We start from the raw sequence: 54,673 nt of genomic DNA, 5'->3' as shown, positions 1-54,673 counted from the left end.
TTTCTGGATGAACTGCTTCCCTGGGCGCCTGGAATTCAAGAAAAATGTCCAAGCCGTTACAAGAAGTCTTGAACCCCGCAACTATGCGGGGTTTCGTTTTAGATGGTACCCGCAATTGATTACTTACACTGGAACAATCGCGGCTGCAAATCCATCGTTTGGCGCTGCATCAGTAGACTGGAGCCAACCGGGCAGGAATGCCACGCAAGAACCGTCAATGAGACGATATTAGAGAATGTGGTAGTTCAGGCCATCAACACGCTCCTTGGCGATAAGTCCACCTATCAGGCACAGCTCCAGCAGAACATCGCAAAGGTGATCCGAAGCGCTCAGCAAAATACCGCCGATGGGATCGACGAAAGACTGCAGGAGCTCCAGAAAGAGCTTCTAAAAAAGGCCAATAACAAAGAGGCCTATGATGAGATTGCCGATGAGATTTTCAAGCTCCGGGAGCAGCGAGAAAAATGCACAGTTGATACCGCCGCCAGGGATGCACAGATTGCCCGCATCAACGAGCTACAGGATTTCATTAAGCAGCAGCCCACACACTTGGAAGCCTTCGACGAGGCCCTGGTAAAGCGCTGGCTCGAGCGAATCATCGTCTGGGAGGACCACTTCACTGTGGATCTTAAGTCCGGACTGAAAATTGAGATTGAAGGATAATCCCATAAGACGCACGAAACCCTCTCGACCATGATGGCCGGGAGGGTTTTTTCTATATCAATAAACTGGGATTAGCAGGGGAGCGTTTATCTCCCCCACAGTATTTTAATTCAAATTTTCTATTCTTCCATTCTTTATTGCCTCTATATTCTGTGAAATTTTTTCTATTGACCAATTCCACCATTTCAACTCCAGAAGAAAGGAAATTGTTTCATCCGAAAATCGTTTGCGAATTGGTTTGGCTGGAACTCCACCGACAATCGTATAAGGCGGTACGTCTTTTGTCACTACCGCACGAGTACCGATAATTGCTCCATCTCCAATCGTAACACCAGCCATAATGACTGCTTCATACCCAATCCAAACGTCGTTACCAATGATAATATCCCCTTTATTGTCCCATGCTGTTGCAACATTTTTAATGTCCAAGTCCCATTCTTCAAAGAAGATAGGAAATGGATAAGTAGAAAACGAAGTCTGCGTGTGGTTAGCACTGTTAAACAAGAATTTTGCACCACAAGCAATGGAACAGAACTTTCCGATTATCAACTTATCATGGTTAATTGGATAGTGATATAATACGTTGTTTTTTTCAAACTCGCGCGGGTCATTGACAAAATCGTTATACATAGTAAATTCATCAATAATAATACTTGGGTTTGTTACAACGCTTTTCAAATAAACAGTTTCTTTATCTCCTGTGCGGGGATATATTTTCTTCTCCGATATAGTCATTTTATAATCCTCCAAATGTTTTTTATTATGCGACTATATCGGTAATTACAATGCAACGCTTCACCTGTATCACCTCGACAACTTCAAATTTTCCAATTTAACAAACTGGAATTTGGAACGTGCTTTATAAATTTTTTCCGATCCCCTCAAGTTCGTTCATGGAATCCTTGTTTTTTTCAAGTTCATCTCTGGCTGTTGCGTAATATGATTTTTTGAAAAGCATATCCCATGAAAGATATTTTGCCATACAGTCAAACTGCTTATCAATCAGCTCATACTGGATACTGTCTACGGGAGAACCGCCTACAACAATCGTGCCAACTTTTTTATTTTTTAACTGCAATCCACGGCAGTAGCACTTATCAATGATAAGTTTCAATTGTGCTGACATTCCCCACCAATAAACTGGCGTAGCAAAAAGAATCATATCTGCGGCAGCAATTTTATCAATTGTAGGATTTGTATCATCCTTATCGACGCATCCCTTAGAGCATTGACAGACACCACATCCCTTGCATGGTGCAATGTTGAGTTTGTCAGGTTCAATGATTTCAATTTCATTCTTTTCTGATGCTCCTTTTATAAATGCATTGATTGCTGTCAGCGTGTTTCCTTTTCTGGCACTTCCATTAATGATTACAATTTTCATGCGTGTATCCTCCAACTTCCGATTTGTTCTATTTGCTCCCCGATAAACTTGAATTTATTTGGAAGATTTTATTATCCATTCATCAAGAAATTTCATTTGTTCATCCGTATGAAACCAATGCTCTCCATTTTTCATAATAGAAAGTGTTGAATTAGTCCTCTGTACAAATTCAAATATCGTTCCATAAGCGGTAAGATTATCTTTTTCACCATACAAAATGTGCGTTGGGATTTCCCATATAATAGGATTTTCTCTTGCATAGCAAAGATAATCCCATGAAAGAGTCTCTCCAAAGGTTGTCTGAATTTCTTTTTTCTCTTTGAGTTCATCCTCTGTAACATTTGCCCAAATCATCATATCAGCAATAAGCCTTTCCATATCTACAACGGGCGAAATAAAATATGCTTTCTCTATTTGCTGATTTGATAAGGCATTGATAGCAAAATACGCTCCAATGCTATTGGCAATTACTTCAACAGTCTTGTAGTTTCTATAAATTGAATTAAAAAGTAATGGAAATTCTTCTTTTGCTTCCCATGGAAACTGTGCAGTATAGTCGAGACCAATCACATCACAATTACTAAAGAGCGGTTTGTAATGAATAGCTTCTTCAGCATTACCACCTTTTCCATGTATATAAATAACTGCTTTATCCACAATAGTTATCCTCCACAAATTCTGATTTGCCGAATTTTTCCCTCACATCCATTCCACTGCCTGCAACCACCCAAAATGGTCGAGTTGCCGGATTGGTTGTTAGCCCTTTCTGTTTTCCAAAATTCATTCCAAAATCCATGACATCTAATCCACTGTCTCAAATCGCGACATCTAATCCGAGGTTACAACCTGACATACATTTTGCAGTAGATATGTTTCCATATAAGAAAACCGAGCTTTTTCAGAAGTCCGGCTCCAAATCCAAACCTCCGAAAAAGCCCGGAAATACGCCGCTTTCTGGCACTTGATTTTATTTTCTTGACATCAAGACTACCGTCTCAACATGCCCACTCCAAGGAAACATATCCACAGCTCTCACCCGTTTCACTTCATATCCTCTCTCCCCCAGATATTTCACATCCCTGGCCAACGTCGCGGAATCACAGCTGACATACACAACCTTTTTCGGTGCCATTTTTACGATGGTGTCAAGGCAGACGCTGTCACAGCCTTTTCTTGGCGGGTCTACTACGATGGTGTCGGCGTAGACCCGATTCTTTTCGTACTGCTCCGGCAGAACTTCCTCTGCTTTTCCTACAAAAAACTCGACGTTTTCAAAATGATTCAGCTGCGCGTTGGCGCGGGCATCATCGATGGCCTGGGGCACGATCTCTACGCCGTAGACCTTCTTTGCTTTCTGGGCCAGAAACAGGGAGATGGTTCCAATGCCGCAGTAGAGATCCCAGACGGTTTCCTCCCCGGTTAAACCTGCGTACTCCAATGCGGTTCCGTAAAGCTTCCGGGTCTGCACCGGGTTGACCTGATAGAAGGACAGCGGGGAGATACGGTAGCAGACATTACCGATGTAGTCGGTGATGTAGCCCGGGCCGTACAGGTTTACGATCTCTTTGCCCATGATGACATTCGTCTTTTCCCGGTTGATGCTGCAGGAGATGCTCACCATGTGAGCGGCAGGAACCGGCATTTTGTCAACTGCTGCCGTCTCTGCACAAACCGCATCACCTGCGCATGGCGCCTTCCCTGCCTCACCGGCAACATCCAGGCCCGGTGCCAATGCAAACAGCTTCACCAGCCGCTCCACCAGCACCTCCGGCGCCTTTAATTTTTTCACATCCCCATTCAGCACCAGGCACACCATCAGCTCCCCGGTGGTAAATCCCTTGCGGATCAGCACATGGCGGACAAGCCCCTTATGAGTTTCCTCCTCATACGGCGCAATGTGATACTCTTCCATAAATCCGCGGATGCAGTCCAGGATCGGCTGATTCTCCTCCACGCCAAGCAGACAGTCCTCCTGCTCGATAATCGCATGGGTTCTGCCTGCGTAAAAGCCGGTGATGATGCGGCCGTCTTTGTCCTTTCCGAACGGGAACTGGGCCTTGTTGCGGTAACGCCACGGCTCATCCATGCCAATGACCGGTTCCATGGGAATCTCGGTCAGGCCACCGATACGGCTTAAATTGTTGCGTACTTTGTTTTCCTTAAACTTTAACTGTTCTTCATAGCTCATGGCCTGAAGCTGGCAGCCGCCGCACTGGCGGGCGGACGGACAGCGCGGGGTGACGCGGCATGCTGACGGTTCTAACACCTGCATCAGGCGCGCAAAGCCATAGGACTTTTTCGTCTTCATGACCTTGGCTTCCACCACATCACCAATCACGGCATCCTTCACAAACCAGGTGAAGCCATCGGTCTTTCCGATTCCTTCCCCAGTATCACTCATATCCTCTATCTGAACCTGAAATACATCATTCTTTTTCCAATCCATGTGTTTATCCTTTCATCTCACTGCATTTCTGCGATCATCTGGCTTCTTTCTGCATCCAAACCAGGTATCCATCTCTCCCACCATATTCCGGGGCTCCCAAACCAGTGCATTACGTTGCCCGGCTTCTGTCTCCCATTTTACGGTTTTTCCCGCTCCTGCGCAAGCCTTCCCACACGATCCTTCCGAAAACTTTAGCATACCCCTTCTTTTCTGTAAGATTTTGTTTAGAAACTTCCTGCTTTCTTCACAATCTCCTCAAACTTTAGACACATTTTTCCAGTATCATAAAGCCATGATGTGAGGGAGAAAAAACAAAGCAAACCCATCATCATAATGAACAGAAGTAAACGAACATGTTCATTATACACCAATATAAGAGAGCCCGGCGGCACCAAGCGCGCAACCGCTGCCGGGGTCGTCCAACAACAATCCGTTATCCATCTGCTACGGTGGATTAAGCGGTTCCTATATATTGAATAACATTACCTCTTTCCCCTTTTTAATCAGAAAACGCGCCCAAACCGGCGCGTTTTCTGATTTTTTCTATTCTGTTTTTAGCAGTCCGTCGTCTTCCTGATATTCGTCTCCAGCAGCCGGTTATATCCCAGCCAGCCCTGATTATCCCCAGCGCCCCGCAGCACTTCGATCATGGTTTCCATCTTGGCATCTGCGTTGTCGGCGAAGTTTAACGCCATGGCCTCTAACAGTGCCGGTTTCTTCGGAGAACCGTATTCCAGTTCCCCGTGGTGGGCCAGAATACAATGCTTTAGCTCGGTTGCCAGCTTCGGCGGGAAACCTTCGATGGTGCGCATGCGCTCGCTGACCATCTCGGTGCCGATGATGATGTGGCCCAGTAACTGGCCGTCATCGGTGTAGTCGTTCTCCGGGAACACGGACAGTTCCTTTGTCTTGCCGATGTCGTGAAACATGGCTGCGGTTAACAGCAGGTCACGGTTTAACATCGGATAGGCGGAGGTAAAGTAGTCACACATCCTGGTGACGCTTAACGTATGCTCCAGAAGACCGCCCACAAAACCGTGATGCACGCTCTTGGCTGCGCTGTGGAACTGAAACACCTTCGCAAAGTCCGGATCGCCGAAGTAGCTGTCCAGCAGTTTCTTCAGATACGGGTTTTTTACAGAAGCAATGAGTGCCAGCAGCTCGGAATACATCTGTTTGACATCTTTTAAGGACACCGGAAGGTAATCTGCCGGAATGTACTCGCCCTCATCTGCCTTGCGGATCCGCTTAACATTCAGCTGCTTTGCTCCCATGAACATGGTCACGTCCGCATCGATATAAACGTAATCCAGCGCCTCAAAGTTCCCAACACCCGGAGACCCCAGATCCCATAATTTCGCGTCAACAGTGCCTGTTTTGTCCTGAAGGACCAGATTTCCGTATTCTTTGCCGTTCTTGGTCAGCGCAATCTGCTTATTTTTGCAAAGATACACATCGGAAATGTGCATGCCTTCTCTAAAACTGTCAATATACCTCATATCGTTCCCTTTACTTTCTATCTTATCATTTTAATTTTCCTGTTTTGCCGCCTGCCATGGTGCGCATTCTGATTCCCGCGGCCGTCAGCGGCTGCCTACCGTCACTTCAAACTCCAGCTCCGTGTAGGTGTCCCGGCCATTGCGCGCTACCGTCACATGAATGATCTGCCCGCAGGTCATCTTGTCCAGCGCGGCCTGGTATTCTTTCATGGATTTTACCGGATTTCCATTGATCTGCGTGAGGATATCGCCATTCTGGATGCCTGCGTTATATGCCGGTTTTTCCGTCACGGCATTCACCACATAAATGCCCTCCGGCAGACCATTTGCTACCTGGGCATCGGTCGCTTCCTGGCCTACGATCCCAATGCAGGGGATTGCCTGGCCGTTGCTGAGCTTCTCCAGGATTCCCTTATAATCAGAAATGCCAAAGATTTCTGTTACCCGGTTTTCTGTCCCGGAATTATCCGCAGGCGCCTGAGCCCAGCCCACCAATTCGCCATCGGTGTTGATCAGGAACGTGCCGCGGTCCGTATTGGCCATGATATCGGAATACAGTACCCGGCAGTGCTGATCCACCATGGGACTGCTGCGCACCACATAAGAAACAAAGCCATAATCCAGAGAATGAACCACGCCTGCCGGACTGCCTACCGCCGCAAGCAGGTCTCCCTGCCGCACCTGATAGGAATTGCCAAGGGGCATCGGTTCCAGATCCCGCAGCTGCGATGTGTCTACGTCTCCTGTGCTGATGCTGACAATGGCCATGCCGGATGTGGCATCCTTCTGTTTCATATGTCCGTTTACATCTTTTCCGTTTTCAAAGGTCACTTTAATGGAATCTGCCTGCTCCACCGCGGCTTCCGGTGTCAGAACCAGAAGTTCCTGACTGGTCTTTGCGATGATGACCCCGGCATACAGGCCTGTCGTCTCTACCGGATTGTCGAACCAGTCGGTATTCTGCTGGACCGAATGAACCACCACCACGCTCTTGTCCGCAGTCTGGGCCTTTGCCCGCAGGCTGTTTAACAGTGAATTCAGGTCATCTATAGTATAACGGTAATGCTCCAGCGCAGTCTGAACCATTTCCTCTACAGGTTCGGTCTCCGTCTCCGCAGCATTTTCTGTCTCCTGGGCTTCCGCGGAAGATTCCACTTCATCCTTCGGAATGGAAATGGCGGATGCAGTTGGCCGGTTTCCCTCCGACAACTGCTCCAGGACCGGTCTGGTCAGCGCAAAGCACACCGCTGAAACCACGCCAAATATCACACCGGCGCAGGCTGCTGTTGCCATTTTGGTCGCAATCTGCTTTTTGCTGGGTGCCGGCCTTACGATCTTCTCACTGATAAAATCACGGTCATTCTTTTTTTCAGGTTTTTTCTCTGGATCCTGTATCTCAGACATTCATGTCCTCCTTACTTCATAATCCTCGTAACTGTTCAGTGCCGTCACAGTCACCCTCCCGTATGCATCGTCTATGCATTATCTTCTATTATAAGGTTTGGGGACAATTTACGCAACTAAAAAGTGTTGTCCGCCCTTTCGCCGTCGTGCATTTCATGTTATAATCAAAAGCGCCTGAAGTTCTTCCCTCAGGCGGTTTTCTGCTATTAATTAAACACAATCGAGGATTTTTATGAACCAGAAAGTATTAAAAACATTAGAATATAACAAGATCATTACCCAGCTGACCGGTTACGCGGCTTCCACGCCGGGAAAACTCCTGTGCCAGAATCTGCTTCCCATGAGCGACTACCACGAGATCGTGCAGGCCCAGACGGAAACCAGCGATGCCCTCACCCGTGTCCGCATGAAGGGCAGCCTCTCCTTAAGCGGTGTCCGCGATATCCGTGACTCCTTAAAACGCCTGGAGATTGGCAGCGCCTTAGGCATCCCGGAGCTGTTATCCATCAGTTCCCTGCTTACCGTGGCAGCCCGCGCCAAAGCCTACGGCCAGCACGAGGAATCCGAAGAATTTCCGGATGACTCCTTAGACTCCATGTTCCGCAGCCTGGAGCCGGTTACTTCTGTCAATAATGAGATCAAGCGCTGCATCCTCTCCGAGGAAGAGATCAGCGATAACGCAAGCCCGGGCCTGCACAAGGTCCGCCGTTCCATGCACGGCATCAACGACCGCATCCACACTCAGTTAAACAGCATTTTAAACAGCTGCCGTTCCTACCTGCAGGATGCCGTCATCACCATGCGTGACGGACGCTACTGCTTGCCGGTCAAGGCGGAGTATAAGTCCCAGGTAAACGGTATGGTCCACGACCAGTCCTCCACCGGTTCTACCCTGTTCATTGAGCCCATGGCGGTCATTCAGTTAAATAACGAGCTGCGCACCCTGGAGATTCAGGAGCAGAAAGAGATCGAGGCAGTTCTGGCAGACTTAAGCGGCCAGCTTATGCCCTACACCGAGGAGCTTGCCATTGACCTGCAGATTCTGACCCGCCTGGACTTCATCTTCGCGAAAGCAGCCCTGTCCCGCCACTTTAAATGCAGCGAGCCGAAGTTCAACACCGAAGGACGCATCCACATTAAAGACGGACGCCACCCGCTTCTGGACCCGCAGAAGGTGGTTCCGATCACGGTATGGCTTGGCACCGACTTTGACCTTCTCATGGTCACCGGCCCGAACACCGGCGGTAAAACCGTTTCTTTAAAAACCGTAGGGCTTTTTACCCTCATGGGACAGGCCGGCCTGCACATTCCGGCGTTCGAGGGTTCTGAACTGGCTGTATTTGAGGAAGTCTTTGCCGATATCGGCGATGAGCAGAGCATTGAGCAGAGTCTCAGTACCTTCTCTGCCCACATGACCAACATCGTTCACATTTTAAATCAGGCAGACAGTCATTCCCTCTGCCTCTTCGATGAGCTCTGTTCCGGAACCGACCCGACCGAGGGTGCGGCTCTGGCCATTGCCATCTTAAACTTCCTGCACAACATGAAATGCCGCACCATGGCCACCACCCACTACAGTGAGTTAAAGATCTACGCCCTCAGCACCCCGGGCGTGGAGAATGCCTGCTGTGAGTTCGATGTGGCTACCCTGCGCCCGACCTACCGCCTGTTAATCGGTATCCCGGGTAAGAGTAATGCGTTTGCCATTTCTAAAAAACTGGGCCTGCCGGACTACATCATTGATGACGCGAAGACCCATCTGGAGTCCGAGGACGAAACCTTTGAGGATGTCATCAGCCGTCTGGAGGAAAACCGCGTTACCATCGAAAAAGAGCGCGCAGAGATTGAGAGCTACAAGGCAGAGATTGCCCGCCTGAAATCCGGCCTGGAGAAGAAGGAAGAACGTTTTGACGAGCGCAAGGACAAGATGATCCGCAAGGCCAACGAAGAAGCCCAGCAGATCCTGCGGGAAGCAAAAGAGACGGCGGACCGCACCATCAAAAACATCAACAAGCTGGCGGCCTCCTCCGGCATCGACACCAAAGCCCTGGAGGCAGAGCGCACGAAGCTGCGCGACAGCTTAAAGAAGGTCGAGGGCGGTCTCTCCTTAAAGCAGGAGACCAAAAAACCGCACAAAGCCATCAACCCGAAGTCCTTAAAACTGGGGGACGGCGTGCGCGTACTTTCCATGAACTTAAATGGTACCGTAAGCAGCCTTCCGGATGCGCAGGGCAACGTATTTGTCCAGATGGGTATCCTGCGCTCCAAGGTGAACATCAACGACCTGGAACTGCTTCAGGAGAATTCTGTCAGCGGCCCGGGACTGGAATCCCGCCGCAAAGGCAGCGGAAGCAGCAACATCAAGATGTCCAAATCCTTTGGTATCTCCCCGGAGATCAATGTGCTGGGCATGACCGTAGACGAAGCTGTGGCACAGCTGGACAAATATCTGGACGATGCCTATATCGCCCATCTGCCGCAGGTACGCATTGTACACGGCAAGGGTACCGGAGCGCTGCGTGCCGGCATCCACAAGCATTTAAAGCGTCTCAAATATATTAAGGAATTCCACCTGGGCGGCTTCGGAGAAGGCGATGCGGGCGTAACCATCGTAGTATTCAAATAATTGGGGAGGAACAAAGACATGGCCGAAAAACAGCGGATTTTGATCGTAGATGATGACGAGAACATTGCAGAACTGATTTCTCTTTATCTGATGAAAGAATGCTACGAAACCTACATTGTCAATGATGGCGAGGAAGCCCTGAAGATTTTCCCGGAGTTCAAACCAAACCTGGTTCTTCTGGATCTGATGCTTCCGGGCATTGACGGCTACCAGGTGTGCCGCGAGCTGCGCGCAGCATCCCAGGTTCCTATTATCATGCTCTCCGCCAAGGGTGAGATTTTTGACAAGGTTCTGGGCCTGGAGCTGGGCGCCGATGATTACATGATCAAGCCCTTTGATTCTAAGGAGCTGGTGGCCCGGGTCAAGGCCGTGCTGCGCCGCTACCAGGCTGCTCCGGCTCCTGCTGTACCGGAACCGGCCCAGCAGGGCGAGTACGTGGAGTACCCGGATCTGACCGTCAATCTGACCAACTATGCGGTCACCTACTGCGGACATTCCGTGGAGATGCCGCCGAAGGAACTGGAGCTTCTGTATTTTCTGGCGTCCTCTCCAAACCAGGTTTTCACCAGAGAGCAGCTTCTGGATCACATCTGGGGCTACGAGTACATTGGAGACACCCGTACCGTAGATGTACATATCAAACGCCTCCGGGAGAAGATCAAGGATCACGCCAACTGGGCCCTGACCACCGTATGGGGCATCGGATATAAATTTGAAGTGCGGAAATAAAATTCGTTAATGAATCCAGGCTCCGTCCCCTCCGACGTAGCAGCCGTCCGGGGTCCGGGTATTTACAAGCATGGCTCCGTTACTGTCTGTATAGTACCACTTGCCGCTGTCCTCAATCCAGCCGCAGCGCAGGTATCCATTCATTCCAAAGCAGTACCAGGTACCGTCTATCTGAACCCAGCGGCCTACAGGATAACTTCCGTCTTTAAACTGGAACCATTTTCCACCCTGGTCGATGCACCAGTGGTTGCCCTGAGCGGTGGAGAAATCCTGTCCGCTGTTCGCTGCCACCCCCGGGCCGCCGGTGCCGGCCGGGTTCCTGCCGGTGTCTCCGGGACCTCCGGAAACATACTTTCCATCTCCAGGGCCGCCGGAATAGCTGTGACAGTAGTCATAGCTGATATCGTCTGCTTCTTCCGCAGTCAGAAACATGGTATCAGAGCTTACCCACTCTCCCTTTTCTGATCTGCTTCCAACAGCACGCACCATAAAGCAGTAATTGCCCCGGCGGGTCATATGGCTGGCAAAATCATAGGAATTATCGTAGACCGATGCCGTACTCATCACCGATGACTCATTCCGGTACAGCTTTACCTGATAGTACCGGGCCGACGTATTGTCCGTCCAGATGCCGCTGCCGGAATCTCCGTCCCATCTTACGTTTTCTACATTCAGATCCGTTGCCGCAAACCCGCTGACCGTCCCGGCCAGAATCATCCCCATGGCAAGCAGCACGCCTGAAATCCAATTTCCTGTTTTTCTCATACGATTCTTCTCCTTTTCTGTTACAGATTTGTTGCCAGCGGCAGGGAAAAGATAAACTCCGATCCCACACCCTCCGTGCTGATCACATCAATATTTTCCCCGTGTGCCTGAATGATCTCCTTCACGATTGCCAGGCCCAGACCGGTGCCCTTTTTATCTTTTCCGCGGGACAGGTCAGATTTGTAAAACCGGTCAAATACCTTTTTCACGCTGTCCTTCGGAATGCCGATTCCCGTATCTTTCACCGAAACAAAGATTTTCTCATTTTTAATGCGCGTCTGGATATAGATCGTGGAATCCTGATAACTGAATTTGATGGCATTGTCAATCAGGTTGTAAAGCACCTGCTGGATCTTTCCCAGATCCGCGTAAACCATCTGGATATTATCGGAAAAGGTCAGCTCAAAATTGATATTCTTCTTTTCACAGGTTCCCTCAAAGGAAGCTGCCGTGTCCTTGATGACCCGGTTAATGTCAAAGCTGGACCGTGACAGATACCCCTTGCTGTCCAGAGAGTTTAAGGTCAGCATGCCCTGCGTCAGCTTGGTCAGGCGCTCCGTTTCTGAAATCACGCGGGTTAAGTATTTCTCGTACATCTCCGGCGGAATGGTTCCGTCTATGATGGCCTCCAGATACCCTTTAATAGAGGTCAGCGGAGAGCGGAAATCATGGGAGACATTGGCAATGAAATTTCGCTGGTATTCCTCCAGCTTATTTAACTCCCCGGACATATAGTTCAGGGTTCCTGCCAGATACCCCATCTCATCCCGGCTGTTTAACTCAATCCGGTAATCCAGATTGCCCGCCGCATATTCATTGGCGCCCTCCGTAATCTTTTTGAGCGGAAAGTATACGGTATTGGTGAACACCAGCAAAATGGTCAGCGACAGGATAAAGAGGATTGCTGCCGTTATGTAAACTACATTCAGATTGGAATTGCTCATCTCCCAGATCACGCTCATAGGCAGATGTAGCAGCACGTAGCCATAGGTATTGTAATTTCCCGTAATGGGCGCGGAGACACTTAATACATCGTACGGAAAGAGCCCGTAGTAAGATCCGGTGCAATAGGACTTATTGCCAGTTGCGGTAGGATCAAACCCCTCAATGGTCGTACCAGCCCGCTTATTCTGCTCGCTGTCCACCACAATGATGCCCTGGCGGTTCACTACCCAGATCTCTGCCCGCACAAATTTGGCTACCGCCTGAAGCTGCGGATAAACCGAATCCAGATCCTGCTTCTTCCCCTGGTAGACACTGCTGTAGGCTGACGCGATCAGGTTCGCCTCGTCGTACATGGCCTCAGCCTGATTTTTTACCTGATTTTTGTTCATCAGCTGTGCGGAAAAGGTCGCAATGGACGCAAATCCAAGTAAACCAAACACCAGGTAACCTAAGATAAATTTATAGTAGAGTGAATGTTTCATAAATGCGCGTTACCCCTCATGTTGTAATAGATGTCTGAAACATATCCATTCTAACATAAAATCATGCCGGGAAACAACAAAAAGCACGCCTGGCAGCGTGCTTTTCGTTTAGGAGTTGAGTTTCTGATTTCACGGGTCAGATGAAACCAGACGAAATGTATAGAATATTCACATGTAGTTAGTTGCGGCTAACTGTCATTATATTAGCATAGGCTAACTCTTTTTGCAACCCCTTTTTTCAAATTTTTTCGTATTTTTTTGTATTTCTTTTTGTACGCTCCTCCAATCTGCTGGCCGCGGTCCTTCTACCGGCTTCGGTCCTGATACTCGGATGGAGAGATTCCCGTCATCTTCTTAAACTGGGCGCTGAAATAAGCGGTATCGGAATATCCCACCTGCTCCGCCACCTCGTAAACCTTCACCCGGCAGTCCTTCAGCAGCTCCATGGCTTTTTTCATGCGGTACAGCGTTAAGTAACTGGTAAAGGTATAGTCCGTCTCTTTCTTGAACACACGGCTTAGATATCCTTCGCTGATCTCCAGCTCTCCAGCCACAGTACTGATATTGATATCCTCCCGGAAATGTTCCCGGATCAGCTGCACAGCCTGCTCTACATATTTATTCTTCGTATTTTTCACCGGATTCAAACGGAGCACCGGCATATCCTGCTCCTTTGCGGCTTTTGACTCCCGCGCCTCTTCCTGCCCCTGAATGTGGCGCACCGCCGCCTCCAGCTCGCCGTCCTTGAGTGGCTTTAACAGATAGTCGCTGACTCCAAGGCGCAGCGCGCTCTGGGCATACTTGAAATCGCTGTAGGCCGTCAGGATGATAAATTTAGCCCGGCATCCATTCTCCCGCAGCTTCGCGATCATCTCCACGCCATCCATGCGGGGCATCTTCACATCGGTCACCACAATATCCGGTGACAGGCGCTCAATTAAAGCCGCGCCCTCTTCTCCGTTGGCGGCCTCCCCCACCACCACACAGCCCAGGGCTGACCAGTCAATGGTCAGGATGATGCCCTTGCGGGCCATGGTCTCATCTTCCACCACTACTACTCTATTCATGTTCCACGTCCTTTCGGAATGGCAGGCGCAGCGTTACGGTGGTTCCGTCCTCCATCGCCTCCGCATGCATGCCGTATTCCTCTCCATAGTAAATCTTTAAGATCTGGATCACGTTGTAAAGCCCCAGATGCCCGTCCCGCTTTGCCGGTGCCGGGCTGTTGATCCAGTCCACCATGTCCTGACTCATACCACATCCATCATCCGTTACGGAAATGCTGAGAACACCGTCCTTCTGCGCTGCGTAAATGCAGATATAGCCATTATCACACCCGTCCAGGCCGTGAATGATGGCATTTTCCACCAACGGCTGCAGGATCATTTTGGGAATCATGCTCTCTTCCAGAAGGTCCGGAATTTCCGTCTCATAGAGGAACCTTCCACTGAACCGGATTTTCTGGATGCGGATGTAGCTGTCTATGGTATCCAGCTCCTCCCTCAGGGTAATGAACGGCCTGCTGGAAATGCTTTTCCTTAAAATAACCGCCAGGTTTTCTGCCAGCACCGCGATTTCCGGAATCTGGTTGATCTTGGCGTTCCACTTGATGGTGTCCAGCGTGTTATACAGAAAATGCGGATTTAACTGGGTCTGGTACAGGCGCAGGGTCGTCTCATTTAAATCCTTTTGCTGCTGCACCTTCTCTTCCAGATATGTCTTTAAATCGCGTACCATCCCGTTAAAGCTGTCTGTCAGTCTTCCCAGCTCATCGGTGCGGCTGCTGTGGACACGGATGTTTAAATCCCCTTCCTTAACTTTCTCCATGGCCTTGTCCAGCTGGCTGACCGGCTTTACAATGTTCCGGGTCAGCGCGCCGGAGATCACCATGGACAGAACCAGGCTCAGCAGGGACATAGCCAGAAGCACCGTTCCCATGGTCTGCATGGCCGGGGAGCTGATGGGCGCCTGACGGCACAGGATCACATAAAATCCCCGCGCCGGTTCCTGCGTCCACAGATACTGGGCATCCTCCGCCTCATTCAGTTTTGTCTCATCATAGTCCGGTCTGGAACAGTAAAACGGCCGCATATGGGAATCCAGAAGCCAGATGGTATCCGTCTGGGAATAGAATCCGCTGAATACATTATCGAAATTTTCCCGGGTAAAATCCAGTACCAGGTATCCGGTCCGGGCCCCGCCGGGATTTTCTATCGCGTAAGCTCCCTGCATCAGCACACGGGCATCCGTCAATGCCAGATATGGATCGGTGCGGTACCAGGTCATGCCGTCCTGGCCGGACGCTTTCTTTAAAATGCCCCAGTACATGGGCAGGGAATCCGCCCGCGACAGTGTATCGGTCGTGAACCGCAGCTTCCCGCCCACATCGTACACACTGACCTGGCCATGCCCGTAAATCTCCTGGGATGCCTGATACAGCGAAACGTACATGCCACGCTGCATTTCTACCGTTGTGGTATCGATCATATAGCGGGCCACGGAACCGTTCTTGGTAATCTCCCGGCACGCTTCCTCGCAGTCATCCAGAAGCGCGGCAAACCGGCTGCGGATCTCCGTGATCTGCCGGTTCGCTTCCTGCTCACTCTGGCGGTTCAGGGAAGCCGTAAACAGCCGCACCATAACCACGCTGGTTAACAGAAGCGGAACCAGCGTTACCAGAAAGCAGGACAGAAAGATCTGACCGCGGAACGAAAGAGTTTTATGCTTCATGCTCCGCCCTCCTTTCCGGTGGCCTGCTGCCACAGCGCTTTTGCCCGCTGTTTTGCTTCCGAAAAGGTATCCTGGTCTGCCTCCAGAAGCGGCAGCTTCTCCATGGGATCCAGGCCTTTTTCCGTGGCTGCATCCATCCGCACAGAACGGCGGTTCTGGCTCACCGACATGATCTTCTGTGCATCACGGCTGACCGTAAAATCCAGAAATTCCCGGGCTGCTCCTTCATGGCTGCTTCCCGCCCGGACCGCCGTGCCGTCCAGCACCGCCGCGGTTCCCTCCTCCGGGTAAATGTAATCCACATCAGCTCCGCCGCTGCGAAGCGTCTGGGCCGCTGCCTCCGTGGTCACGCCAACAGAGTAACGCCCGTCCAGGATCCCCTCGTTTCCCTGCTCCACCGTTTTTAAGACCTCGCGATTCAGATTTTCTGCCAGTCTTTCCATATAGTCTTCGCCACTCTGGCTGCTTAGCATAGCTGCCGCAAGCGCCAGGGCAGACACATCGGACTGCTCCGGATCTGCAAATGCCACTCGTCCCTGCCACCGGGGTTCCAGCAGACTCTCCCAGCCCACAGGGAGTTCCCGGTATGTCACCACATTGGTATTGTACATGATCACCAGCGGCAGTACCGAAAAACCAGTCCAGGCATGGTCCGGTGACACATACCGGCTGTCCAGCATTTCTATCGCACTGCTCTCACAGGGGAGCCACAGCGCCTTGTACTCATCCAGAAGTTCCGTGCTCACGCCAAAGGCCAGATCCCATTCTTCCGGCTGAGCCGCCCGACGGCTTCCATCCCTGCTTCTTTCTGTCTGCTTCTGCGCAAACCACCCGCGGACCTCTTCCGATGTTCCGGCCTGCACCTCCACCGTCAGGCCGGTGCGCTCCTCAAATTCCTTCACCACCGGCTCATAAACCGCAGGTTCCAGATCCGTACAGACCACCAGATCCGCCTGCACCGCAGGCAGCGGCTGCTCTGTCCTGCGCCCGCAGCCGGAAACGAGCGCCGCAAAGCCCTGCAGCACCAGTGCCGCAGATACAAAAAAACCTACTGTTCTTACGCTTCTGCTTTTCATCCAGTCATTCCCCTCAGGTTCAAACTCATGTAACTGTTCAGTACCCTCACAGTTACGGGCAAAAATCCCCGTCTTGCGGGTTTCTGCTATTTCATTATATTATAGCAGAAATCCCGGAAAACGGGGATTTTACAGGACATTTACAGCCCCAGGAATTTTTCAAATAATTCGCAGAGCATCACAGCCTCATGCTCCGTCTGCATCTCACAGAAGATGCGGAGCAGCGGCTCCGTTCCGGAGAATCGGGCGCTGACCCAGCCGCCGTTCTTTAAATAGACCTTACAGCCGTCCATATAAGAAATATGGTCAATCTCAAACGGAATCTTCGGCAATGCCTGGTCCATCATCAGGGTCTTATGGATGCGCTCTTTTTCCTCTGCCGTGAAGCGGTACGCGCGTTCTTCCATATGGATCTCGCCGTACTCTTTGCGGATGTCCTCGGCAATCTCGGAAAGCTTCTTGCCGCTGACGGCCATCATCTCCACCAGAAGGGATGCCGCGTAAATGCCATCCTTGCCGTGGATATGGCCTTTCACTGTCAGACCTCCGGAGGATTCACCGCCGATGATGGCATCTGTCTCCTGCATTTTTGCAGAAATGTACTTAAAGCCCACCGGCACCTCATAACATTTCTGACCGAAGCTCTCTGCCACCTTGTCCAGCACATGAGTCGTAGACAGGTTGCGCACCGCCGGCCCGCGCCAGCCGCGGTATTTTAACAGGTAGTAGTACAGCATCACCAGAATGGTGTTTGCGTGAAGGTAATGACCCTTATCATCGATAACGCCCAGACGGTCCGCATCGCCATCGGTGGCAATACCGATATCGCAGTAGCGGTCCAGCACATAGTTCTGCAGGTTGCGCAGCGTGTTCTCTGTCGGTGCAGGCATCTTGCCGCCAAACAATGTATCATGCTGGGAATTGATGGTCTCCACCGTACACCGGGCAATGGAAAGGATAGTGCAGAGCGCTGTCAGGCTCACGCCGTACATGGGGTCGATGGCAATGCGCAGGTCCCGCTCCCGGATGGCATCCAGATTGATGAGGGAGATAATGTTGTCCAGATATTCATTCATGGGATTCATCTCCACTACCTGACCGTTCTTTACCAGCTCCTGGTAGGCGTGCGGCGGCATCTGCCCGTTCTCCTCCGGATCCGGCACGTAGAGCTTGTCTGCCTGCTCCAAATAGCGTTCAATGTCCGCGGTCTGATGCTCATCCGCATCGCGGCCGCCTTTGGTAAATAGCTTAATGCCGTTGTAGATGGCCGGGTTGTGGCTGGCCGTTACCATCATGCCGTAGCTTAAATCGTGCTTCATCACATAGAACATGATGAGCGGAGTCGGGGAGCTGCGGTCCACAAACAGCACCTTAATTCCCTGCTGCCCGAAGATCTCGCAGGACCAGATGACAGCCTCCTTGGAGAGGAAACGCCGGTCATAACCGATCACCACCGGCTTGTTCTCCACATGCTCTGCCTTGATTTTTAAGGACATAGCCAGCGCAAGCTTCTGAATGTTTTCTTTGGTAAACTCTTCGCCAATGATGGCTCTCCAGCCACCAGTGCCAAATTTTATCATAACCACACCTCTCTTTTGAAAGAGCTCCGGCGGCCTCTCAGACCGCCGAACGCTGTAGCTGTTTCAAGATCAGACAACCGATACCCTGCCCTTGCTGACTTTCAGGAAAATCAGCAGGGAAATTACGGTGCTGACGGTCAGAATGGACGCCAGGGCTGCCGCGGTACCAAAGCTGTTTCGTACCACCTCGGTATAGATTGCAACAGAAATCGTACTGGTCTTGCCGCCGTACAGCATAACGCTGGATGACAGCTCATTGATACAGGTGATCCAGCTTAAGATCGCGCCGGAGAGAACGCCCGGTGCCATCAGTCTTGTGGTCACGTTTACAAAGGTCTTCATTGGGGATACGCCCAGGCTGATGGAGGCCTCCTCCACGCTCACATCCATCTGCTGCAGGAACGCACTGCCGGAGCGAACCGTGTAAGGCAGCTTGCGGACGATAAACGCAATAATCATGATCATAGCGGTACCGGTCAGGATTACCGGCTGCTTATTGAAGGCAACGATTAAGCTGATACCAAGAACAGCGCCCGGAATAACGAACGGGAACATGATCAGAAGATCCATCAGCTGGCCTGCCAGGCCTTTCTGGCGCACAACGATGTAAGAGATCAGCATGCCCAGGATGATAATGAACACGATCGCGATGGAGGAAAATACGAAGGTGTTGCGGATATTGGTCCACAGGCGGTTGAAGATCGTCACATAGCTGTCCAGACTGAAGCCCTTCTGGAACCCGGTAAAGTCACACTTGATAAAGCTGCTGACAATGACCACGATCTGCGGCATAATGCCGATCAGGGTAACCAGCATCACCGGCAGAGTAACCAGAAAACGTTTACCACCGTGAAGGACTTCTTCCTTCGGCGGGCGCATGGCAGTCATTACATAGTTTTTGCGGCTCACAAAATATTTCTGCACCAGAAGCACCGTGGTGGAACAAAGCACTACGACTACAGAAAGAGCACTTGCCAGATGGGCGTTGCCGCCGATCTCACTCATGTACTCGTTGTATACCAGAACCGGAAGAACCATGTAGCCTTCACCGATCAGCATCGGGGTACCGAAGTCTGCCAGGCTGGTCATGAATACCATGATGGCGCCTGCCGCGATGGACGGAGCCACCACCGGAAGGGTGATGGTTAAAAGGCGGCGCAGCTTGTTGCTGCCCAGGTTCTCTGCCGCTTCCTCAATGCTGGAATCGATGCTTCCCATGGCCCCCGATGTATACAGGTACACATAGGGGAACAGCTTAAACGTAAATACCAGGATAATGCCCAGCTTTCCGTAAATACTCGGCAGATGAATGCCGATATTGGCAAACAGCTTTGTCACAAAACCTGCGCGGCCAAACAGCATGATCCAGCTGTAGGCGCCGATGAACGGCGGGCTCATCAGACTCATGATGATAAAAATGTGAATGAAGTTTTTGCCAAACACATTATAGCGGGACATAATGTACGCGATCGGAACACCTACTAACAGGGTCGTACAGGTGGTCACGATGGATACAAACAGGCTTCGTCCCAATGCTGAGTAATAATACTTCTTCGTGAAGAACCGGATGTAGTTTTCAAAGGTGAATCCGGCAGTTTTGTTGGAGAAGAAGCTTCGGGTGATCAGGGTGCAGAACGGGTAGATTAAGAAGATCAGCATAAAGCCGATGACTACCACCTTGACCCAGAACCAGAAGTCCAGTTTTTTCCGGGATGTTACCATGAAATCACCTCCTGGGTTGCCGCATCGTATACGCCTACCGCGTTGATGTCAAAGTTAACCTTTACATTCTCTCCGTCCGGGCGGACTGTCTGCACATCCTTGGTGTACTCGTTCAGCTGTAAGGTCTGACCATTGTTCAACTCAATCTCATACTCAATGAAATCTCCCAGGAAGGTGGACATCACGATTTTACCCGGAAGTCCATTGCTCTCATCAAAAAACAGCTGCTCCGGTCTTGCGGAGATGATGCCCTTGCCGGAGAACGGTTTTTTCAGTTTGCAGGTAATGCTGCACTCGTCCTTGATGTTTAAGACTGCTGCCTCCGGATTTTTGCCATCCACCTCACACTCAACGAAATTGGAGACTCCAATGAATCCGGCTACAAAGGTATTCTCCGGTTTCTTGTAAATGGCCTCCGGAGTTCCCACCTGCATGATGTTGCCCTCTTTCATGACGGCGATGCGGTCAGAAATCGCCAGCGCCTCTTCCTGATCATGGGTAACGTAAATGGTGGTAATGCCGAGTCTTCTCTGCAATTTCTTGATGGCAGTTCTCATCTGCACACGAAGCTTTGCGTCCAGGTTGGAAAGCGGCTCATCCATCAAAAGAACTCCCGGCTCAATAACGAAAGCTCGCGCCAGTGCCACGCGTTGCTGCTGGCCGCCGGAAAGCTCGTTCGGCTTTCTGTCCTTTAACTGGCCGATCTGAACCAGTTCCAGTGCCTCCTCTACCTTACCCGGGATCTGATCCTTCGGGCACTTTTTCGCTTTCAATCCATACGCCACGTTCTCGGCCACTGTCAGATGCGGAAAGATGGCGTAGTTCTGGAATACCATGCCGATGTCACGCTTGTGGGCTTCCAGGTTGTTGATGACCTTGTCATCGAAACAGATTTCACCGCCATCCACGCTGTTAAAGCCCGCGATCATGCGGAGCAGGGTCGTCTTGCCGCAGCCGGACGGACCCAGCAGGGTAAAGAACTCGCCCGGCTGAATTTCCAGATCTACTCCGTTTAAGGCTGTAAAGTTCCCGTATTTTTTTACGGCTTTTTTTATGATCACTGCATGACTCATATTCATTCCTCCATTCCGTCAGAACCGAAAAGGCTGCCCGCCCGCTTGGGGCAAGGCAGTCTTTCCGGTTCGCTCAGTTATTTACTTGTTGTATCTTACGATTCATTTTTGTAGTTCGCTCTCAAAATTAATCTACCATGATATCGTTGAAGTGCTCGATATTGGCTTCCTTCTCATTTGCTGCCCAGTCAAAGTCATAATCCACTAAAACAAGGTCTTCCAGTTTTGCCATGCCTTCGCCAACTTCCATATCGCTGCGAACCGGACGGCGTCCCCAGTTCTGGCTCTGCTCAGTCTGGCATTCTTTCGAAGTAACGAAATCGATGAACAGTTTTGCGTTCTCTTCGTTCGGGCATCCCTTAACCAGTGCGACACCATCCGGAACTGCGCTGGTGCCATCCTTCGGATATACAAATCCAACGGACGGATCGTCTGCGTATTTGATTGCGGATTTCTCAATGGTGATACCTACATAGAACTCACCGTCAGCTACCATCTTGTGGCACTTACCGGAGGAGTCAACGATCTTGCCATCCAGGTTATCATACAGTTTCTTGATGAAATCCCAGCCATCTTCCTTGCCGCCGTGGCCAAGAATCATAGTACACAGCTGGGTGTATGCGGAACCAGATTTAGACGGCAGGCAGTAAGCAATTTTGCCCTTCCACTCCGGTTTGGTTAAGTCTTCCCAGGACTCCGGAATGGTTAAACCATCTTTCTCAATTAAGTCTTTGTTATAGAAGATAACCATCGGAAGCGGGCTCTCGCCGATCCACAGGCCATCCGGGTCTTTGTATGCATCGCCGATGAACTCATCGTTTGCACATACATACGGCTGGAAGTACTCTTTGAATGCTGCCAGGGAGTCTGCACCGCCGCCCCACAGGACATCTGCGATCGGGTTTGCGGACTCTGCTGCGATTCGGTTACAAAGCTCACCGGTTCCGGCTGCTACTACCTCAACCTTAATGTTCGGATATTTCTCCATGAAGAGGTTTACGCCTGCATTCAGCGGATCTGCATCATGCGGGGAATATACAACTACGGTGCCGGTGTAATCTTCCGGAGCCTTGTCTGCTTTTTCCTCTTTGGAAGTGTCCTCAGCCTTGGATTCTTCTGCTTTCGTCTCTTCGGCCTTGGTCTCTGCCGGCGCTGCAGTGGTCTCTGCTGCCTTTCCGCCGCCGCATGCGGTCATACTCAGTGCCATAAGTGCTGCCAGTGATGCTGCTAACCAACGTTTCTTCATAATCCTCTCTCCTTTTCACGTCCTAATTAGATTCACGTTCTTATATTACGTTCTCCGGGATGGCCTGCTGTGAGCGAATGAGCAACTGCGCCGCGTTACAGTCCGCGTGTTGCGTGAACTATAAGTTTTTCCCTTAAGATACTCTTATTATATGATGTCTTTGTGCGTTTTTCCATTTGTATTTCTGACTTTTCTTTTGTAATTCTGAACTTTGTATAATAAATTTGTTTTTTATATTATCTTTTTGTGCATTATTTATCTATATTAAAAAAGAGAAAGCGTCTGTCGCTGACAGACGCCTTCTCTTTACTTCTATTTTCACTTTTACACTTCATCTTTCCAGTGCAGCCGGTGCAGATGCCCTTCCATGTTCATCTTCTCAAATCCATTCTGGCGCAGTGCCTCATACAGCACAATGGCCACGGAATTGGAAAGATTTAAAGAACGGATATCACCCCACATGGGAATGCGCACGCAGTTTTCCTTGTGCTCCACCAGAATCTCTTCCGGGATTCCGGCACTCTCCTTGCCAAACATAATGTAGCAGTCCGGCTCGTACTCCACATCGGTGTAGGTTTTCGGTGCCTTGGTGGTGGCCATATAGATCTTCGCCCCCGGGTTGCGGTCCAGGAAATCCTGAAAGTCCGAATATACGGTGACATCCAGCTTGTCCCAGTAGTCAAGTCCGGCGCGCTTTACCGCCTTTTCATTCAGCTTAAAACCCAAAGGCTCAATCAGGTGCAGGCGGGTGTTGGTGGCTACACAGGTCCGGCCGATATTGCCGGTATTCATCGGCATTTCCGGCTCAAATAATACAATGTTCATCTTCTTTACTCCGTTTTTCCGTCCAGGCGGTCCACAAACCGTTTGATGCGGCTTAACGCCTCCTTCAGACTCTTTAAGGAATAGGCATAGGACACACGCAGGAATCCTTCTCCGCAGTCACCAAAGGCAGTTCCCGGTACCACGGCTACCTTCTCTTCCCGCAGCAGGCGGGTGGCAAACTCCTCGGAGGTCATGCCAAACCGCTTGATGCTTGGGAACATGTAGAATGCGCCCTGGGGTTCAAAGCAGTCCAGATTCATCTCCTGGAACGCATTCAGCAGGAAGCGGCGCCGCTGGTCATAGGACTCGCGCATATGCTTCACATCTTCATCACCGTTGCGCAAAGCCTCCACTGCAGCGTACTGGCTGGTGGTCGGTGCGCACATGATGGCATACTGATGAATCTTTAACATCTGTTTTAAGATGATCTCCGGCGCGCAGGCATAGCCCAGACGCCATCCGGTCATGGCAAAGGCCTTGGAGAAACCGTTGATCAGAACGGTACGCTCCTTCATGCCCGGCAGCGATGCGATGGTCACATGGTCTTCCTTCGCGTAGGTCAGCTCCGAATAGATCTCATCGGAAATCACAAACAGGTCTTTCTCGATAACGATCTCCGCAATTTTTTCCAGGTCTTCCCGCTCCATAATGGCACCGGTCGGGTTGTTCGGGAACGGCAGCACCAGGATCTTGGTCTTCGGGGTAATCTTTTCCAGTAATTTCTCCGGGGTTAAGCGGAAGCGGTCTTTCTCCTCCAGCTCAATCGGCACCGGAACACCGTCTGCCAGCACACAGCACGGAGTGTAGGAAACATAGCTCGGCTGCGGGATCAGCACTTCATCCCCCGGGTCGATCATGGCGCGCATAGCCGCGTCAATGGCCTCACTGCCACCTACCGTCACCATAATCTCATGGTCCGGGTCATAGCAGACGTTGCAGCGGCGCTCCAGATAGTTGTGAATCTCGATTTTCAGATCTTTTAAACCTGCGTTGGAAGTGTAAAAGGTACGTCCCTTTTCCAGGGAATAGATGCCTTCCTCACGGATATGCCAAGGCGTATCAAAATCCGGCTCGCCCACACCAAGGGAAATCGCATCCTTCATCTCACTTACAATATCAAAAAACTTCCGGATCCCGGACGGCGGGATGGAAACGATCTTTTCATTTAACGGGTTTCTCACGGTGTAATCAGCATCCTTTCATCCTGGACCTCATCGCAGAGAACGGTTCCGTGGTCCTTATATTTTTTCAGTACAAAATGGGTTGCAGTGCTTAAAACGGAATCCAGCGGAGCCAGCTTGTCGGAAACAAACTGCGCTACCTGGCGCATAGTCTTGCCCTCGATAAATACGGTGAAATCGAACGCGCCGGACATTAAGTACACGGCATTGACCTCGCTGTACTGGTAAATGCGCTCCGCGATCTTGTCAAAGCCCATGCCGCGCTGGGGAGTTACTTTTACCTCGATCAGCGCAACCACTTTTTCCTCGCTGGTGTTGTCCCAGTTGATCAGGGTGTGATAACCACAGATAATGTGTTCTTTCTCCATCTCGGCAATCTCATTGGCGACCGCGACTTCGCTCTCCCCTAAAAGAATCGCCAGGTCATGGATATCGATTCTGCTGTTCTTTTCGATTACCGCCAAAATTTTCTCTCTCATGTTTTGATTGCCTCCTTGTATAGTTGTATATATGTGGAATCTCGATTTTTTCAGGCGAAAAAATCAGGAATCACTTTCGTTATTTCATCGGGCTGCGGACGCTCCAGAAAGCCCCGGCCCTCCTGCACGATCATTTCCCGTGCAATGCCTTTCTTGACCCGGCCGATGACCTGGGCCGGAATATTTTTTTCTGCCAGTGTGCGGACAAGCTGCCCGCCGTTGTCTGCAGTTAAAAGCACACAGCCCTGGCTGTAAAGGCGGTACGGATTTAGCTCCAGCCGCTCACAGACCTCCACCGTCTCCTGACGCATGGGAATCTGGCGCAGATAAAATTCCACGCCGGTCTCATAAGCGCCGGTCAGGTTCCAGATGGCAGTTAAGATGCCACCCTCGCCCGCCGGTTCCCACTCGGCGGCGCCGCAGGCACGCCAGAACTCCGGACTTATCGCGCAAAGCGGCGCATCCTCTGCAGGATTCTCTGCGTCCTGTAATGCTGTCTGTGTTCCAGGCACCGCAGCCTGCCTCCCATCTCCCGCGGCTTCCCGCAAAAGATACCGGCTGCAGCCTGCAATCTCTTCCATATATTCATTGGAAAACCAGCGGGACAGTTTTTCTTTCTCTGCCTCCGCCAGTTTCACCGTTCCCGCGAGTCCCGCATAGCCCGCCACCACCAGATCCTGTCCGGCATGCAGAAGGCCCGTGTTCTCGCGCTCAATCCTTCGCATCATATGATTTCAAACCTTTCACCGCGGATTCCTGTGCCCGCAGGCACATCTGACCGCTTCTACTGCCGCACTTGTTCCAAACTTGCGCTCTTTTACTGCTCCCCAGGACCATCCGTCACCGGAGCTGGTGCTTCTGCCGGTGCGGATCCCGGACCGCCGGAGGAACTCTCTGACGGCTGGCTCACCACGCCAGGACCAACTACCTGGCTCTGGGACGGCTGCGGTGCGGCAGTCTCTGCCGGTGCTGCCTGTTCCGGTGCGGTCTCCGACGGTTGTGCCGGAATCTGGCCCGCTGCCGGAGCAGCTGGCTGCGCCGGGGCTGCCGGACCTACCAGAACAATCGCCTTGGACGGATTGTAAGTATCCGTATGCAGAATGGTGCGCTCTTTCTCCACGCCGTCTACTGTTACCACTTTCCAGAGTCTGGACTTATAACCGATATGCGCGGACTGGACCTGTTTGGTCTGGCCCGGCTTTAAGGAATTGTCCACCTTGCGCTGCGGCTCGCCCGGATCCGTCTTGCTTAAGGTCTCAGAAATGTATTCCACCTTCCGGTTTGCCGGACGGGTCTCCTTGCCATAAATCGTAAAGGTCAGGGTCTTGCCCGCCGTGGTTCCCTCAATGTAAATCGGGGTGCTGTAATTATTGGTAATCTTAATATCTTTATAAGTACCGGCAATGGCCGCATCCATGGATGGCTTTACATAGGTAACGATCATGGAATGATTCTGCCGCTGGGTAATCTCCAGCTCTGCCGCCAGTGACGCATCGTACAGCGTTGTGGCGATCTGGCACACGCCGCCGCCCACACTGTCTACGACCTGCCCGTTCTCGTAAGCCGCTGCCGTAAAGTAACCATTCTCAATGGTAAACGGATGCATGCACTCATAACCGGATAACGTCTCCCCCGGCATCAGCACATGGCCATTGATCTTGGATACGCCATTCGCGATATTGCCGGAACGGGATGCCCCGCTGCTGGCATAGGCCGTGGTACAGGTACCCAACACATCGGAAATAGACTCCAGATCTGCTTTTTTGATCTTCGGCTGCTGCTCACTTACGACCGCATCCACAGAAACTGCTGCACCGTTTTCCTTTTCCAGCGCCTTGTTTAACGCGTCTATGGTGGCCTTTACATCTACCGCCATACCACTCTGCTCCGGTGTAATCTCAAACTTTCCGTTTACACGGGTGATGGCCGCATCCTGCGGCTCGCCCGGCAGGCCGGAACACTGTTCTTCCACAAAGGCCTGAACCACCGTCTCATCGACTCCGGCTTCCAGAGAAATGTGCACCGGTTCTTTTTCCAGATCCTTGCGCTCCATGTACTGGCGGATCAGGCAGCCGCCTGCGGCATACTCCTCCGCCTCCTGCAGCGCGTCCGTGTTTGCGCACGCATAGCCAAGATCTTTGGCTGTAGTCTCTACTTTGTTTCCCACTACATCAAGCGTTATGCTGCGTTCTTCCAGAGCAGAAACATAGGACGCAAATTTCTCCTCTGCCTGCTCCTTTGTCAGTCCGCCCAGCGCAAAATCACCTGCGTAAATGCCCTCCGGAAAGGTTTTTTCTTTCGCGTAAGCCGGAAATGCAAACACACTTCCAAGTATTGCTGCAAAGGCCAGGCCTCCCAGCGCACTCCACTTTTTCATCATTGTCTCCCTTTGTCTGCATTCTGCTGCAACGCTGTGTCCGCGCGCTTTTGCCTGTGTTCCAGGACGTTTTACATCATGACAGATAATGCCATCGGAGCTACCATAGCCACGATCAGGATTACGATCACAACGCCCATGATAATGCGGGCTTTTTTATTGTTATGCATGTTCATCATAATAAAATTCACCTCTTCTTAAATTCTAAAAAGATTGCCCGCCGTTTATTTCTGCGGGCAGATCCATGTTTTTACTGTACTGAATTACCGAATTCTTCCGTACTGGGATATGATCTTATCGGTGATACGGGAGATCTCATTCCTGCTCAGATAGTCAATCTGCACAGGTAAATCTATTTTATGATATTTTAGTAAATACCGCAAGTCCTCTTTTTGCTTTTTGGAAGCCGGCTGTTCCCGTTTTACCTTGTAGATCAGCGGCTTCGCGGCGAAGACCTCCGGAACTTCTGCCCCGTGTTCTTCCACCAGCTTCTGATAGAGCCGGTGGGCGTCAAGCGCATCGCCCAGCGCCCGGTGGGCACTCTCCTGCTGAAGTCCGTAAAAGGCACAGGCCGCGCCAAGGCGCTTGCTCTCCTCCGCCGGCATAAAACGGCGGCAGATTGTCAGGGTGTCAATGCCAGTTTTTTCAAACGACATCCTCTGATTCACGGCAGCCCGTTTGACAAAGCTGTAATCGAAAATAACGTGATGTCCGAGCAGCGGAAGTTCTCCACAGAAAGTAAGAAATTCCTCAAGGATATCCACAATATCCGGCGCGTCTTTCAACATATCCCCGCTGATGCCGGTCAGCTCCGTAATCCGCTCCTCCAGCTCCCGGTGCGGATTCAGCATGGTGTGGAAGCGGCCGGTTTCCTGTCCGTTTTCCACGCGCACTGCGCCGATTTCGATGATCTTGTCCTGTTTGGGATTCAGGCCGGTGGTTTCTAAATCCAATGCAATATAGCTGTTTGAGATCTGCACATCCTGCTTTGCAGCTTCCTGCACTGCGATTTTCCGGGCAGGCCCATGTTCTTCTGTTGCTGTATTCTGCTCATTCATCATACTTCCGTTCTCCCCAGCACTGTCACGTTCGCGTTATGGTTCAGCCGGTCTTTCTCCCGGTAATCAAACAGCAGAATCTCTCCAGACCGCAGCACCTCTGCATGTACCTGGGTTCCCAGGGTCCGCAGTTCCGGAACCAGTCCACGGATTTCTTCTTTATAAGGGGCCTGCGGCAAAGCAAAGGACGGGCGGCTCTTTGCGTTTTCCCGCAGATACAGATCACACATCAGAGCATCCTCGAACTGTCCCATCCGTTCGGACTCCACTTTCTGGCTGATCAGGTCATGGAAAATTTCATAGCGGGCCAGCCGGCTATGGTTCAGGCCCGTCAGGTTCCGCTCATCGTAATACCGCGCCATATACTCATACATGGCAAACGCACCGTCAAACTCCTGTTCAAACAGCTTTAAGGTCCGCAGGAACTGGCGGCTGTTGTAGTAGACCTCCACCATATCCTCCACACCTTTTAAGCGGAGCACATCGCTGTACGGCAACCACTTTGTCGACAGGACCTCATACGGTGCCTTTCCCCGGTACTGTAAATCATACTCCTGCACCTTCTCATACATGTAGGAACCCTTTAATACTTTCAGGAATCCGAGCTGAAACTGCTCCGGCTCCATGGAATAGACCTCATTGAAGGACCGTTCAAAGGACTCGTAATCTTCAAACGGAAGCCCCGCGATCAGATCCAGATGCTGATGTACATTCTTTCCGGCATTGATCCGCTCTACCACATAACGAAGCCGTTTCAGATCCATTTTCCGCCGGATTGCCCGGATCGTATCCGGGTTGGTACTCTGCACGCCAATCTCCAGCTGGATCAGTCCCGGCCGCATGCGGCTGATCAGCTCCAGCTCTTCTTCATCCAGCAGATCTGCCGTAATCTCAAAATGGAAGTTGGTCACCCCATTGTCATGTTCCAGAATATGCTTCCAGATTGCCATGGCATGACTCTTTTTCGCATTAAAGGTCCGGTCTACGAACTTCACCTGAGGTACTCGTTTTTCCAGAAAGAAATCCAGCTCCGGCAGCACCAGCTTCAGATCCCGGAACCGAACGGACTTGTCGATGGAGGACAGGCAGTAACTGCAGGAAAACGGACAGCCGCGGCTGCTCTCGTAGTAAACGATGCGGTTCTCAAACCCTTTTAAGCTCGGATACAGAAACGGAATCCGACTCATGTCCATGACCGGACGGATGGGCTGGTCACAGATGGTTCCATCCTCACCGTGGTAGGTCAGGCCTGCAACCTGGGACATGCGATGCCAGAAGGCTGATACCCATGCAGCCTCTGGCCAGTTCTGCAATTCCGGCATCCGGCCGGAATCTGCCACGGTCTCAGTTCCCATGTTCTTCTGCTCGTTCCACCCCAGGCTATGCATCTGTTTTAGGCTCCGCACCGTGCATCCCAGCGTCCGGTAACATTCCAGAAGGGCAGCGAACATCTCCTCGCCTTCGCCCTTCATGACGCCGAACACCTCCGTCTCCCTTGAAAGAAGCTCCGGCGCGTCATAGGAAACCTCCGGGCCGCCCAGCCAGATATCGGCCTCCGGCAGCACCTTGTGAATGTCCCGCACCAGATCCAGCGCATAGGCAATATTCCAGATATAGCAGGAAATTCCCACCATGTCCGGCTTTCTCCGGTAAATATCCTCCAGAATCAGTTCCATCTGGTTGTTGATGGTGTACTCTGCAATTTCCACCTGCATGCTACAGCCCGGTTCATCCTGCTGCCCGGTTATCGAAATCTCTGCAGCACCGCTGTCCGCATGTTCCCTCTCTGCAAAGAGCGCACAAGGGAGACCATCCTCCCGCAGATTCTGGTCTCCCTGCACCGGTTCTGCCGCGCCCTGGGACTCGGCAAACATTTTTAAACTGTACACTCCCGGGTTGGAGTGAATGTATTTGGCATTGATCGCCGTGAGTAAAAACTTCATATCCTATACGTCAATCTCAATCTTTCTTCCGGTCTGGTCGTACTGGTAATACCGCACGCCTGCCGCGTTCAGCATGCGTTTGGAAGCCCGCACGGACGGAGAATCCGGATATTTATCTTCCTTATAAATAATGGTCTTAATTCCCGCCTGAATAATGGCTTTCGCGCACTCATTGCAGGGAAAAAGGGTTACATAAATCTTACTGCCCTCCAGGCTTCCGCCCCGGTAATTTAAGATGGCATTCAGCTCACTGTGGGTCACATACAGATATTTTGTGCTGTACGGATCATCCGCCTCCTGCTCACGTCCCCAGGGAAATTCGTCATCGGAACAGCCCTTCGGAAATCCATTGTATCCCATGGACATGATCTTGTTGTCCTCGCTGACAATACAGGCACCCACCTGGGTGTTCGGATCCTTGGAACGGCGGCCGGATAAGTCCGCCACACCCATAAAATATTCGTCCCAGGAAATATAATCTGTACGTTTCTTGGAATTGCTCATAGCACGCTTCCTCCCATCTCTTTTTCTTTTGCCGTTTGTCCTCTGTCTACCCACACACCTTCTATTCTGGTCTGGCCTGAAGCACGGTCAAACCAGTCTTTTGCTTCTATCCCTGCCGTTTCACACCTTCAGCACATGATAGCCTGCCGCTTTCGTCAGCCGGTTCATGATAGCCTGTCCCAGGTGATCTTTGGAAAAGCTTTCTGAATAAATGCAGTCCACATCCAGATCGTCAAACTCTCTCAACACGGCAAACAGGTTATGGGCAATGGTTTCCTCCTTTGCCCGAAGTCCCACGCTGCGGACTTCTCCCTGCGGGAAACGGTCTTTTGTTTCATCGGTACAGATCACGCCAACCTTTTTGCCCTCTGCCAGTTTTTCTTTCACCAGCGCATTGATGGTTTCCACCACCTTATCTGTCTCGCCTTCTACCAGCTGCAGGTCCGCATGGGGCGCATAATGGCGGTATTTCATGCCCGGTGCCTTTGGCCGCAGGTCTGCGCTCGGTGGCGCCTGAATCGCCGGATCAATCTCCACTCTGCCAACGGTCTCCCGCAGCATCTCCATGGTAATGGCACCCGGACGGAGCAGAGTCGGAACATCGCCAGAGACATCCACAATGGTGGACTCCACACCGATCCCCACCGGACCGCCGTCCAGGATCATCTCAATTTTGCCTTCCATATCCTGCCATACATGCTGGGCCGTGGTCGGGCTTGGACGCCCGGAGGTGTTGGCGCTCGGCGCTGCCACCGGAACTCCCGCCAGCTTAATGAGCCGGTTTGCCACCGGGTCGCTTGGCATACGGACTGCCACCGTATCCAGACCACCAGTCGTTCCATAAGGCACAATATCACTCTTTGGAAATACCATGGTGAGCGGGCCCGGCCAGTATGCTTCCGCCAGTTTTCTTCCAGCTTCCGGAATATATGCCACCAGCGGCTTTAACTCCTCCAGACAGGAGATGTGCGCAATCAGCGGATTGTCGGACGGGCGGCCTTTCGCTGCGTAAATCTTCTTGGCCGCAGCCTCATCCAACGCGTTGGCACCAAGGCCGTACACCGTTTCCGTCGGAAACGCCACCAGGCCGCCATCACGTAAAATCTGCGCTGCCTCTGCCAGTTCCTCATCTTTAATCTGTTTTGTATCTTCTATTTTTACCAGTTTTGTATTCATAGGTTTACCTTCTTTGCAATTGCGCTTTTATCGGTACAATGATTCTGCCTTATCATAACACAAGACGCCCTGCGGTGCAAGGCACACCGCGGGGCGTCAGAATAAACTCTGTGTCAAAAATCATTCCCATTCACACACTGCTCTAGGCGTTGACACGTTTGCTGTTCTTTGCGGTTTTCTGATGGGTTCCCACACTGTGGATCAGAACGCTGACGCGCTTGTAAACCAGAGAGGTAACCACAGATACCACAATACCCTTTACCAGGTTGAACGGTCCTACACAGAAGAATGCGAAGGTCCATACACTTCCCACTGCCGGGTTGATAGCAGCACCTGCTGCCAGAATGGTCTCCATCGGCATAAAGTTGGAGTAGAACGGAAGCATCACCAGTGCATTGGCTACCACGCCGACTGCTGCCATTAAAACCGTTCCCACAACCAGACCGGTCATAGCGCCTTTGCGGGTATGAGAGATCTTATAGATCAGTCCTGCCGGAATGACCATGGAGCAGGAAATAACCAGGTTCGCGAACTCACCTACAAATCCGGTGCTGGTCGGCTTTAATACCAGCTTTACCAGAATCTTTACTACTTCCATAATAGCTCCGGCCACCGGTCCCATAGCAAAGGTACCGATCAGCACCGGAACCTCGCTGACATCCAGTCCGTAAAAGCTCGGTGCCAGAAACGGAAGCGGAAATTCAAAGAGCATCAGCACACCGGCCAGTGCGCCGAACATTCCCATCAATACCACATTTTTTGTTGTAAGCAGTTTTTCTTTCATGTCTTTTCCTCCTGAAATTTTGTATTTAAGTTCATCATTCAGAGGAATCGTGTGTGGCAGAGGAGTGGAAATAAAACAAAAATCCCCCGGATATCTCTATCCGGGGGTGTTCAGTCATTCATGCCGCTCTCACGGAGGCTCCGCGAAAGTCTTCACACAATTTCTTCTCTCATCCAGACTATACTGTCGGTTTTGGAATCTCACCAAATCAGCTGCTGAAAAGCAGGTCGCGGACTGTAACCGCCGGTGGGGAATTGCGCCCCGCCCCGAAGAACTTATCGTTGACTTAACTATAGTACATCTCTTTACAAAAATCAAGCAGATTTCTCTCCATTCAGGAATTCCATAATTCCCATATGAAGTGTCCAGGCCAGCCGGTCCTGATATTCCTCCGCATTCAGATCGGCTGCCTCCTTCCAGTTGGATAAAAAACCGCATTCTACAATCACGATTGGCTGTTTTACATGTAAAAGAAGATAGTAATTTCCATTGGGCTTTGCCTGTCTGGTATTCCTCTCCCCTAATACATAATCAAAGCGCCTCTGCAGAATTTCTGCGAGGCGCTTTCCTCTTTCGGATGTTTTGTAATAAAAGACCTGGCCGCCGGATATAGGTTCCTGATGATAGCTGTTCTGATGAATGCTCACCACCAGATCCGGATCCGCTTCCGTGATCTTTTTGCAGCGGTTTTTCATGTCCGCCATTTTTTTGCTGCTGTCACGTTCCGTATAAAGACCCCGGTCATCTTCCCTGGTCATACATACTTCCACACCCTCCGCTTCCAGATACGCCTTCAGCCGTTTCGCGATCTGCAGGTTAATCTCTTTTTCCAGGCTTCCATCCACACCAATCTTGCCCGGATCGAAACCGCCATGACCGGCATCTAAGACAACAACCGGAGGGCGGCTCTTCGCCATCACTGCCTGCCCGGACACCATTAGTCCCGCCTGCCGGGATACCAGAAATACGGCTACGAGGAGCATGACTGCCATCAGAAGTTCTGGTATTCTCCGGCCTTCTTCCTTCTGTTTTTCTGCTTCTGTCTGCCAATTGTGCCAGATCCATCCATCTTTTTTCACCTTACCGCTCCAGATTCCACTTTTCCTGTAAAATATATGATTCCGGAGCTTCGAAAAAAACATCGTCTTTTCATTTATCATAAAGCAGCCTGACAGCAGACAATATTTATTCCACTTCCAGCCGGTTATAATTCCGAACGCCGTCTTCCAGAATATACTGGAAATAGTCGCCCTGCTGGGTTGCCATGCCTGCGTCCTGCCAGAGCGCGTAAGCCGGATCATTCCGAACCTGATCCTGTACCTGATACGCCGTTCCCTGATAATAATGGTATTTTAACAGGGAATACAGCTGAGCCATCTGCTCCCGCTCACTGTCTGAAACCTCTGGCACTTCCCTCAGTGCCGCCACTGCCTGGTTATAGAAAACCCGCCGCAAAAACGGGGTCTGAAATTCCTTGAAATCCAGAAGCTCCGGCTCTGTCTGTCCGTTTTTCTTCGCCCACGCTTCCACATCCAGAGATCTGGTCCGATAAAGAAAACTCCGGTCATCCCGGTAGGTCAGGATCGCGTACTTGCAGGATGGCGTTGCCAGTGACGCAGTTACCATCTCCCATACTCCACGGTTTTCATCGGACCGTTTACAGTGCTGCACATGCAGATGTCCGCTTAAAAACAGCGGTACATCCCATGTTTCCAGAAGATCCACAAACTGTTCACTGTGTTCAATGGTACATTCATCTACATAGATCTCGCTCTCATCCAGCAGGTTATGATGGGCAATGGGAATGATCTCCACACCGGCATCCCAGGCTGCTTCTAACTGCTGTTCGATCCATTCATAGGTTGCCTCGGAAATAGCTCCGCCAACCTTATTCACCGGACTGTACTGGCAGCTGTCAATCATGAGGAGCCAGGTGTTTTCATCCAGCTCATACAGATAACTCAAACTGTTCGGATCCTCACTGGCCGCTTCATCATAGCCAAAGGCCTGGTAAATCTGCCTGAATTCCTCCGGGGTCGTATACTCTGCCGGAAGTCTTTCCTCTCCCTCGTAGCGCGCCGCCTGGCGGTTATTGATATCATGGTTTCCCGGAATAACAAGAACCGGAATTCCGTTATTCTCCACCCGGTGAAGCTTTTCCGCCAGATCCTTATGGCTGGCCTTCTCGCCGTTTAATGTCAGATCTCCGCTTAAAACCAGTGCATCCGGCCGCAGCTTCACCACCTCATCCAGAAACGCATCGGTGATCTGGTCAATATACGTTACTACCTTGCCGTCACCATACTCTACCATTTCCTGAAAGCACGGCCCGCCATCGGTCAGGGAATCAGAAAAGTAATGGATATCCGTACCCAGCATGATATTTTCCACCCATCCGCCGTCTTCTGCCTTCGGAAGCGGTCCGGAATCTTCCACAATTTCTGTCTCCTGCGTTTTTTCCTGATGCTTCAGGTCTTCCCCCTTTTCATCACCGGAAGAAGTTTCGGCTGCGGACGCATCTGTTCCGGCCTCACTGTTCTGTTCCGTTTCCCTGCTTTCTTCCTGGCTTTCTTCCGATACTTCCGTCACAGCCGCCGGATTTTCCCTCTGACATCCACTAAGCAGCGCCGCTGCAGCCAGAACAGGCAGAAAGGCAGATAAAATCTGCCTTCTGCCTCCCAGTCTCTTTTTCATATCCATCACCCTTTCCAAACCATCTCGCGTTTAAAAGCAGAACTACGGCAGTTTCACGATATCCCAGACATCTGCTGGTTCCAGGCCAAGGCGCCAGCAGGCAACACCCGCCAGGCCATTGTCCCGAATCAGCTGCATCTTCAGTTCCAGGGAACGCTCCTCTTCCATCCAGATTTCGTAGTTCACTCCGTCTTTCTCCAGTTCTCCGTAATACTGGCCAAGGTCGTCCTGCCAGTACAGTTCCACCTGATTGGTTTCTACCCATTCTTTGGCACTGGAGATTCCCACGGACTGGGAACTGGTTCCCAACGCATCCTCTTTCCAGATACGGGTATAAAACGGAATTGCGCTGATCAGTTTTTCCTTCGGTACCTGCTTTAACAGATTCGTAATGCCCTGTCTCTCATAGCCGATGGACGCGACCGAACCGGCCTCTCCGCCTGCGAAATGCTCGTCATACCCCATCATGACCACATAATCCGCCACGCGTCCCTGCTCTGCCCAGTTGTAAAACGCGGAATAAGAAGACGGCACATAGGAATCAATGGATAAGACCAGGCCTGCCTTTCTGCAGTCCACAGAAAGTTCCCGGATAAACTGTACATAATGAGGTCCCGCGGAAGCCTTGATTCCCTCCACATCCAGGTTGATGCCGTCAAATCCGTAGGTCCGGGCATCCTTCATCAGAGAGGCGATCAGCTTCTTTCTGGCCGCCGTACTGGCAAACAGAACCTCTGACTGTACATTGTCTCCTTTGTTGAAATTATCCAGCACGGCCCATACCTGCATGCCCAATGCATGAGCCTGATCTACATAATTCTTATCCGCAAGGGACTCGTAATTTCCATTGTTGTCCGTCAGCATGAACCAGGTCGGCGCGATCACATTCACGCCCTTTGTGGCAGATATCAGGGTCTGCATTGCCTGGTTTGCGGAAAGGTTTGTCACCTGATGCCATACCAGCACCACTGGCTCGTCCATAGAGATACTGGTGTATTCCGGCTCCTGAAATGTGCTGACCAGAGTTCTTGCTTCCGTTTCCTTCAAACGCCGGTTCGGCAGATACCCGACCTGGCCATCCTCCGTCCGTACCCGGCTCCAGTTTTCCAGCTGCTCCAGGACGGTCACCTCTGTCCCGGACAAAACTTCTGTGATCAGGGCACTCTTTACCCCTCCCCGGATTCGCAGCGCGGTGTTCTTCTTCACCTTTGCAAGCTGCTGTGGTTCCCATGTGGTATCTACAAAAACTCTGTGTACCCCGTCCGTATCAAAGGCCTCAATGCGCACATTGGTATAGGTACTCACCAGACTGGAAAGCAGCCACACAGTTCCGTCCTGCTGTACCAGCAGCGGCTTTCCGCTGCTTCCCATGGTTTCTTCATTTGCATACACGATCTGGTCCGGCAGTGTGTAGATCAGCTGGCTGTTTTCCTCATCCCAGTAGAACCGCTCATTAACTGCCTCGTCAACCCAGTTGACTGGCAGATAAACCTGGCCGTCTATATACCGGCCTTTCACGCTCTCTTCCCGTTCACTGTTCAGAAAGACTGCAACCTCGTTCCCGCTGGCCTGATACCACTCACTCTGATCCACCTGCTCTTTTGATGGTTTGTACTTCCGGTATAAAATAAATCCCGCCGCTGCCCCCGCAGCAAGCACGATTGTCAGTATCACAGTCAGTACTGTTGTCAGAAATCTTTTCATCTGCCGTATCTCCTTACTGGTATTCTTATCTCCCAGTATAGCATAAATCTGACACGGCTTCTCTTAAATTTTCCTGATCTTTTTTCTTTTCCCGGGCTGAATCGGGGATTCTCTTTTTTCTTTATCTGTGATACACAATATCAAAGTGGATTTCTTTTAACCGTCTGGCTTTCATATAGTCTTCTGCTTCTTCATTCACCCCCTCGCCCTGAGGATCTTCCTGCGGAATATCCTCCAGAATATAATCCCCCATATAGAAACTGCCGTCCTCACGAACCTCAAACAGCTTTTCCCACGTTGCGTCGCTGGCATCCACTCCGTCGATCAGAACGCGGATTCCACGTTTCTGGTAGCGCTTCAGGCCTTCCACGTAAACCTGTTTTCCTTCGCTTTTTTCATTCTCCTGTACGGTCATATCATACCTCTTTTCTGCAAAACGGCATCCGTTATTTCCAGAAGGTTTTGCGTGACACATTTTCTGCTGCAGTTCAGGCACAGTGAACCGCAGTCATTTTCTTCCACTTGTATAAAATACGGTGCCGCCCGCATTTTTACCGATTCTCCAGTCCTTATTGCATTTTGCCCGGCCCCCGCCGCGTGAACAATAAGTCCTCAAAGCACGGTATTTCTTCTCTGGTAATGCGAAATGCATCTGCTGAAGCCGGAAGTCTCTGCAGTCTGCAATGAAACAGCTTTTCTATTTCTCTTCTGGTATCTTCTCCGCCCGAAGCAACAGCCATTTTCCAGCTTTCATCCCTGTTTCCCGCCTGCTCCAGCACTTCCAGAAATGCTTCCGCCTTCCATTCATTTAACGATCCCACCAGGATTTTTCTGTCACAGCGCGCACACTCACACAGGCTGCTCTCTGTTGCTTCTCCGTAATCCAGAATAATGTAATGATAGTCTCTGCCCAGACAAAACGATAGCACCGACGGATCTGCCATTTTGTAATAATCCACTTCCATAATCCGAAACACTTCCCATTTATTCCGGCTCTGGTCCGTCTCCTGCCGTTCTTTTCCGGCAAAACGCCCTATCCTTTCAAAATCACCGTGATCGTTCCACTCTAACAGCGCTGTCTTTTTTCGTTTCACTCCCGTCAGATAATTCGCCAGGGAAACCGCCAGATGACTGGTTCCCACTCCCCGGCCACAGCCGGTCAGGCCAATTACACGAACCCGGGTTCCTGACAGGCTTACCGGAGTTTCTTTTTTCTTTCCCCAAATACGTTTCGCGACGTGTCTCCTCCCTGTCCAAACCACCGGTTCCAGATAAGCCGGTACACACAGTCCGATTCCCGGCTTCCTGTAAACGGATTCTCGAAATACGACATCCTCAGTCCTTCTGCGCATGGCTGTTTCTGTCGAAAAGACAAACTTCCACAAAACAGATTATAAATGACGCTCAGGCCCCTCACAGATTCACATAACCCTGCTGCCTCTTCAGAGTTTTCCCATTCCCATGGTTTTCCTCCGCATATAAGCAGGTATCCGTCTGCGTTTTCCTGCGTCAGCAGGTCCGGATCCGCACCGCAGTCCAGAATGCGGATCCGGTATCCGGACGGTTTCCATTCCACTGCCTCGCCATAGCAGGGAAGCATGGGCGTTTTCCAGATACGAAACACACCACTTGAATCTGCCCTGGCTCCACGACACTCTGCCAGCTGGCGTACCGCGCCGGATTCATTAAATTCTTCGTAAACCGCTGACATTCCGCACTTTTGCAGATATGCCACCAGTCCCATAGCAATGTGGGTTGTTCCCACACCGTGACGGCTGCCCGCCACGGCAATCACCAGAGACTCCTCCATACACTTTGCACCATGTTGAAATACACCATTTTCTGACTGATCCCAAAGTTTTTGCAACGCTTTTTCCAGTTCCTCTGCGGTCTGAAACCGTCTGTCCTTCTCTTTCTGCAGACACTTTCGAATCAGACGCATCAGACGCCGTTCGGTTATTCCTGATAATTTCACCTGCTCCGGCCGGACCTGTTCTCCCGTGAAATGTCCTGTCAGCATGTAATGGAGGACAGCACCAATGGCATAAATATCGGTTCTTCCATCTAAAACATCTCCCGTATACTGTTCCGGCGCCGCGTAGCCAGCCGTTCCGTAACGTTCTGCCAGACGTTCTGCTTCATCCGCGTAAACTGCATGATCAAAGTCGATCAACTTGATTGTGTTTTTATAAAGTAAAAGATTTTTGGGTTGTAAATCAAGATATAAAACAGGGGTAGGCATTATTGAATGCATGATATGTACCAGATGGCAAATCTGAATTCCGTACCGGATCGTCATTGCCGATGAACAATGTCCCGATTCACGGATCAGGGCATATAAAGAATCTCCTTCGAGATACTCCTCAATCAGGTAGCTGTACTGCTCATCTTCTGCCAGGTCATATACGATTGGTATCGCCTGGTCACGAATCCCCTTCAGTATCAGCGCTTCTTTTCTAAACAGTTCGTAGTTAACAAAGGTCTTTGGAACCCTTTTAATGGCGCGGTATTCGTCAAGCTCCATGTGCCTTGCCAGAAATACTGTGCCGCTTCTGCCGCAGCCAAGTACACGGCACAACCGGTACTTTCCGAATAAAATGGTATCCGCTGTTTTTCTCCTCCTTCCCTGTACTTGTCTCTGTGATGCTATTGTAATCTGAATAATGCCATCTGACAAGGATATCCATCTTCAAGGTTCGACAAAATTCGCCAAATGGGTAAGAATCACAGTTCTGCCACCATGGTATCATACGACATTTTCAGTTCAGAAAATTCCTGCCTGTGAACTGTAACACATACTTCTTAACATTTCCTGAAATTTTCACATAGGAATTGATATTTTCCCATATCATATACTATAATTAGAGTAGGAAAGCAGATTCTTTTTTCTGTTTTCTCCTGAATTTCAAATTGAAAGGAGTGATCTTATGAAAATTGAACGAATCAATGAAAACCAGATCCGGTGCACACTGACCAGTCTTGACCTTAGTTCCCGCAACTTAAATCTGGGTGAGCTTGCTTATGGAAGTGAGAAAGCCCGCAGCCTGTTTCGTGAGATGATTCAAAAGGCCTCCAATGAAGTTGGCTTTGACGCTGAAGATATCCCCCTGATGGTGGAAGCTATTCCACTGTCCGGTGAAAGCGTGATGTTAGTCATCACCAAGATAGAGGATCCCGAGGAACTGGACACCCGCTTTTCCAAATTCTCCCCTCTTTCCGAGGATGGGGCTGAAAATCTCTGGGGCGGCCTCGCGAATGAACTGTTAGAGGGCGCTGACGGACTCATGGAACTGTTTAAGCAGAATATGCTCGCGGCAAACGCGCCGGCTACTTCCGGTTCCTCCGACACAGCCACACTGCAGACCCCGGATACTTCCGCAGACAAAATTCCGGCAGACGGTGTTCCATCCATTCAGACCCGCATCTACCGTTTTGGAAGCCTCGACCAGATTTCCGACGCGGCCAGGGCAACACAGTCGCTGGGAAACGTAGCCAGCAGGCTTTACAAAAAACCCGGAACCAGCCAGTATTATCTGGTTCTTTCCAGCCAGTCCGCTGACCCGGTTGTTTTCAGCCGTGTATGCAACCTGCTTGCGGAATACGGGGAAAAGATCCGGACCGATGCCGCAGGCGAAGCCTACTATCAGGAGCATTTTGAAGTCATTGTCGGATCAGACGCCCTGCAGAAGCTTGCACTGATCTGAATACAGAAACAAAAAAGCGAAGCACCATCTTACGATGGCCTTCGCTTTTTTATTTTTCGCATTTCCGCTTCTTATTTATCAGCCAGGATCTCATTGATACCATTTACCAGTGAGTCACAGTCAATGCCGTGAACCATGCATGCCTCTTCCAGAGACTCTCCCTGAGAAGACGGGCAGCCCAGGCAATGCATACCTGCACGCATTAAAATCGGGGCAATCAGATCGCTCTTCTGAAGCAGCTCGCCGATTAACATATCTTTACTGATCTGCATGTTAAATTCCTCCTTTTTGGATATACTACACTACACTATAATACTTTTCACCCAAATACGCAAGTAATATTCATGAATCACAGATAATGATAATTTTGTTCATTTTTGCTAAATCATAGTTCTTTTCTAGGAATTATTTTCAAATAGTTACCCAAAGCTAACCATGTATTGTACCTTATTTTATTCAAAAGTGCAATATTTTCCTCTTGAATATTTTTTCGATTTAGTATACAATGATGCTATCGAAATGATTATAGAATATTTAAGGAGGATATTATCATGGCATATGTAATTTCTGATTCTTGTGTTAGTTGCGGTACCTGCGAGAGCGAGTGCCCGGTAAGCGCTATTTCCCAGGGAGACAGCCAGTACGTTATCGACGCTGACGCTTGCATCTCCTGCGGTACCTGTGCAGGTGTTTGCCCGACCGGCGCTATCAACGAGGGTTAATTAAACACAACTCTTCAAATGCCTCTTCTGTATTTGCGGTACAGAAGAGGCATTTTTTGTTGCCATAACAGCCATACGCGGATATCTTATAGTTACAGAGAACCAATTACAACAACGAAAGGAGTTTTCCCATGACAAAGAAAAAACCTCTGATCGCCCTTACCCCTTATTTCAATATTGAGCGTGACGAACCTTATATGCGCCCGGCCTACTTAAAAGCCATTCGCGCTGTCGGCGGCACTCCGCTGATTCTTCCACTGGATCTGGAAGAGGAAGACCTCCAGCAGGTCGTAGACACCTTTGATGGTTTTCTCTTTACCGGCGGGCCAGATATTCACCCGTTTTATTTCGGTGAGGAAACCCAGGAAAACTGTGGCAATGTCTGCCTGCGCCGGGACCGTATGGAGATGGCCCTGTTAAAACTGGTCATGAAAACCGGCAAACCGGTTTTGGGCATCTGCCGCGGCATCCAGCTTCTGAATGTAGCACTGGGTGGTGATATCTATCAGGACATTCCAAGCCAGTTTCCACAGGATTTTCCCATTGCCCATACCCAGCCCTTTGACTATGTGATCCCATCTCACAAAGTCGAGGTGGTTCCCGGAACTCTGCTGGCACGCCTGACCGGCGGTGAAACCCTGCAGGTCAACAGCATGCACCATCAGGCCTGCCGTAAGATTGCCCCGGGACTTATCGCCTGCGGCCATGCCTCCGGCGGACTTACAGAAGCCATTGAAAAACCAGATTACCCATTCTTTCTCGGTGTCCAGTGGCACCCGGAATATCTGTGGGAACAGGATCCGGCCATGAGACAGCTTTTTGAAGCATTTGTAAAGGCGGCCCGCTGATCTGCGGCCCGCCTTTTTACCAGTCCTATTACAGTTTTTTTCCACTCCGCCCGAATTTCTTTTTTCGAAAAAACGGCATCCGGGCCGCTGCTGCCTCCGCTTTTCCTTTATTTTCCTTCTGATGCGCCCGCAGTGTCTCATCCAGAGCCTTAAAGCGCTCCTCCTCTTTCTCATCACTGATTCGCATCATATATTCCAGTTCCTGCACCATACGGTCATTCACCTGACGGCTGATTTCCTCGCTGAGCGCCTCATTATTCTGACGCATAGCCTGTCCGATGGCATTGCCGATGATGTGATTCATGAGCTGCTGGAACTGCTCCAGCTTTTCCTGCTGCGACATTACCGCAGGCTCTTCTTCCGTTCTGGCTGCTACCTCTGCCTTTCCCTCTCCATTCATATTCCTCTCCGCACTCTCCTCATTCATACTGTCACCCTCATCCGGTTTTTCCGGCGCTGCGTCCGCATTGCGATATCCCGTTCCAGGCTCCTTCCCCGCCTCATCCACACTGCGGTATCCTGTTCCCGGTATTTTCCTCGCCTCATCCGCATTGCGGTATCCCGTTCCCGGCGCTTCCTTCACTGTATCTGCATAGCGGTACGCCATTTCCGGCTCCAGCTGCACCGCACCGGCTGAGGCATGCCGCAAAATATCCACGGCGTTCTGCCGCAGCGCCTCATTTAAATCCAGATCTTTCTCCCCGGCCAGCATCCGCTTTAGCACCGGCTCAATCGCCTTTAACTGGTACCCCTTCTCCTTCAGTTCATTGATCTTTTGAAACATCTCAATATGCAGCTTTGTATAATACCGTTGATTTTTCCTGTCTCGCGGTATCTCCAGATGCAGCTCGTCCTCCCAGTAACGGAGCACATGATTCTCCACACCCACCAACCTGCCCGCCTGGGATATGGAGTAACGTCTTTCAGCCATCCTTTTCTCTCCTTAAGGTCTTTTCATAATTTCATTACAGCTTATTTAAATAGTATGAATCGTCCTTCAGAATTATGCTTAAGGGCAGAAAAAAAGAGATGCGGCATGTCAGCTGCATCTCCTTCCAGACATTCGGCTCTGGAATTCAGAACTTTACTTTGCCAGGTTCACAAACTTGGTAAACTCCGGCTGCCACAACAGATTTACGGTTCCTATTGGGCCGTTACGCTGTTTGGCTATGATTACCTCCGCAATGTTCGGGGTATCGGTATCTTTGTTGTAGTAATCGTCACGGTAAAGGAACATTACCACATCGGCATCCTGCTCAATCGCTCCGGACTCACGCAGGTCCGAAAGCATCGGACGGTGATCGGTTCGGGTCTCGCAGGCACGGCTCAGCTGTGACAGGGCAATGACCGGCGCGTTGATCTCGCGGGCCAGGGCCTTTAAGGAACGGGAAATCTCAGAGATCTCCTGCTGGCGGCTCTCACTGCTCTTGCCGCCGCTGCCCGTCATCAACTGCAGATAGTCGATGATGACCATACTCAGGCCGTATTCCAGCTTCATCTTTCTGCACTTGGAACGCAGTTCCGTGATGGAGATACCCGGCGTGTCGTCAATGATCATCTTGGAATTGCCGATGACGCCGATACCTTCCACAATAGCATCCCAGTCCGAGTCCGTCAGATTACCGTTACGAAGCTTCTGGGCGTCTACGTTGGACTCCATGGCCAGCATACGGTTGACCAGCTGCTCCTTGGACATCTCCAGGCTGAAGATCATGCAGGGCAAGCCCTTGCGGACTGCCACATGGTCTACCAGGTTTAAGACGAAAGCCGTCTTACCCATAGACGGACGCGCCGCAATCAGCACAAGGTCGGACGGCTGCATGCCTGAGGTCTTGTAATCCAGATCAATGAATCCCGTCGGGATACCGGTCACAGTACCCTGACTCTTGGATGCCGTCTCGATCTTTTCCAAGACATTTAACGCCACCTGGCGGATCGGCACAAAGTCACCGGAGTTCCGGTTCTGAAGCAGGTCGAAAATAGTCTTCTCTGTTCCCGCCAGAATCTGCTCCAGAGGCTCCTTACCCGCGTAACAGGTGTTGGCTATCTCCTCGTTGACCTTGATGAGCTTTCGCAGCACGGATTTCTCGTACACGATGTTCGCGTAGGAGCGGACATTGGCCGAGGTCGGCACCGTGGTAATGATGTCGCGCACAAATTCCAGGCTGCTGACCTCCGGCGGAACATCCTTCTCTTTTAGACGGTTCTGCAGGGTAATCAGATCGACCGGAGCGCCCTCATTGAACAGCTCCACCATGCTCTCAAACATAATGCCGTACTGCTGCTGGTAAAAATCCGATGCCGTGATGATTTCCGATGCGGCAATGATGGCATCCTTGTCCATCAACATGGAGCCGATTACCGACTGCTCCGCTTCCACACTGTGGGGAAGCACACGCTTCATCAATGCCTCATCCATAAAATCTTACGCCTCCGTTACTTTGACTGTCAGCTTCGCGATTACATCCTTGTGAAGTTTTACCGGAACCTCATGGTTTCCGAAGGTCTTGATCGGCTCCGGAAGAACCAGTTTCTTTTTGTCGATATCCAGCTTTAACTGATCTGCTGCCGCTGCCGCAATCTCCTTGCTGGAAATGGAGCCAAACGCTTTGCCGCCCTCTCCGGCTTTCATCTTCAGGGTCACGGAAACCTTCTCAATCTGCTCTGCCAGCTCTTTTGCTGCTGCCAGCTGCTCTGCCGCTACCTTTGCGGCGTTTGCCTTCTGAAGCTTTAAGTCATTTAAGTTTTTGGAGGTTGCCTCAACCCCCAGCTTTTTCGGCAGGATAAAGTTTCTTGCGTATCCGTCATTGACCTTTACAATCTGGCCTTTCTTTCCTAATGCCTTAACATCCTCTAATAATACGATTTCCATTATGATATATCTCCCTTCTGTAACATCTCATCGATAACCGCTTTCACGCGGTCTTTGGCTTCGTCCATACTGATGCCGGAAAGCTGTGCCCCGGCAATGGTACGATGTCCGCCGCCGCCCAGTTTCTCCATCATGACCTGAACATTGACCTCGTCAATGGAGCGGGCGCTCAAATAGATCAGGCCGTGGTACTCTGTCATGACCACGGAAGCCTTGATTCCCTTAATCTCAAGCAGTTCATTTGCCGCCTGCGCGCAGACAATGGTCGGGCTCGGAAGTCCTTCCGACGGGCATACGCCGATGGAAAATGCTTCGCGGTAAATCTCCGCGGAGGAAATTGCTGCTGCCCTTGCCTTGTAATCCTGCATATCATCCCGGAACAGCTTGCGCACACGGGTCACATCGGCTCCGTTGCGGCGCAGGAACGCTGCCGCCTCAAACGTGCGCACACCGGTCTGGTTGGTAAAGTTGTTTGTATCGATGACGATGCCGGCATACATGGCATCTGCCTCCGCAGATTTAATCTTAATGCCGTCCGCAATGTACTGCAGCACCTCCGCAACCATCTCACAGGCTGAAGACGCATACGGCTCCACGTAAGAGAGCACTGCGTTGCTGATGACTTCGCTGCTCTGGCGGTGATGATCCATCACGACAATGGTCTTCACCAGCTTTAAAAGCTCCGGCGCGTCCGTAATGCTGGGCCGGTTTACATCTACCACAACCAGCATAGTGCTGGCATCCACCAGCTCTGCCGCCTGTGCACCAGTTAAAAACAGATCCTCCGGATAATCCGGGTTATCCAGAAACCGGTTCATCATCGGCTGAACGGATGTGGTCACTTCATTGATAATGACATGAGCTTTTTTATTCAGTGCCGTGGCAATGCGGTAAATACCGATAGCAGAACCAAACGCGTCGCTGTCGCTTAACTTATGTCCCATAATCAGGATGCGGTCCTTTGTCTCCATAAGCTCCCGCATGGCATGTGCCTTAACACGGGCCTTGACACGGGTGGATTTCTCCTGCTGCTGGGATTTGCCTCCATAATACTGAATGCGGCTTCCATCTTTTACAACTGCCTGATCGCCTCCGCGGCCAAGGGCCATATCAATTGCCACGCGTGCGGAATCGTAATTCTGCGCATAGCTGTCCCCGTTCATGCCGATACCGATACTTAAGGTAACAGCCATCTCATTTCCAATGTTGACGGTCTTAACATCCTCCAGAATGGAGAAGCGTTCCTCCTGCATCTGTTCCATGTATTTCTGCTTCACGGCAAAGAAATACTTGTCCTTTTCAATGCTCTTTAAGATACCATCCACCGCGCCAATGTACTTATTGATCTTACGGTCGATCAGCGCAGTCAAAAGGGAACGGCGCACCTCTTCCACACTCTCCAGTGCTTCGTCATAGTTGTCCAGATAAATAATTCCGGCCACCATCTTTTCATCGGTGATCTGCTGACGACACCGCAGAATCTCGGTTTCATCAAACAGATATACTGCCAGAAGCTTCTGACGGCTGATGACTGCCTGAATTTCTTCCTGCTCGGAACTGCTCACATAGATTGGCTGAAGCTCCATGCGGAACCGACGCTCTCCAAACACAGTATGCACCTTGACCGGATCCTCATCCGTTGCCAGATCATCTTTGGTGACTTCCGGAAACATGGTAAGCAGATTCTTCCAGTTTCCTTTTTCCAGGGCCGTGACTGCCCGGAATTCGTCGTTGGCCCAGACAATCCTGCCGTCTTCATCGGCCAGCGCGTAAGGCAGGGCCAGTCCCGTAAGCAGCTGCTTCTGGATCCATGCATATTCCGCTGAAAAGTCCACCAGACCGCCCAGAATCCGCTTTTTGCTGTAAAAGAAGATCCACATGGCAACGCCCAGATAGCCAATCGTGAAGGGGAGCATAACCAGCCCGCCAATGTGGCTGACGCACCCGGCCGCGATGTTGGCGCAGACCATAAACAGGGAAAGAAGCAGGGGCCAGCTTAGGTAACCTCTCAGCTGCCCATGAACCTTTATGTTCTCTTTCATACGTTTTCTCCTTATCAGATCCGAAGGGATCTGCCGCTGCAGGCAGCTTTTCTGCTGCCGCCTATCTTCCGATTATACCATAGCTGCCTTATTTCGTCTACTGTTCGCATGTTGCGCAGGCCGCCGATGGATTTCTCTTTATCTAAATCTGTTTCTGTGATAAAATAGAACTCCGAATTGATGATTTACCATGTATACAAAGGAGAGACACCTTATGATAAAGAAAGAAATTGCTGAGATCAAGCGCCAGTTCACCCCGGCCAACTGCTCCATCTCCCGCATCTGCGGCTGCTACGTGGACGGCGAAAAGAATAAAAAAGCAGAATTTAAGGAGGCGTTTTTATCCCTCCCGGAAGAAGATATGTTCAAGTATTTTGAGTTGCTCCGCAAGAATCTGTCCGGCACACTGGGAAAAAATCTCATTAACCTGGAGTTTCCACTGGCAGCCGAGGAAGAAGGCGGCCCTCACGAATTTCTGTTAAAGCTGCGCAACAGCCGCCTGCAGGACGACGCCCTCTTAGATGCCTTTTATGACCGCATCATTGAAAATTACGACTACGTGGGCAACTACCTGATCCTGCTAATCCACGATGCCTACGATATTCCGGGAAAGACTTCCGACGGTATTGAGATGGAGGATGCTTCCGATGAGGTTTACAGCTACATTCTCTGCTCCATCTGCCCGGTAGACCTCTCTAAACCGGGTCTCAGCTACAATGAACTGGAGGGCAGCTTCCAGAACCGTATCCGTGACTGGGTCGTTCAGATGCCGCAGCTTGGCTTCCTGTTCCCGGCCTTCAACGACCGCTCCACTGACCTGCACAGCACCCTGTACTACTCCAAAGACAGCGATGACCTGCACGACGCTTTCATTGAGCAAATGCTTGGCTGCCCGCTGCCGCTCCCGGCCGGTTACCAGAAAGAATCCTTCCAGACTATTATTGAGGAGACCCTGGGGGATGCCTGCGACTACGAGACGGTAAAGACCATCCACGAGAATTTAAGCGAACTGATTGAAGAACACAAGGATGAGCCGGAACCTCTTGTTCTCGACAAATACCAGGTCCGCAATCTTCTTGAGCACAGCGGCATCGAGGAAGAACAGCTGGAGTCCTTTGACCAGAACTTCGATGAAACCGCCGGTGAAAAGGCTTCCATTTACGCAAGTAATATTGCCAACACCCGCGCCTTCGAGGTCAAGACCCCGGATGTCATCATCAAGGTCAATCCAGACCGCACCGACTTAATCGAAACCCGCGAGATTGACGGCCGCCAGTGCCTGGTTATTGCCATTGACGGCGGCGTGGAGGTAAACGGAATTGCCGTAACACCGGGTACACCCACCAAAAAAAGTGAAGAATAACACACCTGCATTTTAATCCATAACACAGGAAACGCCGAAAGCGCGGCCATATGTCAGCACTTTCGGCGTTTTCTTTTCCAATTTTCTTCTGTTCGTTTGATGCGCAGCTTTCTCTGTACCTGGTTTCTACTGTATCTCAAGCAGCTGATATCCATTTAAATCCGGTGTCGCAAATTCCACCGGCTGTCCCGGATCTGCATAACCCACATCACCGTCCATCGTCACACTCACGGTCTGGTCAGCCACGGTCATTGTCATACCCATCTTCATTCTGCTCTTTTTGCAGTAGCCATCCGGATCTATAACAAATTCACCGCTGATGGCATCATAGCTTACCTGTGCGCCGCTCTGAGCCACCGCAGACATTCCGCTCATTCCCATCACCTGATCAAGCAGTGAATTCATTTTCCCGGCATCCATGGTATAGCTCAGGATCCGGTCTTCGCCCTCTGTGCGAAGCTTCAGATTCTGAATGTAATCCAGGCCGCCATTTTCCATGCCCGGAATCTGCTGAATGCTTTTCATCATCTGCTCCAATGGCATCGGCTGTTTGATTTTCTGATCCATCATGTCCATGTAATACATACCATTTTCATAGTACATATTTCCCGTGACCGGAGTACCACTTAAATCTATGGAATCACTTTTTCCCGCTGGACCCTCTGCTTCATTTCCATTTGAGAACTGCCCTATGGTCATACGCATGTAGTTGTTCATACGCAGATGCTCCGGCTCTGTAATGTGATTTGCTTTCATATTCATCTCCAGGCGGCTGCTCATCTGCATAGCATCCATTTTGGTGCTTATATTAAAATCATAGTAAGCGTTCACATCCGTCAGAGTTTTTTGTTTCTGGTTCATCTCCTCATATACCGCCACCGCATCTGCATCATTCGCATAAGCCGGCACGGTAAGTACCATCACCAAAGTTGCCGTTGCTGCTGCCAGTCGTTTCAGTTTCATGTGTAATCCCTCCTCAAATTTGAATTCATTACCAATTACTGTTTCTGCTGCTGTTTTATATTTTCTGAACCACAATGGCTAAAACATTTGCTGCAGTCACCACTGCATGTCATATGCCCGGAATCCGTATGGTTTTTGCCAGCTTCCCCGCTCTGCGCCTCTTCCCGATCCTTCTTTTTCGAATAAAGAATCAGGCCAGTCAGGCAGATTACTCCAACAACCACCGCCACACAGGCCTTTACAAATATTCCCATCAATACTTCCATGCTTGCTCGCTTCCTTTTTCTGTCTGTTCTATTTGTCTCTTCTTATTTTATCACTGGCATATAGCATATTCAACGGCTCCAGCCAAATCGTAAGAGGAATGTAAGACGAAAAAAGAGACCTTACACAGTTTCCTGCATAAAGCCTCTTTCTGAATTCTTATTCCGTATCTTGTGGATTACTCCATGGTGTACGGCATCAGAGCGATGTGACGTGCTCTCTTGATAGCAACGGTCAGAGCTCTCTGGTGCTTAGCACAGTTACCGGTAATTCTTCTCGGAAGAATTTTACCTCTCTCAGATACATATCTTTTCAGTTTGTTGGTATCCTTGTAATCGATTACGCCGTTCTTATCGCCGCAGAATACACAAACTTTTTTTCTTCTACGCATGCCGCCTCTTCTTACCTTAGCGCCATCTGCTTTATCAGTCTTATTGAATGCCATTGGTACTGCCTCCTTCTTCAAATGATTCGTGCCGTTTCAGCTAAATCCGATTTAGTTAAACGGCAGTCCTTCGTCTTCCACACCATCCGGGATGTTCATGAAGCCATCGCCAATTGCGCTGGTCGGAGCCGGTCTGGAGGTCGGCTGATAGCCGTAACCGCCGTTGTCGCCGTTTCCGCCTGCAGAGTTTTTGCTGTCTGCAAACTCCTGATCATCTACGATGATGTCTGTGGTATAAACACGCTGACCTTCTTTGTTGGTGTAACTGCCAGTCTGGATACGTCCGGACACCAGTACACGCATCCCCTGACGGAAATACTTCTCTGCAAACTCGCCTGCTCTGTCAAATGCCACGATGTTAATAAAATCGGCAGTCTGCTCGTTTCCGTCCTGGTTGCGGCGTCCTCTGCGGTCCACTGCAAGGGTGTATCTCGCAACAGCCATGGAACGCTCTCCCTGGGTGTAACGAACTTCCGGGTCTCTGGTCAATCTTCCCATAAGGATTACTCTATTCATACCATCACTCTTCCTTTTTTAAGCTGGTCGTTATCTATTACTTACTGCTCGTCCTGCTTTACGCAAAGATATCTGACAACCGGCTCCATGATGCGGATGTGTGCTTCCACTTCGTTAGAGCAGTCAGAGTTCTCAGACTCGAACTTGATGAAGTAGTAGAAAGCCTCTTTTGCTTTCTGAATCTCGTAAGCAAGTCTCTTCTTGCCCCAATCATCAACGCCTGTTACAGTGCCACCGAAGCGGGTGATATAACCCTGTACCTTCTCCAGTGCTGCAGCTCTCTCTTCGTCTTCGAGTTTTGCGCTCAGAACAACTGCTAATTCGTATTTGTTCATTGCTTTACCTCCTTGTGGTCTCTGGCCCTTGACTTCAGTTTCAAGAGCAAGGATTTTAATGTGTCACGGATAAATATTTTAGCAGACTTACCGCATAAAAGCAAGCACTTTTTCGCGGTTTTTGCAAGTTTTTTTGCGGTTATCCCTGCTGCTTCTCCGCTGCCTTCGTCAGGCCCCGGGCATTTTTCTCTACCATCTTACGCTCGGTCATGACCTGATGACCGCAGCCCATGCATTTCAGCCGGAAATCCGCGCCTATCCGCAGAATTTCCCACTCATGGCTTCCGCAGGGATGCGGCTTTTTCAGTTTCACGACATCACCCACTTCAAAATTCCATTTCTGATCCATATATTGCTCCCATTTCTCTTCTTCTGTTTCCCAGTTCTGTCATTCAGCCCGATTCCAGCTGCCCGACGTACCCCATTCCGCAAACTGCTGGTTTTCTCGTTCCTGCTGTTTTCGGCGGTCCTCATCTGTCTCCTGCAATTCTTTCCGCAAATTTTCTACCGGATCATATGACCTGGATCTTTTCCAAGGATTGCATCGATCTTCGCCAGTTCTTCTGTACTGAACTCCAGCTTCTCCAGTGCGGCCACATTGTCCTCCAGCTGGCTGACACGGCTTGCGCCGATCAGGACACTGGCCACCTCATCTCTGCGCAGTACCCAGGCCAGGGCCATCTGCGCCAGGCTCTGCCCGCGCTCTTTCGCAGCCTCGTTCAGCTTTGCCACTTTTTCAAGCTGTTCCTCATGCATATACCGTTTTCCTACGGTAGTTCCCTGGCGGGATGCCCGGGAATCTGCCGGAATTCCATTTAAGTAACGGTCTGTCAGTGCTCCCTGGGCCAGCGGACTGTAAGCAATGCAGCCGGTTCCCGTTTTAGCCAGCACATCAAACAGCCCCTGCTCCGGCCAGCGCTCAAACATGTTGTATCTGGCCTGATGAAGCAGGCACGGCGTTCCGTTTGCCTTCAGGATCTGTATCGCCCGCTCTGCTTCCTCTGCCTGGTAATTGGAAATTCCCACATACAGTGCCTTCCCCTGCCGAACCATATCCGACAGCGCACCCATGGTCTCCTCCAGCGGAGTCTCCGGATCCGGACGGTGATGATAGAAAATGTCCACATAATCCAGCTTCATGCGTTTTAAGCTGGCGTCCAGACTGGACATCAGATACTTTCTGGAACCCCAGTTTCCATACGGTCCCGGCCAGAAATCGTATCCGGCTTTGGTGGAAACCAGAATCTGCTCCCGATACGGTTTTAAATTTTCCTCAAAAATCTTTCCGAAGTTTTCCTCTGCCATTCCAATGTTCGGCGCACCATAGTTGTTTGCCAGATCAAAATGGGTAATACCCAGATCAAATGCACGGAATATGATTTTTTTCTGTTCTGAAAGCGGTTTTTCCGCGCCAAAATTCTGCCACATGCCCAGCGATACCCGCGGAAGCAGGATGCCGCTGTTTCCGCAGCGCTTGTAACTCATCTTGTCATAACGGGACTCGTCTGCCTGATACATCATTCGCCCTCCTTCAAAAAGCGTTCAAATACTTCACCAATCGGTTCGTTGATGACCAGATCGGCCCGTCCATCCATCGGAGTTGCTGTTTTATTGATCAGCACCAGCTTCTTTCCCCGGTAATAATCAATCAGTCCTGCTGCCGGATACACGGTCAGAGACGTTCCTCCAATGATCAGGATATCCGCCTCCTGTATGTAGCGCACTGCCTTCTGCAGCGTAGTCTGATCCAGACCTTCCTCATAGAGAACTACATCCGGCTTGATGATGCCGCCGCACTCGCAGCGCGGCACACCCTCCATCCCCAGAATCGCGGCAAGATCAAAGAATTTTCCACAGCGGGTACAGTAATTCCGGTGGACAGAACCGTGCAGTTCCAGCACTTCCCGGCTTCCGGCTGCCTGATGCAGTCCGTCAATGTTCTGGGTAATAACCGCGCGAACCTTTCCCTGCTGCTCCAGCTTCGCTAACGCCCGGTGCGCCGCATTGGGCTTCGCATTCGGAAACAGCATTTTATTTTTATAGAACCGGTAAAATTCCTCCGGATTTCTCCGATAAAAGCTGTGACTGATAATGGTCTCCGGTGGATAAGCATACTGCTGATTGTAAAGTCCGTCCACGCTGCGAAAATCTGGGATTCCGCTCTCCGTGGAAACACCCGCGCCGCCAAAAAATACCACATTATCGCTTTCCTGAATCCACTGCTCCAGCTGATTCACACGTTCCGTCATAATCTGGTCCATCATTCCCGCTCCTTTCGTTTTAAAACCTGTTCCAATCTGTCTACACAACCTCATCCAGGAAGATCCGGCTCAATACATCAATCTGCTCTGCCCCGGCATACTGCTTTACAACCTCCGGCACATGGTAACCAAACAGCCACTGTGTCAGCTCCTCAATTTTCAAATGCAGCACGCGGTCATTTTCCCATTCTGTCTGTGCCAGTGCCTCTTCCATGGTTCCGATCTGTCCCGTCAGTTTCTCAAGCTGGGATCCAGCATGATCCAGTGTCCAGATAAACCGTCCATCATTCTGCGGAATCAGCGGGTCCTCCAGTTCCAGACAAACGGTAAGCTGCTCCGCTTCTGCGTTTTCTTTCAAATGGACCACCGGTACAAAGGTCTCCGGGGTAATAATTCGTGCCATGATGGCTGGCTTTTCCTTTTCCAGCTCAGAATATCCATCTTCTGTATACAAAAGGCGCTGTTCTTTTTCCTCGCGTCCCCAGATGCTCTGTACCCCCACAAGCTGTTTCTGGTCATAAAGAAGATCCAGGCTTCCCAGTTCACTCTTCACTTCCCGGAGCAGGCTGGTTACATAAGCATCGTCCCGTTTCGCGAATACCTCATAGCGCTGCTCCAGCCAGTGCTGCATCCAGTCGGCTATCTGCTGCACCGTTTTCTGCTGTGCATCTGCATCCACACATTCCTCTGCAGCTCCTGTTTCTTCTATAGAAATACGCTCCAGCTCTGCATTTTCTTTCAGCTTCCAGACCGGCTGGTCATAAATAAACGCAAACTGAAACGGCGTGTAAATGGCTTCTGCCGCCGGCATCAGAAAACAGAACGGCATCTGCTGCGCCCGCATGTCTGTCATCATCCTGATCAGCAGGCTGCGCATGTAACCGCGGTGGCGCATATCCGACCGGGTGGCTACCGCCACAATATAATCCACATTCCAGCAGACATTTCGCACCTGCAGCCGGTAAGGATTCCGGTGAAGCATCGACTGGATAACACCATCCTCCTCCCGGACCAGTACCTGGTTCCTGCTCATTTTCTCCTGATCATAGTAATCCAGAAAATCCTCAGAATCCTCCGGGAATGCCTCCCGCCATAAATCCTTTGTCAGGCTTTTTTCCTGATTATCCAGATATCTTATCATAGCCGCCTCTCTTTTCTGCATCTCAGATCGTAACTGTTCAGTACCCTCACAGTTACGGGCAAAAATCCATTGAAAATTGCCTTCGGCAATGGGATTTTTGCC

At 50.7% G+C, this 54,673-nt stretch carries 53 protein-coding genes and 1 riboswitch; of the genes, 7 read left to right on the top strand and 46 right to left on the bottom strand.

The annotated features are described in order from the left end of the window. Window positions 1–102 precede the first annotated feature (102 nt). Window positions 103–663, top strand: a complete 561-nt coding sequence (locus tag WMO41_RS12560) for a hypothetical protein (protein ID WP_349230042.1) — start codon at window positions 103–105, stop codon at window positions 661–663. 105 nt (window positions 664–768) lie between these two features. Here the strand turns inward: WMO41_RS12560 and WMO41_RS12555 are convergent, their stop codons facing one another. From WMO41_RS12555 to WMO41_RS12525, 7 genes are all read right to left on the bottom strand, one after another. After that, the gene (locus tag WMO41_RS12555; protein WP_349230041.1) at window positions 769–1,398 is read right to left on the bottom strand and encodes a CatB-related O-acetyltransferase; all 630 of its coding nucleotides are present in this window, start codon (window positions 1,396–1,398) and stop codon (window positions 769–771) included. Between the two features lie 124 nt (window positions 1,399–1,522). Next, a complete protein-coding gene (locus WMO41_RS12550; protein WP_008119059.1) occupies window positions 1,523–2,047 on the bottom strand; it encodes a flavodoxin family protein in 525 nt (174 codons plus the stop codon). A gap of 54 nt (window positions 2,048–2,101) precedes the next feature. Then, window positions 2,102–2,704: an alpha/beta hydrolase gene (locus WMO41_RS12545; protein WP_005337276.1), complete on the bottom strand. Its 603-nt coding sequence runs from the start codon at window positions 2,702–2,704 to the stop codon at window positions 2,102–2,104. Then, the gene (locus WMO41_RS12540; protein WP_349230040.1) at window positions 2,697–2,843 is read right to left on the bottom strand and encodes a hypothetical protein; all 147 of its coding nucleotides are present in this window, start codon (window positions 2,841–2,843) and stop codon (window positions 2,697–2,699) included. The genes WMO41_RS12545 and WMO41_RS12540 overlap by 8 nt, the downstream gene beginning before the upstream one ends. A gap of 171 nt (window positions 2,844–3,014) precedes the next feature. Further along, window positions 3,015–4,493 (bottom strand): 23S rRNA (uracil(1939)-C(5))-methyltransferase RlmD, encoded by a 1,479-nt coding sequence (gene rlmD / locus WMO41_RS12535; RefSeq protein WP_349230039.1) that lies wholly within the window; start codon window positions 4,491–4,493, stop codon window positions 3,015–3,017. A gap of 554 nt (window positions 4,494–5,047) precedes the next feature. Then, on the bottom strand, window positions 5,048–5,992 hold the full coding sequence (locus WMO41_RS12530; protein ID WP_349230038.1) for a 3'-5' exoribonuclease YhaM family protein: 945 nt from the start codon (window positions 5,990–5,992) through the stop codon (window positions 5,048–5,050). Window positions 5,993–6,076: 84 nt separating this feature from the next. Then, window positions 6,077–7,396 carry a S1C family serine protease gene (locus WMO41_RS12525; protein WP_349230037.1) on the bottom strand — a complete coding sequence of 440 codons (1,320 nt, stop codon included), beginning with the start codon at window positions 7,394–7,396 and terminating at the stop codon, window positions 6,077–6,079. Between the two features lie 232 nt (window positions 7,397–7,628). Here WMO41_RS12525 and WMO41_RS12520 point away from each other — a divergent pair, with 232 nt between their 5' ends. Both WMO41_RS12520 and WMO41_RS12515 read left to right on the top strand, forming a co-directional pair. Further along, a complete protein-coding gene (locus tag WMO41_RS12520) occupies window positions 7,629–10,022 on the top strand; it encodes an endonuclease MutS2 (RefSeq protein ID WP_349230036.1) in 2,394 nt (797 codons plus the stop codon). A gap of 18 nt (window positions 10,023–10,040) precedes the next feature. Beyond that, window positions 10,041–10,751 (top strand): response regulator, encoded by a 711-nt coding sequence (locus WMO41_RS12515; protein ID WP_349230035.1) that lies wholly within the window; start codon window positions 10,041–10,043, stop codon window positions 10,749–10,751. A 6-nt stretch (window positions 10,752–10,757) separates the two neighbouring features. On the opposite strand, the gene WMO41_RS12510 is transcribed toward WMO41_RS12515, so the two are convergent. The 25 genes from WMO41_RS12510 to WMO41_RS12390 all read right to left on the bottom strand — a co-directional run bounded on the left by WMO41_RS12510 (window position 10,758) and on the right by WMO41_RS12390 (window position 39,673). Then, entirely contained in the window at window positions 10,758–11,516 is a 759-nt protein-coding gene (locus WMO41_RS12510) for a hypothetical protein (protein WP_349230034.1), read from the bottom strand. 20 nt (window positions 11,517–11,536) lie between these two features. After that, window positions 11,537–12,943: an ATP-binding protein gene (locus tag WMO41_RS12505; RefSeq protein WP_349230033.1), complete on the bottom strand. Its 1,407-nt coding sequence runs from the start codon at window positions 12,941–12,943 to the stop codon at window positions 11,537–11,539. Between the two features lie 305 nt (window positions 12,944–13,248). Next, complete coding sequence (locus tag WMO41_RS12500; protein WP_177291726.1) at window positions 13,249–14,010, bottom strand: response regulator; 762 nt, start codon at window positions 14,008–14,010, stop codon at window positions 13,249–13,251. Further along, window positions 14,003–15,673 (bottom strand): sensor histidine kinase, encoded by a 1,671-nt coding sequence (locus tag WMO41_RS12495; RefSeq protein WP_349230032.1) that lies wholly within the window; start codon window positions 15,671–15,673, stop codon window positions 14,003–14,005. The genes WMO41_RS12500 and WMO41_RS12495 overlap by 8 nt, the downstream gene beginning before the upstream one ends. After that, a complete protein-coding gene (locus WMO41_RS12490) occupies window positions 15,670–16,749 on the bottom strand; it encodes an extracellular solute-binding protein (protein WP_349230031.1) in 1,080 nt (359 codons plus the stop codon). The genes WMO41_RS12495 and WMO41_RS12490 overlap by 4 nt, the downstream gene beginning before the upstream one ends. A gap of 140 nt (window positions 16,750–16,889) precedes the next feature. After that, complete coding sequence (locus WMO41_RS12485) at window positions 16,890–18,329, bottom strand: phosphoglucomutase/phosphomannomutase family protein (protein WP_349230030.1); 1,440 nt, start codon at window positions 18,327–18,329, stop codon at window positions 16,890–16,892. A 69-nt stretch (window positions 18,330–18,398) separates the two neighbouring features. After that, window positions 18,399–20,051, bottom strand: coding sequence for an ABC transporter permease (locus WMO41_RS12480; RefSeq protein ID WP_349230029.1), 1,653 nt, complete (start codon window positions 20,049–20,051; stop codon window positions 18,399–18,401). Continuing rightward, window positions 20,045–21,124: an ABC transporter ATP-binding protein gene (locus WMO41_RS12475; RefSeq protein ID WP_349230028.1), complete on the bottom strand. Its 1,080-nt coding sequence runs from the start codon at window positions 21,122–21,124 to the stop codon at window positions 20,045–20,047. The genes WMO41_RS12480 and WMO41_RS12475 overlap by 7 nt, the downstream gene beginning before the upstream one ends. A 127-nt stretch (window positions 21,125–21,251) precedes the next feature. Further along, a complete protein-coding gene (locus WMO41_RS12470; protein ID WP_349230027.1) occupies window positions 21,252–22,370 on the bottom strand; it encodes an ABC transporter substrate-binding protein in 1,119 nt (372 codons plus the stop codon). Window positions 22,371–22,694: 324 nt separating this feature from the next. Next, the gene (locus WMO41_RS12465; protein WP_118543875.1) at window positions 22,695–23,195 is read right to left on the bottom strand and encodes a tRNA (cytidine(34)-2'-O)-methyltransferase; all 501 of its coding nucleotides are present in this window, start codon (window positions 23,193–23,195) and stop codon (window positions 22,695–22,697) included. Window positions 23,196–23,200: 5 nt separating this feature from the next. Beyond that, window positions 23,201–24,376 carry an aminotransferase class I/II-fold pyridoxal phosphate-dependent enzyme gene (locus WMO41_RS12460; RefSeq protein ID WP_349230026.1) on the bottom strand — a complete coding sequence of 392 codons (1,176 nt, stop codon included), beginning with the start codon at window positions 24,374–24,376 and terminating at the stop codon, window positions 23,201–23,203. Further along, entirely contained in the window at window positions 24,373–24,855 is a 483-nt protein-coding gene (locus WMO41_RS12455) for an Lrp/AsnC family transcriptional regulator (protein ID WP_118531135.1), read from the bottom strand. Before WMO41_RS12455 ends, WMO41_RS12460 begins: the two co-directional genes overlap by 4 nt. 50 nt (window positions 24,856–24,905) lie before the next feature. Then, window positions 24,906–25,583, bottom strand: a complete 678-nt coding sequence (locus tag WMO41_RS12450) for an AIR synthase-related protein (RefSeq protein ID WP_349230025.1) — start codon at window positions 25,581–25,583, stop codon at window positions 24,906–24,908. Window positions 25,584–25,672: 89 nt separating this feature from the next. After that, window positions 25,673–27,232 carry a VanW family protein gene (locus tag WMO41_RS12445; protein WP_494338466.1) on the bottom strand — a complete coding sequence of 520 codons (1,560 nt, stop codon included), beginning with the start codon at window positions 27,230–27,232 and terminating at the stop codon, window positions 25,673–25,675. Between the two features lie 263 nt (window positions 27,233–27,495). Beyond that, window positions 27,496–28,206: a 3'-5' exonuclease gene (locus WMO41_RS12440; protein WP_494338465.1), complete on the bottom strand. Its 711-nt coding sequence runs from the start codon at window positions 28,204–28,206 to the stop codon at window positions 27,496–27,498. Window positions 28,207–28,289: 83 nt separating this feature from the next. Continuing rightward, window positions 28,290–30,233, bottom strand: coding sequence for a B12-binding domain-containing radical SAM protein (locus WMO41_RS12435; protein ID WP_349230022.1), 1,944 nt, complete (start codon window positions 30,231–30,233; stop codon window positions 28,290–28,292). Window positions 30,234–30,236: 3 nt separating this feature from the next. Then, window positions 30,237–30,737, bottom strand: coding sequence for a deaminase (locus tag WMO41_RS12430; RefSeq protein WP_177291280.1), 501 nt, complete (start codon window positions 30,735–30,737; stop codon window positions 30,237–30,239). Between the two features lie 120 nt (window positions 30,738–30,857). Further along, window positions 30,858–31,913, bottom strand: a complete 1,056-nt coding sequence (locus tag WMO41_RS12425; RefSeq protein WP_349230021.1) for an L-threonylcarbamoyladenylate synthase — start codon at window positions 31,911–31,913, stop codon at window positions 30,858–30,860. A gap of 142 nt (window positions 31,914–32,055) precedes the next feature. Next, window positions 32,056–32,697 (bottom strand): ECF transporter S component, encoded by a 642-nt coding sequence (locus tag WMO41_RS12420; RefSeq protein ID WP_349230020.1) that lies wholly within the window; start codon window positions 32,695–32,697, stop codon window positions 32,056–32,058. 157 nt (window positions 32,698–32,854) lie between these two features. Then, a riboswitch (FMN riboswitch) is annotated at window positions 32,855–32,975 on the bottom strand. 36 nt (window positions 32,976–33,011) lie between these two features. Beyond that, window positions 33,012–33,689 carry an N-acetylmuramoyl-L-alanine amidase gene (locus tag WMO41_RS12415; protein ID WP_494338464.1) on the bottom strand — a complete coding sequence of 226 codons (678 nt, stop codon included), beginning with the start codon at window positions 33,687–33,689 and terminating at the stop codon, window positions 33,012–33,014. Between the two features lie 193 nt (window positions 33,690–33,882). Beyond that, complete coding sequence (locus WMO41_RS12410; protein ID WP_349230018.1) at window positions 33,883–35,391, bottom strand: metallophosphoesterase; 1,509 nt, start codon at window positions 35,389–35,391, stop codon at window positions 33,883–33,885. Between the two features lie 42 nt (window positions 35,392–35,433). After that, window positions 35,434–37,095: a glycosyl hydrolase family 18 protein gene (locus tag WMO41_RS12405; RefSeq protein ID WP_349230017.1), complete on the bottom strand. Its 1,662-nt coding sequence runs from the start codon at window positions 37,093–37,095 to the stop codon at window positions 35,434–35,436. 121 nt (window positions 37,096–37,216) lie between these two features. After that, window positions 37,217–37,510, bottom strand: a complete 294-nt coding sequence (locus WMO41_RS12400; protein WP_177291275.1) for a hypothetical protein — start codon at window positions 37,508–37,510, stop codon at window positions 37,217–37,219. Window positions 37,511–37,664: 154 nt separating this feature from the next. Continuing rightward, window positions 37,665–38,237, bottom strand: coding sequence for a hypothetical protein (locus WMO41_RS12395; protein WP_177291274.1), 573 nt, complete (start codon window positions 38,235–38,237; stop codon window positions 37,665–37,667). A 53-nt stretch (window positions 38,238–38,290) separates the two neighbouring features. Further along, on the bottom strand, window positions 38,291–39,673 hold the full coding sequence (locus WMO41_RS12390; protein ID WP_349230045.1) for a serine/threonine protein kinase: 1,383 nt from the start codon (window positions 39,671–39,673) through the stop codon (window positions 38,291–38,293). Window positions 39,674–40,022: 349 nt separating this feature from the next. Between WMO41_RS12390 and WMO41_RS12385 the strand changes: the two genes are divergently transcribed. Further along, entirely contained in the window at window positions 40,023–40,799 is a 777-nt protein-coding gene (locus WMO41_RS12385; RefSeq protein ID WP_349230016.1) for an adaptor protein MecA, read from the top strand. A gap of 71 nt (window positions 40,800–40,870) precedes the next feature. On the opposite strand, the gene WMO41_RS12380 is transcribed toward WMO41_RS12385, so the two are convergent. Then, entirely contained in the window at window positions 40,871–41,071 is a 201-nt protein-coding gene (locus WMO41_RS12380; RefSeq protein ID WP_118534156.1) for a DUF1858 domain-containing protein, read from the bottom strand. Window positions 41,072–41,350: 279 nt separating this feature from the next. Here WMO41_RS12380 and fdxA point away from each other — a divergent pair, with 279 nt between their 5' ends. Beyond that, on the top strand, window positions 41,351–41,521 hold the full coding sequence (fdxA, locus tag WMO41_RS12375) for a 4Fe-4S ferredoxin (RefSeq protein ID WP_118534155.1): 171 nt from the start codon (window positions 41,351–41,353) through the stop codon (window positions 41,519–41,521). Window positions 41,522–41,652: 131 nt separating this feature from the next. Further along, window positions 41,653–42,369, top strand: a complete 717-nt coding sequence (locus WMO41_RS12370; protein ID WP_349230015.1) for a gamma-glutamyl-gamma-aminobutyrate hydrolase family protein — start codon at window positions 41,653–41,655, stop codon at window positions 42,367–42,369. 28 nt (window positions 42,370–42,397) lie between these two features. Here WMO41_RS12370 and WMO41_RS12365 read toward each other — a convergent pair whose 3' ends face one another. The 4 genes from WMO41_RS12365 to WMO41_RS12350 form a co-directional block, all read right to left on the bottom strand. Beyond that, the gene (locus WMO41_RS12365; RefSeq protein ID WP_349230014.1) at window positions 42,398–43,300 is read right to left on the bottom strand and encodes a helix-turn-helix domain-containing protein; all 903 of its coding nucleotides are present in this window, start codon (window positions 43,298–43,300) and stop codon (window positions 42,398–42,400) included. Window positions 43,301–43,453: 153 nt separating this feature from the next. Then, window positions 43,454–44,788 (bottom strand): replicative DNA helicase, encoded by a 1,335-nt coding sequence (dnaB, locus tag WMO41_RS12360; protein WP_349230013.1) that lies wholly within the window; start codon window positions 44,786–44,788, stop codon window positions 43,454–43,456. A gap of 6 nt (window positions 44,789–44,794) precedes the next feature. Then, a complete protein-coding gene (gene rplI / locus WMO41_RS12355; protein ID WP_349230012.1) occupies window positions 44,795–45,241 on the bottom strand; it encodes a 50S ribosomal protein L9 in 447 nt (148 codons plus the stop codon). Next, window positions 45,241–47,283, bottom strand: a complete 2,043-nt coding sequence (locus WMO41_RS12350; protein ID WP_349230011.1) for a DHH family phosphoesterase — start codon at window positions 47,281–47,283, stop codon at window positions 45,241–45,243. Before WMO41_RS12350 ends, rplI begins: the two co-directional genes overlap by 1 nt. Window positions 47,284–47,497: 214 nt before the next feature. On the opposite strand from WMO41_RS12350, the gene WMO41_RS12345 reads away from it, so the two are divergent. Continuing rightward, window positions 47,498–48,646: a DUF4317 domain-containing protein gene (locus tag WMO41_RS12345; protein WP_349230010.1), complete on the top strand. Its 1,149-nt coding sequence runs from the start codon at window positions 47,498–47,500 to the stop codon at window positions 48,644–48,646. Between the two features lie 126 nt (window positions 48,647–48,772). Here the strand turns inward: WMO41_RS12345 and WMO41_RS12340 are convergent, their stop codons facing one another. The 9 genes from WMO41_RS12340 to WMO41_RS12300 form a co-directional block, all read right to left on the bottom strand. Next, window positions 48,773–49,609, bottom strand: coding sequence for a DUF6612 family protein (locus WMO41_RS12340; RefSeq protein WP_349230009.1), 837 nt, complete (start codon window positions 49,607–49,609; stop codon window positions 48,773–48,775). A gap of 35 nt (window positions 49,610–49,644) precedes the next feature. Further along, the gene (locus WMO41_RS12335; protein ID WP_177292171.1) at window positions 49,645–49,875 is read right to left on the bottom strand and encodes a hypothetical protein; all 231 of its coding nucleotides are present in this window, start codon (window positions 49,873–49,875) and stop codon (window positions 49,645–49,647) included. A 176-nt stretch (window positions 49,876–50,051) separates the two neighbouring features. Continuing rightward, window positions 50,052–50,318 carry a 30S ribosomal protein S18 gene (gene rpsR / locus WMO41_RS12330; protein ID WP_118534146.1) on the bottom strand — a complete coding sequence of 89 codons (267 nt, stop codon included), beginning with the start codon at window positions 50,316–50,318 and terminating at the stop codon, window positions 50,052–50,054. A 51-nt stretch (window positions 50,319–50,369) separates the two neighbouring features. Then, window positions 50,370–50,834 carry a single-stranded DNA-binding protein gene (locus WMO41_RS12325; RefSeq protein ID WP_118534145.1) on the bottom strand — a complete coding sequence of 155 codons (465 nt, stop codon included), beginning with the start codon at window positions 50,832–50,834 and terminating at the stop codon, window positions 50,370–50,372. A 41-nt stretch (window positions 50,835–50,875) separates the two neighbouring features. Next, window positions 50,876–51,169, bottom strand: coding sequence for a 30S ribosomal protein S6 (rpsF, locus tag WMO41_RS12320; protein ID WP_118534144.1), 294 nt, complete (start codon window positions 51,167–51,169; stop codon window positions 50,876–50,878). A gap of 139 nt (window positions 51,170–51,308) precedes the next feature. After that, window positions 51,309–51,518, bottom strand: a complete 210-nt coding sequence (locus tag WMO41_RS12315; RefSeq protein WP_349230008.1) for a DUF951 domain-containing protein — start codon at window positions 51,516–51,518, stop codon at window positions 51,309–51,311. Window positions 51,519–51,673: 155 nt separating this feature from the next. Next, window positions 51,674–52,687 carry an aldo/keto reductase gene (locus WMO41_RS12310; RefSeq protein ID WP_349230044.1) on the bottom strand — a complete coding sequence of 338 codons (1,014 nt, stop codon included), beginning with the start codon at window positions 52,685–52,687 and terminating at the stop codon, window positions 51,674–51,676. Then, entirely contained in the window at window positions 52,687–53,418 is a 732-nt protein-coding gene (locus WMO41_RS12305; RefSeq protein ID WP_494338463.1) for an NAD-dependent protein deacylase, read from the bottom strand. Before WMO41_RS12305 ends, WMO41_RS12310 begins: the two co-directional genes overlap by 1 nt. A gap of 52 nt (window positions 53,419–53,470) precedes the next feature. After that, the gene (locus WMO41_RS12300) at window positions 53,471–54,592 is read right to left on the bottom strand and encodes a GNAT family N-acetyltransferase (protein ID WP_349230007.1); all 1,122 of its coding nucleotides are present in this window, start codon (window positions 54,590–54,592) and stop codon (window positions 53,471–53,473) included. Window positions 54,593–54,673: the final 81 nt, after the last annotated feature.

Source organism: Ventrimonas faecis (assembly GCF_040096075.1).
In the GTDB taxonomy this organism is placed as follows: Bacteria; Bacillota; Clostridia; order Lachnospirales; family Lachnospiraceae; genus Brotaphodocola; species Brotaphodocola faecis.
The sequence above is the reverse complement of the archived record's forward strand: the minus strand, read 5'-3'. Positions and strand labels throughout refer to the sequence as shown.

Bases quoted from the DNA above. Each gene is read 5' to 3' on its own strand.
- WMO41_RS12450 (WP_349230025.1), bottom strand. From the start codon at position 25,583: ATGATGCGAAGGATTGAGCGCGAGAACACGGGCCTTCTGCATGCCGGA.
- WMO41_RS12520 (WP_349230036.1), top strand. From the start codon at position 7,629: ATGAACCAGAAAGTATTAAAAACATTAGAATATAACAAGATCATTACC.
- WMO41_RS12345 (WP_349230010.1), top strand. From the start codon at position 47,498: ATGATAAAGAAAGAAATTGCTGAGATCAAGCGCCAGTTCACCCCGGCC.
- WMO41_RS12530 (WP_349230038.1), bottom strand. From the start codon at position 5,992: ATGAGGTATATTGACAGTTTTAGAGAAGGCATGCACATTTCCGATGTG.
- WMO41_RS12410 (WP_349230018.1), bottom strand. From the start codon at position 35,391: ATGAAAAAGAGACTGGGAGGCAGAAGGCAGATTTTATCTGCCTTTCTG.
- WMO41_RS12430 (WP_177291280.1), bottom strand. From the start codon at position 30,737: ATGAGCAATTCCAAGAAACGTACAGATTATATTTCCTGGGACGAATAT.
- rlmD (WP_349230039.1), bottom strand. From the start codon at position 4,493: ATGGATTGGAAAAAGAATGATGTATTTCAGGTTCAGATAGAGGATATG.
- WMO41_RS12515 (WP_349230035.1), top strand. From the start codon at position 10,041: ATGGCCGAAAAACAGCGGATTTTGATCGTAGATGATGACGAGAACATT.
- WMO41_RS12435 (WP_349230022.1), bottom strand. From the start codon at position 30,233: ATGAAGTTTTTACTCACGGCGATCAATGCCAAATACATTCACTCCAAC.
- WMO41_RS12420 (WP_349230020.1), bottom strand. From the start codon at position 32,697: ATGAAAGAAAAACTGCTTACAACAAAAAATGTGGTATTGATGGGAATG.
- WMO41_RS12540 (WP_349230040.1), bottom strand. From the start codon at position 2,843: ATGGATTTTGGAATGAATTTTGGAAAACAGAAAGGGCTAACAACCAAT.
- rpsF (WP_118534144.1), bottom strand. From the start codon at position 51,169: ATGAACAAATACGAATTAGCAGTTGTTCTGAGCGCAAAACTCGAAGAC.
- fdxA (WP_118534155.1), top strand. From the start codon at position 41,351: ATGGCATATGTAATTTCTGATTCTTGTGTTAGTTGCGGTACCTGCGAG.
- WMO41_RS12445 (WP_494338466.1), bottom strand. From the start codon at position 27,232: ATGAAAAAGTGGAGTGCGCTGGGAGGCCTGGCCTTTGCAGCAATACTT.
- WMO41_RS12315 (WP_349230008.1), bottom strand. From the start codon at position 51,518: ATGGATCAGAAATGGAATTTTGAAGTGGGTGATGTCGTGAAACTGAAA.
- WMO41_RS12560 (WP_349230042.1), top strand. From the start codon at position 103: ATGGTACCCGCAATTGATTACTTACACTGGAACAATCGCGGCTGCAAA.
- WMO41_RS12455 (WP_118531135.1), bottom strand. From the start codon at position 24,855: ATGAGAGAGAAAATTTTGGCGGTAATCGAAAAGAACAGCAGAATCGAT.
- WMO41_RS12385 (WP_349230016.1), top strand. From the start codon at position 40,023: ATGAAAATTGAACGAATCAATGAAAACCAGATCCGGTGCACACTGACC.
- WMO41_RS12475 (WP_349230028.1), bottom strand. From the start codon at position 21,124: ATGAGTCATGCAGTGATCATAAAAAAAGCCGTAAAAAAATACGGGAAC.
- WMO41_RS12380 (WP_118534156.1), bottom strand. From the start codon at position 41,071: ATGCAGATCAGTAAAGATATGTTAATCGGCGAGCTGCTTCAGAAGAGC.
- WMO41_RS12335 (WP_177292171.1), bottom strand. From the start codon at position 49,875: ATGGAAGTATTGATGGGAATATTTGTAAAGGCCTGTGTGGCGGTGGTT.
- WMO41_RS12525 (WP_349230037.1), bottom strand. From the start codon at position 7,396: ATGTCTGAGATACAGGATCCAGAGAAAAAACCTGAAAAAAAGAATGAC.
- WMO41_RS12510 (WP_349230034.1), bottom strand. From the start codon at position 11,516: ATGAGAAAAACAGGAAATTGGATTTCAGGCGTGCTGCTTGCCATGGGG.
- WMO41_RS12470 (WP_349230027.1), bottom strand. From the start codon at position 22,370: ATGAAGAAACGTTGGTTAGCAGCATCACTGGCAGCACTTATGGCACTG.
- WMO41_RS12425 (WP_349230021.1), bottom strand. From the start codon at position 31,913: ATGAATACAAAACTGGTAAAAATAGAAGATACAAAACAGATTAAAGAT.
- WMO41_RS12495 (WP_349230032.1), bottom strand. From the start codon at position 15,673: ATGAAGCATAAAACTCTTTCGTTCCGCGGTCAGATCTTTCTGTCCTGC.
- WMO41_RS12415 (WP_494338464.1), bottom strand. From the start codon at position 33,689: ATGGCAGTCATGCTCCTCGTAGCCGTATTTCTGGTATCCCGGCAGGCG.
- WMO41_RS12550 (WP_008119059.1), bottom strand. From the start codon at position 2,047: ATGAAAATTGTAATCATTAATGGAAGTGCCAGAAAAGGAAACACGCTG.
- WMO41_RS12500 (WP_177291726.1), bottom strand. From the start codon at position 14,010: ATGAATAGAGTAGTAGTGGTGGAAGATGAGACCATGGCCCGCAAGGGC.
- rpsR (WP_118534146.1), bottom strand. From the start codon at position 50,318: ATGGCATTCAATAAGACTGATAAAGCAGATGGCGCTAAGGTAAGAAGA.
- WMO41_RS12480 (WP_349230029.1), bottom strand. From the start codon at position 20,051: ATGGTAACATCCCGGAAAAAACTGGACTTCTGGTTCTGGGTCAAGGTG.
- WMO41_RS12505 (WP_349230033.1), bottom strand. From the start codon at position 12,943: ATGAAACATTCACTCTACTATAAATTTATCTTAGGTTACCTGGTGTTT.
- WMO41_RS12365 (WP_349230014.1), bottom strand. From the start codon at position 43,300: ATGGCTGAAAGACGTTACTCCATATCCCAGGCGGGCAGGTTGGTGGGT.
- WMO41_RS12370 (WP_349230015.1), top strand. From the start codon at position 41,653: ATGACAAAGAAAAAACCTCTGATCGCCCTTACCCCTTATTTCAATATT.
- WMO41_RS12400 (WP_177291275.1), bottom strand. From the start codon at position 37,510: ATGACCGTACAGGAGAATGAAAAAAGCGAAGGAAAACAGGTTTACGTG.
- WMO41_RS12305 (WP_494338463.1), bottom strand. From the start codon at position 53,418: ATGACGGAACGTGTGAATCAGCTGGAGCAGTGGATTCAGGAAAGCGAT.
- WMO41_RS12465 (WP_118543875.1), bottom strand. From the start codon at position 23,195: ATGAACATTGTATTATTTGAGCCGGAAATGCCGATGAATACCGGCAAT.
- WMO41_RS12325 (WP_118534145.1), bottom strand. From the start codon at position 50,834: ATGAATAGAGTAATCCTTATGGGAAGATTGACCAGAGACCCGGAAGTT.
- WMO41_RS12485 (WP_349230030.1), bottom strand. From the start codon at position 18,329: ATGATAAAATTTGGCACTGGTGGCTGGAGAGCCATCATTGGCGAAGAG.
- WMO41_RS12405 (WP_349230017.1), bottom strand. From the start codon at position 37,095: ATGAAAAGATTTCTGACAACAGTACTGACTGTGATACTGACAATCGTG.
- dnaB (WP_349230013.1), bottom strand. From the start codon at position 44,788: ATGGATGAGGCATTGATGAAGCGTGTGCTTCCCCACAGTGTGGAAGCG.
- rplI (WP_349230012.1), bottom strand. From the start codon at position 45,241: ATGGAAATCGTATTATTAGAGGATGTTAAGGCATTAGGAAAGAAAGGC.
- WMO41_RS12350 (WP_349230011.1), bottom strand. From the start codon at position 47,283: ATGAAAGAGAACATAAAGGTTCATGGGCAGCTGAGAGGTTACCTAAGC.
- WMO41_RS12310 (WP_349230044.1), bottom strand. From the start codon at position 52,687: ATGTATCAGGCAGACGAGTCCCGTTATGACAAGATGAGTTACAAGCGC.
- WMO41_RS12490 (WP_349230031.1), bottom strand. From the start codon at position 16,749: ATGAAAAGCAGAAGCGTAAGAACAGTAGGTTTTTTTGTATCTGCGGCA.
- WMO41_RS12300 (WP_349230007.1), bottom strand. From the start codon at position 54,592: ATGCAGAAAAGAGAGGCGGCTATGATAAGATATCTGGATAATCAGGAA.
- WMO41_RS12555 (WP_349230041.1), bottom strand. From the start codon at position 1,398: ATGACTATATCGGAGAAGAAAATATATCCCCGCACAGGAGATAAAGAA.
- WMO41_RS12340 (WP_349230009.1), bottom strand. From the start codon at position 49,609: ATGAAACTGAAACGACTGGCAGCAGCAACGGCAACTTTGGTGATGGTA.